This window comes from Porphyromonas sp. COT-108 OH1349 (assembly GCF_000768755.1).
Lineage (GTDB): Bacteria > Bacteroidota > Bacteroidia > Bacteroidales > Porphyromonadaceae > Porphyromonas_A > Porphyromonas_A canoris.
On record NZ_JRAH01000034.1, the window covers coordinates 346,029 to 403,699 of the forward strand.

47 protein-coding genes and 2 pseudogenes (1 of these 49 only partly in view) are annotated in these 57,671 nt (G+C 42.5%); 20 read left to right on the forward strand and 29 right to left on the reverse strand.

Going from position 1 to position 57,671, the window contains the following annotated elements:
* Together JT26_RS09240 and menA are read left to right on the forward strand one after the other, a co-directional pair.
* A protein-coding gene (locus JT26_RS09240) for an aspartate kinase (RefSeq protein WP_036849045.1) crosses the window boundary here: on the forward strand, nucleotides 1-464 show its final stretch. The gene continues 871 nt to the left of window position 1, outside the view; only the last 464 of its 1,335 coding nucleotides appear in the window; its start codon lies beyond the left edge, outside the window; the stop codon is at nucleotides 462-464.
* Nucleotides 457-1,332 carry a 1,4-dihydroxy-2-naphthoate octaprenyltransferase gene (gene menA / locus JT26_RS09245; protein WP_036849047.1) on the forward strand — a complete coding sequence of 292 codons (876 nt, stop codon included), beginning with the start codon at nucleotides 457-459 and terminating at the stop codon, nucleotides 1,330-1,332. Before JT26_RS09240 ends, menA begins: the two co-directional genes overlap by 8 nt.
* 14 nt (nucleotides 1,333-1,346) lie before the next feature.
* Here menA and mnmA read toward each other — a convergent pair whose 3' ends face one another.
* The 6 genes from mnmA to ychF all read right to left on the reverse strand — a co-directional run bounded on the left by mnmA (nucleotide 1,347) and on the right by ychF (nucleotide 7,563).
* The gene (gene mnmA, locus JT26_RS09250; RefSeq protein ID WP_036849049.1) at nucleotides 1,347-2,444 is read right to left on the reverse strand and encodes a tRNA 2-thiouridine(34) synthase MnmA; all 1,098 of its coding nucleotides are present in this window, start codon (nucleotides 2,442-2,444) and stop codon (nucleotides 1,347-1,349) included.
* 6 nt (nucleotides 2,445-2,450) lie between these two features.
* Entirely contained in the window at nucleotides 2,451-4,502 is a 2,052-nt protein-coding gene (metG, locus tag JT26_RS09255) for a methionine--tRNA ligase (RefSeq protein ID WP_036849051.1), read from the reverse strand.
* A 39-nt stretch (nucleotides 4,503-4,541) separates the two neighbouring features.
* A complete protein-coding gene (gene smpB / locus JT26_RS09260; protein WP_036849053.1) occupies nucleotides 4,542-5,012 on the reverse strand; it encodes an SsrA-binding protein in 471 nt (156 codons plus the stop codon).
* Between the two features lie 9 nt (nucleotides 5,013-5,021).
* Nucleotides 5,022-5,681, reverse strand: a complete 660-nt coding sequence (locus JT26_RS09265) for a hypothetical protein (RefSeq protein ID WP_036849054.1) — start codon at nucleotides 5,679-5,681, stop codon at nucleotides 5,022-5,024.
* Nucleotides 5,665-6,393, reverse strand: a complete 729-nt coding sequence (locus JT26_RS09270; RefSeq protein WP_052079317.1) for a Bax inhibitor-1/YccA family protein — start codon at nucleotides 6,391-6,393, stop codon at nucleotides 5,665-5,667. Before JT26_RS09270 ends, JT26_RS09265 begins: the two co-directional genes overlap by 17 nt.
* A 66-nt stretch (nucleotides 6,394-6,459) precedes the next feature.
* Nucleotides 6,460-7,563, reverse strand: a complete 1,104-nt coding sequence (ychF, locus tag JT26_RS09275; protein WP_036849057.1) for a redox-regulated ATPase YchF — start codon at nucleotides 7,561-7,563, stop codon at nucleotides 6,460-6,462.
* Nucleotides 7,564-8,134: 571 nt separating this feature from the next.
* On the opposite strand from ychF, the gene JT26_RS09280 reads away from it, so the two are divergent.
* From JT26_RS09280 to obgE, 3 genes are all read left to right on the forward strand, one after another.
* Nucleotides 8,135-8,677: a phosphoribosyltransferase gene (locus tag JT26_RS09280; protein ID WP_036792472.1), complete on the forward strand. Its 543-nt coding sequence runs from the start codon at nucleotides 8,135-8,137 to the stop codon at nucleotides 8,675-8,677.
* A 70-nt stretch (nucleotides 8,678-8,747) separates the two neighbouring features.
* On the forward strand, nucleotides 8,748-9,323 hold the full coding sequence (locus JT26_RS09285; protein ID WP_036849059.1) for an adenylate kinase: 576 nt from the start codon (nucleotides 8,748-8,750) through the stop codon (nucleotides 9,321-9,323).
* A gap of 21 nt (nucleotides 9,324-9,344) precedes the next feature.
* Nucleotides 9,345-10,499, forward strand: coding sequence for a GTPase ObgE (gene obgE / locus JT26_RS09290; protein ID WP_036849060.1), 1,155 nt, complete (start codon nucleotides 9,345-9,347; stop codon nucleotides 10,497-10,499).
* 216 nt (nucleotides 10,500-10,715) lie between these two features.
* Here the strand turns inward: obgE and JT26_RS09295 are convergent, their stop codons facing one another.
* From JT26_RS09295 to JT26_RS09310, 4 genes are all read right to left on the reverse strand, one after another.
* Nucleotides 10,716-11,999: a 3-deoxy-D-manno-octulosonic acid transferase gene (locus JT26_RS09295; protein ID WP_036849061.1), complete on the reverse strand. Its 1,284-nt coding sequence runs from the start codon at nucleotides 11,997-11,999 to the stop codon at nucleotides 10,716-10,718.
* Complete coding sequence (gene gltX / locus JT26_RS09300; RefSeq protein ID WP_036849062.1) at nucleotides 11,999-13,546, reverse strand: glutamate--tRNA ligase; 1,548 nt, start codon at nucleotides 13,544-13,546, stop codon at nucleotides 11,999-12,001. The genes JT26_RS09295 and gltX overlap by 1 nt, the downstream gene beginning before the upstream one ends.
* A gap of 76 nt (nucleotides 13,547-13,622) precedes the next feature.
* Entirely contained in the window at nucleotides 13,623-14,912 is a 1,290-nt protein-coding gene (locus JT26_RS09305; RefSeq protein WP_036849064.1) for a YgcG family protein, read from the reverse strand.
* Nucleotides 14,913-15,022: 110 nt separating this feature from the next.
* Nucleotides 15,023-15,610 (reverse strand): LemA family protein, encoded by a 588-nt coding sequence (locus JT26_RS09310; protein ID WP_036849066.1) that lies wholly within the window; start codon nucleotides 15,608-15,610, stop codon nucleotides 15,023-15,025.
* A 323-nt stretch (nucleotides 15,611-15,933) separates the two neighbouring features.
* Here JT26_RS09310 and dnaA point away from each other — a divergent pair, with 323 nt between their 5' ends.
* The 6 genes from dnaA (at nucleotide 15,934) to JT26_RS09340 (ending at nucleotide 20,805) form a co-directional block, all read left to right on the forward strand.
* The gene (gene dnaA / locus JT26_RS09315) at nucleotides 15,934-17,307 is read left to right on the forward strand and encodes a chromosomal replication initiator protein DnaA (protein ID WP_036849068.1); all 1,374 of its coding nucleotides are present in this window, start codon (nucleotides 15,934-15,936) and stop codon (nucleotides 17,305-17,307) included.
* A gap of 232 nt (nucleotides 17,308-17,539) precedes the next feature.
* A complete protein-coding gene (locus JT26_RS09320; RefSeq protein ID WP_152567021.1) occupies nucleotides 17,540-18,391 on the forward strand; it encodes a hypothetical protein in 852 nt (283 codons plus the stop codon).
* Between the two features lie 91 nt (nucleotides 18,392-18,482).
* Nucleotides 18,483-18,929, forward strand: a complete 447-nt coding sequence (locus JT26_RS09325; RefSeq protein ID WP_036849075.1) for a PepSY-like domain-containing protein — start codon at nucleotides 18,483-18,485, stop codon at nucleotides 18,927-18,929.
* 466 nt (nucleotides 18,930-19,395) lie between these two features.
* Nucleotides 19,396-20,019: a hypothetical protein gene (locus JT26_RS09330; protein WP_152565474.1), complete on the forward strand. Its 624-nt coding sequence runs from the start codon at nucleotides 19,396-19,398 to the stop codon at nucleotides 20,017-20,019.
* On the forward strand, nucleotides 20,013-20,300 hold the full coding sequence (locus JT26_RS09335; protein WP_152567022.1) for a transcriptional regulator: 288 nt from the start codon (nucleotides 20,013-20,015) through the stop codon (nucleotides 20,298-20,300). Before JT26_RS09330 ends, JT26_RS09335 begins: the two co-directional genes overlap by 7 nt.
* 28 nt (nucleotides 20,301-20,328) lie before the next feature.
* A complete protein-coding gene (locus JT26_RS09340; RefSeq protein ID WP_052110500.1) occupies nucleotides 20,329-20,805 on the forward strand; it encodes a DUF2141 domain-containing protein in 477 nt (158 codons plus the stop codon).
* 73 nt (nucleotides 20,806-20,878) lie between these two features.
* Here the strand turns inward: JT26_RS09340 and JT26_RS10290 are convergent, their stop codons facing one another.
* The 5 genes from JT26_RS10290 to clpB form a co-directional block, all read right to left on the reverse strand.
* Nucleotides 20,879-21,298 carry a hypothetical protein gene (locus JT26_RS10290; protein WP_052110501.1) on the reverse strand — a complete coding sequence of 140 codons (420 nt, stop codon included), beginning with the start codon at nucleotides 21,296-21,298 and terminating at the stop codon, nucleotides 20,879-20,881.
* Between the two features lie 40 nt (nucleotides 21,299-21,338).
* On the reverse strand, nucleotides 21,339-23,984 hold the full coding sequence (locus JT26_RS09350) for a valine--tRNA ligase (RefSeq protein ID WP_036849083.1): 2,646 nt from the start codon (nucleotides 23,982-23,984) through the stop codon (nucleotides 21,339-21,341).
* A 74-nt stretch (nucleotides 23,985-24,058) separates the two neighbouring features.
* Nucleotides 24,059-25,297 carry a Cof-type HAD-IIB family hydrolase gene (locus JT26_RS09355; RefSeq protein ID WP_036849085.1) on the reverse strand — a complete coding sequence of 413 codons (1,239 nt, stop codon included), beginning with the start codon at nucleotides 25,295-25,297 and terminating at the stop codon, nucleotides 24,059-24,061.
* Between the two features lie 22 nt (nucleotides 25,298-25,319).
* A complete protein-coding gene (prmA, locus tag JT26_RS09360) occupies nucleotides 25,320-26,195 on the reverse strand; it encodes a 50S ribosomal protein L11 methyltransferase (RefSeq protein WP_052110502.1) in 876 nt (291 codons plus the stop codon).
* A gap of 459 nt (nucleotides 26,196-26,654) precedes the next feature.
* Nucleotides 26,655-29,252 (reverse strand): ATP-dependent chaperone ClpB, encoded by a 2,598-nt coding sequence (gene clpB / locus JT26_RS09365; RefSeq protein WP_036849086.1) that lies wholly within the window; start codon nucleotides 29,250-29,252, stop codon nucleotides 26,655-26,657.
* A 256-nt stretch (nucleotides 29,253-29,508) separates the two neighbouring features.
* Here clpB and panC point away from each other — a divergent pair, with 256 nt between their 5' ends.
* The 3 genes from panC to JT26_RS09380 are packed head-to-tail and all read left to right on the forward strand — an operon-like array spanning nucleotide 29,509 to nucleotide 33,635.
* Nucleotides 29,509-30,366 (forward strand): pantoate--beta-alanine ligase, encoded by an 858-nt coding sequence (gene panC / locus JT26_RS09370; protein ID WP_036849090.1) that lies wholly within the window; start codon nucleotides 29,509-29,511, stop codon nucleotides 30,364-30,366.
* A 13-nt stretch (nucleotides 30,367-30,379) separates the two neighbouring features.
* The gene (locus tag JT26_RS09375) at nucleotides 30,380-31,900 is read left to right on the forward strand and encodes a glycoside hydrolase family 10 protein (protein WP_052110503.1); all 1,521 of its coding nucleotides are present in this window, start codon (nucleotides 30,380-30,382) and stop codon (nucleotides 31,898-31,900) included.
* 34 nt (nucleotides 31,901-31,934) lie between these two features.
* On the forward strand, nucleotides 31,935-33,635 hold the full coding sequence (locus JT26_RS09380) for a putative transporter (protein WP_036849091.1): 1,701 nt from the start codon (nucleotides 31,935-31,937) through the stop codon (nucleotides 33,633-33,635).
* Between the two features lie 410 nt (nucleotides 33,636-34,045).
* Here JT26_RS09380 and JT26_RS09385 read toward each other — a convergent pair whose 3' ends face one another.
* From JT26_RS09385 to JT26_RS09415, 7 genes are all read right to left on the reverse strand, one after another.
* Nucleotides 34,046-34,342 carry a hypothetical protein gene (locus JT26_RS09385; RefSeq protein WP_036849092.1) on the reverse strand — a complete coding sequence of 99 codons (297 nt, stop codon included), beginning with the start codon at nucleotides 34,340-34,342 and terminating at the stop codon, nucleotides 34,046-34,048.
* A 295-nt stretch (nucleotides 34,343-34,637) separates the two neighbouring features.
* A complete protein-coding gene (gltA, locus tag JT26_RS09390; protein ID WP_036849093.1) occupies nucleotides 34,638-36,131 on the reverse strand; it encodes an NADPH-dependent glutamate synthase in 1,494 nt (497 codons plus the stop codon).
* A 5-nt stretch (nucleotides 36,132-36,136) separates the two neighbouring features.
* Nucleotides 36,137-36,952, reverse strand: a complete 816-nt coding sequence (locus tag JT26_RS09395; protein WP_036849094.1) for a sulfide/dihydroorotate dehydrogenase-like FAD/NAD-binding protein — start codon at nucleotides 36,950-36,952, stop codon at nucleotides 36,137-36,139.
* Nucleotides 36,953-36,994: 42 nt separating this feature from the next.
* Nucleotides 36,995-38,482 carry a lytic transglycosylase domain-containing protein gene (locus JT26_RS09400; protein WP_081964600.1) on the reverse strand — a complete coding sequence of 496 codons (1,488 nt, stop codon included), beginning with the start codon at nucleotides 38,480-38,482 and terminating at the stop codon, nucleotides 36,995-36,997.
* Nucleotides 38,483-38,509: 27 nt separating this feature from the next.
* A complete protein-coding gene (locus JT26_RS09405) occupies nucleotides 38,510-39,187 on the reverse strand; it encodes a DUF5683 domain-containing protein (RefSeq protein ID WP_036792928.1) in 678 nt (225 codons plus the stop codon).
* 28 nt (nucleotides 39,188-39,215) lie between these two features.
* On the reverse strand, nucleotides 39,216-40,136 hold the full coding sequence (locus tag JT26_RS09410) for a ParB/RepB/Spo0J family partition protein (protein ID WP_036792532.1): 921 nt from the start codon (nucleotides 40,134-40,136) through the stop codon (nucleotides 39,216-39,218).
* Between the two features lie 22 nt (nucleotides 40,137-40,158).
* Nucleotides 40,159-40,950, reverse strand: coding sequence for a ParA family protein (locus tag JT26_RS09415; protein WP_036849213.1), 792 nt, complete (start codon nucleotides 40,948-40,950; stop codon nucleotides 40,159-40,161).
* Nucleotides 40,951-41,257: 307 nt separating this feature from the next.
* On the opposite strand from JT26_RS09415, the gene JT26_RS09420 reads away from it, so the two are divergent.
* The 4 genes from JT26_RS09420 to JT26_RS09445 all read left to right on the forward strand — a co-directional run bounded on the left by JT26_RS09420 (nucleotide 41,258) and on the right by JT26_RS09445 (nucleotide 47,164).
* Nucleotides 41,258-41,701: a hypothetical protein gene (locus tag JT26_RS09420; RefSeq protein ID WP_036792930.1), complete on the forward strand. Its 444-nt coding sequence runs from the start codon at nucleotides 41,258-41,260 to the stop codon at nucleotides 41,699-41,701.
* A gap of 47 nt (nucleotides 41,702-41,748) precedes the next feature.
* Entirely contained in the window at nucleotides 41,749-43,206 is a 1,458-nt protein-coding gene (locus tag JT26_RS09425; protein WP_036792537.1) for a catalase, read from the forward strand.
* A 1,395-nt stretch (nucleotides 43,207-44,601) separates the two neighbouring features.
* A complete protein-coding gene (locus tag JT26_RS09440) occupies nucleotides 44,602-45,831 on the forward strand; it encodes a site-specific integrase (protein ID WP_036849101.1) in 1,230 nt (409 codons plus the stop codon).
* Nucleotides 45,832-45,955: 124 nt separating this feature from the next.
* A complete protein-coding gene (locus JT26_RS09445) occupies nucleotides 45,956-47,164 on the forward strand; it encodes a site-specific integrase (RefSeq protein ID WP_036849103.1) in 1,209 nt (402 codons plus the stop codon).
* 244 nt (nucleotides 47,165-47,408) lie between these two features.
* Here the strand turns inward: JT26_RS09445 and JT26_RS10505 are convergent.
* Nucleotides 47,409-48,681: pseudogene (locus JT26_RS10505) on the reverse strand (IS3 family transposase).
* Nucleotides 48,682-48,877: 196 nt separating this feature from the next.
* Between JT26_RS10505 and JT26_RS11150 the strand changes: the two are divergent.
* Entirely contained in the window at nucleotides 48,878-49,054 is a 177-nt protein-coding gene (locus JT26_RS11150; RefSeq protein ID WP_081966440.1) for a helix-turn-helix domain-containing protein, read from the forward strand.
* Between the two features lie 1,406 nt (nucleotides 49,055-50,460).
* Here JT26_RS11150 and JT26_RS11155 read toward each other — a convergent pair.
* From JT26_RS11155 to JT26_RS11165, 3 genes are read right to left on the reverse strand one after another with little or no spacing between them, the layout of a single operon-like run.
* Nucleotides 50,461-50,862 (reverse strand): transposase, encoded by a 402-nt coding sequence (locus JT26_RS11155; protein ID WP_369794017.1) that lies wholly within the window; start codon nucleotides 50,860-50,862, stop codon nucleotides 50,461-50,463.
* Entirely contained in the window at nucleotides 50,844-51,446 is a 603-nt protein-coding gene (locus tag JT26_RS11160) for a transposase (protein ID WP_369794014.1), read from the reverse strand. The genes JT26_RS11155 and JT26_RS11160 overlap by 19 nt, the downstream gene beginning before the upstream one ends.
* Nucleotides 51,447-51,450: 4 nt before the next feature.
* Nucleotides 51,451-51,624 carry a DUF4372 domain-containing protein gene (locus tag JT26_RS11165; protein WP_369794015.1) on the reverse strand — a complete coding sequence of 58 codons (174 nt, stop codon included), beginning with the start codon at nucleotides 51,622-51,624 and terminating at the stop codon, nucleotides 51,451-51,453.
* 332 nt (nucleotides 51,625-51,956) lie between these two features.
* On the opposite strand from JT26_RS11165, the pseudogene JT26_RS09470 reads away from it, so the two are divergent.
* A pseudogene (locus JT26_RS09470) lies at nucleotides 51,957-52,861 on the forward strand (IS982 family transposase).
* A 99-nt stretch (nucleotides 52,862-52,960) separates the two neighbouring features.
* Here the strand turns inward: JT26_RS09470 and JT26_RS09475 are convergent.
* From JT26_RS09475 to JT26_RS09485, 3 genes are all read right to left on the reverse strand, one after another.
* Nucleotides 52,961-55,819: a DUF4062 domain-containing protein gene (locus JT26_RS09475; RefSeq protein ID WP_036849107.1), complete on the reverse strand. Its 2,859-nt coding sequence runs from the start codon at nucleotides 55,817-55,819 to the stop codon at nucleotides 52,961-52,963.
* A 288-nt stretch (nucleotides 55,820-56,107) separates the two neighbouring features.
* A complete protein-coding gene (locus JT26_RS09480; RefSeq protein ID WP_036849109.1) occupies nucleotides 56,108-57,061 on the reverse strand; it encodes a macro domain-containing protein in 954 nt (317 codons plus the stop codon).
* Nucleotides 57,058-57,570 carry a TIR domain-containing protein gene (locus tag JT26_RS09485; protein WP_036849215.1) on the reverse strand — a complete coding sequence of 171 codons (513 nt, stop codon included), beginning with the start codon at nucleotides 57,568-57,570 and terminating at the stop codon, nucleotides 57,058-57,060. The genes JT26_RS09480 and JT26_RS09485 overlap by 4 nt, the downstream gene beginning before the upstream one ends.
* Nucleotides 57,571-57,671 lie beyond the last annotated feature (101 nt).

The window sequence follows — 57,671 nt, forward strand, 5'->3', positions numbered from 1 at the left end:
TATCCAATTCCATCGAAGAGGGAAAGATTAAAGCCATAGCCGCAAAGGATAATATTACGGTAGTAAAGATTAACAGCAGTAGAATGCTCTTGGCTCACGGATTTATGAGAAGGGTATTTGAAACATTTGAAAGGCATCAGACGGCTGTGGATATGGTAACAACGTCTGAGGTTTCAGTATCTGTAACCATAGACAATGCGAGTCATTTACAAGATATTATTTCGGAATTAAAGCAGTTTGCATCTGTTTCCATAGACTCGGATATGGTTAGCATCTGCATTGTTGGAGACCTCAATTGGAAGAACATCGGTTTTGAATCCGCTATTATAAGGGCATTGGACGAAATACCGGTAAGAATGATCTCCTATGGTGGCAGCAACTACAACGTAATGGTACTTATACAAAAAGAGCATAAAGCAAGAGCATTGGAAGCATTAAGTACTCATCTCTTTTATCATGAGTAAGCTAGGAATTTGGTTTCAAACTATACGTCCGAAGACATTGCCGGCGTCTCTTGCCCCGATTGTCGTGGTTGCAGGAGCTCTGATTCACGACGGATTGTTTCAGTTGAGACCTTTTTTGCTTGTGCTTGGGGTGGCTCTCACAGCTCAGATTGCCAGCAATGTTACAAATGATTACTTTGACTATCTCAGTGGCGCGGATAGAAGAAGAAAACTTGGTCCGAAGAGACTTATTACTACGGGAGATATTACGCCCGGCTGGATGCTGTTGGCGTCAATCTTCTGGGTATTATTATGTGCTATATTAGGGATATGGCTCTTATCAATAACCTCTTGGTGGTTACTTTTAGTGGGGATACTTGTCATTATAGGCATTGTTGCTTATTCCGCAGGTCCCTATCCCCTATCCTATAAAGGTTTTGGAGATATTGCCGTTATATTATTCTATGGTATAATTCCGGTATTAGGAGGATATTACGCCATAGCACAAATACTTCCCACTTACCTTATTTGGGCTGCGTTTTCAATTGGTTTTGCAAATACAAATATCCTTGTAATCAATAATTATAGAGATTATCCCGAAGACAACGCAAGCGGTAAACGCACTCTGGTTGTCAGGATGGGAGAGGCTTCCGGTCCCTATCTATATTTGTTTAATGCTGTATTGGCATTTCTCTGTTATGCTATTTCGGGGATCATGTCAGGAAGTTATATTATCACAATTATTGGTCTGCTTCCGATTGCTCTCTTCTTTTACACCGGAACTGTAGCAACCTTTACAAGAAAAGGGAAAGGGCTTAATCCCTTATTGGGATTCTCTGCAAAAATCACAGCCCTTATTAGTATATTTCTCTTGATTGCCTTTATTTGAGTGTTAGAGATGTGTTATTCTCTCATCGTTCCTCCTATAATCATTCCGGATCCATAGCAAAGTTTGGCATCCTGACTATATAGTGTACAATACTGTCCCGGTGCTATTCCTTGTATTCGTTCACGGCTATAGACACGATAAAACCCATCTTCCTTAATAAGTGTACCGGATGTGAATTCCGGTGTATGCCGTACCTTAAATGTAATGGGTATAGAGTCTGATTCTTCCGGGAAAGGACTAATGGATATAAAATTAACCTCATTCATATCCACTATATTACCATATTGAAGATCCGGATCGTATCCACGACTTACGAAGATAGTATTTTCCTCTACCTCCTTTCTCACTACAAACCACGGACCACCACTCAAGCCCAATCCTTTCCTCTGCCCTATCGTATGAAACCAATACCCTTTGTGTTCCCCTAAGACGGCACCGGTATCTATATCTACAATCTTTCCCGGTTTTTCTCCAAGGTATTGACGTAGAAAATCATTGTAGTTGATCTTTCCCAAAAAGCAGATCCCCTGACTATCTTTACGATGTGCCGTGACAAGACCTTCCTTTTCAGCGATCTGTCTGACTTCTTTCTTTGGCAATCTTCCTAATGGAAAATACGCCTTGCAGAGCTGTTCATACGAAATTTGAGCAAGGAAATCGGTTTGATCTTTTACCGGATCGACAGCCGTAGCAAGATGATGTATTCCATCAATGATAACTTTATCTGCGTAATGTCCGGTAGCTATTGCATCAAAGTTTTTACCCCAATACGTATTGAAGAATCCAAACTTAATGAGTTTGTTACACATCATGTCCGGATGCGGAGTAAGTCCTGCCTTTACGGTTTCAAGAGTGTAAGAAACGACATAATCCCAATACTCTTTATGTAGAGAAACTTTCTCAAGAGGAAGATTATAGTGGCGGCTAAGCCAGTTAGCCATTTCGATATCCTCTTCAGAGGGACAGTCCAAAAAGCCACTCTCTTTCATCCCAATCTGGATATAGAAAAGATGGGGACGAAAACCTGCTTCACACAGCAGGTGAAGTGCTACGGAACTATCCACACCACCCGATATGAGAGCAGCAACAGAGCTATTAGGAGAAAGTATCATATAGGATTAAGAAATTTTGGAGCCGGGAGCTATTTCCTCTTTTGGAGAGATTAAAATCAGTTTTTTATCAGGAGAAACTGCAGATAAAATCATTCCCGAACTTTCTACTCCTCTAAGCTTACGGGGAGGAAGATTGGCTATAAAACAAACTTGTTGTCCTATGAGAGTTTCCGGGGCGTAGTATTCTGCGATTCCTGAAACGATTGTACGAGGAGAACCGGAGCCGTCATCAAGGAGAAAACGAAGCAGTTTGTCACTCTTTGGTATACGTTCGCACTCCAACACGGTACCGACACGAAGATCCATTTTCATAAACGAATCAAAGTCTGTATCGGGTAAAAATGGTTCAGGCTTAGCCTCCATTTTTGCATTGTCTGCTTTTGTTTGCTCCAGTTTCTTGAGTTGAACTTCTATGGTGTCATCTTCTATTTTTTCAAAAAGCAGATTTGCTTCTCCTATTTGATGTCCTCCCGGTACAAGGTCTGTAGCTCCAAGCATATCCCAATCAAGAGAAGCAAGATCTATACGAAGCATTCGAGAAAGTTTCTCTGCCGAGTGAGGGAGAAATGGTTCAAAAGCAATAACCAAGTTAGCCGTGATCTGAAGGGCAACGTGCATAATCTCTTTGACACGATCCGGGTCTGTGCGAATCACTTTCCAAGGCTCTGCATCTGCAAGATATTTGTTACCCAACCGTGCTATATTCATTGCTTCACGTTGAGCATCTCTGATATGGAATGTCTCTAACAGCTGTTCTATCTTTTCCTTATACTTAGAAATCTCAGAAAGTATCTCTTTATCCGCCTCCGGCAATGACTCTATTGTGGGAGCTATGCCATCGTAATACTTATGAGTTAGCACAAGTGTTCGATTAACAAAGTTCCCAAGTACAGCAACCAGCTCGTTATTATTTCGATTTTGGAAGTCTTTCCATGTGAAATCATTATCCTTTGTCTCCGGAGCATTGGCGGTAAGCACATATCTCAGTACATCTTGTTTACCGGGGAAGTCTCTAAGATATTCATGCAACCATACTGCCCAGTTTCTCGATGTAGAGATCTTATCTCCTTCAAGGTTCAAAAACTCATTTGACGGCACATTATCCGGAAGGATGTATGAGCCTTCTGCCTTCAACATCGTAGGGAACACAATGCAGTGGAATACAATGTTATCTTTCCCGATAAAGTGAATCATTCTGGTCGATTCGTCTTTCCACCACTTTTCCCACGTATCCGGTAACAGCTCCTTAGTATTTGAAATATAACCGATAGGAGCATCAAACCAGACATATAGTACTTTCCCTTCAGCGCCTTCTATAGGAACAGGAATACCCCAATCGAGGTCTCTGCTCACGGCACGAGGCTGTAGCCCCATATCCAACCAGCTCTTACACTGGCCATAGACATTACTGCGCCACTCCTTGTGCCCTTCAAGAATCCATTCTTTAAGGAAAGGTTCATACTTATCCAAAGGAAGATACCAATGCTTTGTCGACTTTAGAACGGGTTTTGCCCCGGATATTGCAGACTGTGGAGATATCAAGTCTGTCGGGTTAAGGGATGTTCCACACGCTTCACATTGGTCTCCGTACGCTTTACCATTATGGCAGTGAGGACACTCTCCTACAATATATCTGTCTGCAAGAAACTGTCCCGCTTCAGGGTCAAAGAACTGTTCACTCTCTATTTCCAAAAATTCTCCCTTATCATAGAGTGTTCGGAAAAACTCCGAAGCCAGTTCTCTGTGAGTTTTAGACGTCGTACGAGAGTAAATGTCGAAGCTTATACCAAACTCCTCGAAAGAGTCTTTTATAAGAGAGTGGTATCTGTCTACAACATCTTGTGGCGTAATACCTTCTTTCTTAGCTCTTATTGTAATAGGGACTCCATGCTCATCGGAACCTCCGATGAACAAGACCTCTCTACCTTTTGATCTAAGATAGCGCACATAAATATCCGCAGGAACGTAAACACCTGCCAAGTGTCCTATATGTACAGGTCCGTTGGCATAAGGCAGTGCAGATGTTACCAATGTTCTTTTAAACTCCTTACCACTCATAAAGTCTATATTTATTTTTGTTGTTATCTGTCTAAACTATTACCAAGATTTCTTCTTGACCATATCCATCTCCTTGCGAAGATCTTTCTCTTTAAGAGAAGCTCTCTTATCGTACTGCTTTTTACCTTTGGCTATTGCAATGACCAGCTTCGCAAGTCCTCTCTCATTTATGAAAAGTCTAGTAGGAATAACGGTGGTACCGTTGTTCTTGATAGCTTCTTGTATGCTTTTAATCTCTTTTTTTGAGAGCAAAAGTTTTCTTTCTCTTCGCTCAGTATGGTTGTTGTATGAGCCGTAGAAGTATTCGGCTATGTACATATTCTTCACCCATACCTCTCCCCTTTCCACTATACAATATGTATCTACCAGAGACGCTTTAGATAGGCGTATACTCTTGATTTCGGTACCGGTCAAGACTATACCGCAGACAAAAGTCTCTAATATCTCGTAGTCAAAGGTTGCCCTTTTATTCTTTATGTTTACTGTTTTCTGTGTATTCTTTTTTGACATAACGAGGGTCTAAAGCAGGAAGGTAGAAAAAATTTCGCTTGCGACACCGATTAACATCGTATTCACCACAGCGAAAAAGAGAGATATTTTCCGGCTTATCGGAGGTGTTATCTGCAAACCATAAACCAAAGTATTGTATGCTCCCCAAAGCCCTGCAACAAACACAAAAGGTAAAAACCACAATATTTGAAGATGCGGTTGCCCAAAGAGTGCAAACAATAGTAGTACCAACCAAGTCGAAGTCAAGGCTGCCATTATGGGCAAATCCCAGCCACCGGACTGCTCTCTATCTTTAATGAACTTTTTTCCATGAATAGAGCCTACCGCTTTCCAGTAAAAGAAGGAAGCAAGCATAAGCACAATATAGTATGCTACTCTGAAAAAAGCATAGATAAGAATCTCTTTTGAGAATCCGCTTTCCGCCATTGCTTCTACCACTTCCCTACCCAAAGCCACAAGAGCAATAAGGGTCAAAAACGGGAAGAAGTAGCGAATCATGAAAAACTCTCTACTTTCGGAAGAGGTATTATTGGAGAGACCTCTGCTCTCCAATCCCAGCAGATCTTCCCATATCTTCTTTGGACGAACATGGGAAGATATGAGTAGAATAAAGATAGATAGAAAGTTTTCTCGCTTCAAAGCTATATCCTGCTTAGTCTCTTCTTGCACCTATAATGCGAAGAAGATAGATAAAGAGATTGATAAAGTCCAGATACAAGCTCAACGCAGCCATAAGAGCCACTTTGTTTGCAGATTCCGTATCTGGGATGGAGCCTTCTTCAAACAGTTTTTTGAACTTATTGATATCGTAAGCAGTAAGCCCACAGAAGATGATAACTCCTGCAACACTTACAATCCAGTACATCAAAGGGCTTCCCAAGAAGATATTAACCACAGAAGCCAATATCAGTCCGACAAGAGCCATCATAAAGATGGAACCAAACTTGCTCAAATCCTTCTTGGTGAAGAAGCCTATGAAAGCCATTGTGGCAAACATACCACTCGTAATCAGGAAGGTAGAGAGTACGCTGGTTGCAGTGTACATATAGAGTATGGCAGAGAGGGTTACACCGTTAAGGAGGGCATAAACCATGAAGAGGGCAAATGATATCATGGAGTTGAGTTTGCCTATACTTCTTGCAAGGATAAAGACCAAAACGAGTTCGGCAATGATGAGTCCGAAAAACAGACCTTTGCTGGTCATTATGGCATCAAATATACTTGTGCTAAGAGAGATATAAGAAGCAAAAGCAGATACCACAAGAGCCAGAGCCATCCAGCCATAAGTCTTGCTCCACATAGAGCGCATTGTTACCGTATCCAGGATACGCGTTTGCCCATAAGGGGCAGATACATTGTAGCTATCGTTATTGTTGTACATGTTCTATTCTGTTTTTCGTTGGTAAATAATATTTCCGGTTTATGATTATTACTTTCTCGAATCACTCTATACGTTGAAGCGGAAGTGCATGATATCGCCATCCTGCACCACATATTCCTTGCCTTCGACACTCATTTTGCCGGCTTCTTTCACGGCAGACTCCGATCCGAACTTGATATAGTCGTCATACTTGATCACCTCCGCCCGGATAAATCCCTTCTCGAAGTCCGTATGTATCACACCTGCACACTGAGGAGCTTTCCACCCTTTAACGTAGGGCCATGCTCTCACCTCCTGTACACCTGCGGTGAAGTAGGTTTCCAGATTGAGAAGAGCGTATGCCGCCCTTATCAAGCGAGAAACACCGGACTCTTCCAACCCGATTTCGTTCAAAAACATTTGACGCTCTTCGTAGGTCTCAAGCTCGGCAATCTCGCTCTCTATCTTTGCCGCAACAACCAGTATATGTGCATTTTCGGCAGCGACAGCCTCTTTAACCTGCTCTACATAGCCGTTTCCCGTAACGGCAGAACCTTCGTCCACATTGCAAACATAGAGAACAGGTTTCGCAGTGAGCAGATAAAGCTCGGATGCTGCCTTCTCTTCATCTTTGCTGTCGAACGTTACGGCACGAGCATTCTCTCCTTTGAGAAGAGCGGCTTGGATGCGTTCATACACCGAACATTGCAGTGCGGCAAGCTTATCCCCTCCTGTTTGGGCTTGTTTTTTAACCTTTAAGATGCGGCTCTCTACCGTTTCCAAATCTTTCAGCTGAAGCTCTGTGTCAATGATCTCTTTATCTCTAATGGGATCCACTGAGCCGTCTACGTGAGTTATGTTATCATCGTCAAAGCAGCGCAATACATGTAGAATCGCATCCGTCTCTCTAATGTTTGCAAGAAATTTATTCCCCAAACCTTCTCCCTTGCTGGCACCTTTGACAAGCCCGGCAATATCGACTATCTCAACCGTATTGGGAACTATTCGTTGCGGATTGACCAATCTTGCCAATTCGTTAAGTCTTGGATCCGGAACGGTTATAACTCCCACATTGGGTTCTATGGTACAGAATGGAAAGTTTGCACTCTGTGCTTTTGCATTGGAAAGACAATTAAAAAGGGTAGATTTCCCCACGTTGGGAAGACCTACGATACCGCATTGTAGAGCCATATCTTTGTATTGAGTTCTATATTTATCTGTGTATAATCTTTTGAGTTTACAAAGATAGTGATTTTGTGCCCAATACAAGTAAGGTGCATTGTGACGGATAAGTGGTTTCCGAAATCCTTTCCGATATTTTCTCTTGTCTGTTTCGCTACTACAATCTCCCTCTTCCCTACTATTTTTTAATAGCTTCCCAAAAGTGTTTTAAGCTTAACAATAGTTTGGTTATTTATATTCAGACTTTGGTTTCAAGGCTTGATTAGTGCACATCAAATCTTGAAAGCCTCTACTCAAGGCTTGATTTCCACAATTAAGGGCTTGATTTATAAATCTCTAAATGTTTAGAAACACTTCTTTTAACGTTCAAATCATCTTTCAAATAGGATAAAACAGATTTGTTTTTTGGATTACCCGAAAAGGGCTAACGCTTTACCATACTCCGGATTCAAACTCTTTTACAAAGCTCTCCACTACCCTGTTTTTCAAAAAAGAGACTCGCTAATCCTCTCTATATGTCTCACCTATGTTATTTTTCCCTAACTTTGTTCTTCCTTTTAATTATAATGGACTAAGAATTATGCCAGCACAAATAACACTTAACGATAAGAGTTTTTCGATCTATATTCATGACTCTGAAATCCAGCCACAGATAAAGCGAATGGCAAAAGAGATTGTTGCCGATATGGGAGATAAGAATCCTCTTTTTATCTGCATTCTCAACGGCTCCTTTATGTTTACATCCGAGCTGATGAGAGAGATAGATGGAGACTATCAACTCTGCTTCGCACAATATGCTTCTTATAGCGGGACACGCTCGACAGGTGCTATTCAGGAGATTATGAAGCCTCAAATTTCGGTGGAAGGTCGTCATGTCATTATATTGGAAGACCTGATCGACTCCGGTCTCACGCTGGATCATATACGTGCTCTCTATACATCGAGAGGAGCAAAAGAGGTAAAGCTGGCTGTGCTTCTGCATAAACCGGATGCTCCGAAGGTAGTGGATGTCAAACCGGACTATCTTGGTTTGGAAATCCCACCCGATTTTATCGTAGGTCATGGCTTGGATTATGACGGAAGAGGACGTCTCTATAAAGACATATACAAACTCATAGAATAAAACTAACAGGCTCTTTAAGAGCAAACAACACTAAAACTAACCGTATCAAACACAAGAATAACGTATTGTTATGATAAATGTTTTAATATTTGGTGCGCCCGGTTCGGGAAAAGGGACCCAAAGTGCGAGAATAGCCCAAACTTTCGGGCTGGAACATATCTCTACCGGAGATATCTTGAGAAAAGAGATTGCAGACCAAACACCCCTTGGGATATTGGCGCAAGACTATATAAAGGAGGGACGCCTTGTGCCTGATGAAGATGTGGTAGCTATGTTGGAACACCACTTGGAAGGGAAGTTGGGCAAGGTCAAAGGTTTTATTTTCGATGGTTTCCCTCGTACCATTCCTCAGGCCGATGCGTTGAAACGTATGCTGGCAAGGCACGACTGTGAGGTTTCCATCGTATTGGATCTTAACGTACCTGAGGATGAGCTAATCAGACGATTGCTCGAACGCGGAAAGATAAGCGGTAGAAGCGATGACAACCTTGAGGCCATAAAGTCTCGTCTTGTCGTATATAACAATCAGACTTTTCCACTGAAAGAGTATTTCAGAAAGGAAGGTACTCTTACTCCCATAAATGGTTTGGGAGAGATGGATGACATCTTTGCATCCATATCCGAAGCAATAGACAGTGTATTATAAAGAGCAAAAGAAGTTTTTCCTATGGCAGAATCCAATTTTATAGATTACGTAAAGATCTATTGCAAATCCGGAAAGGGAGGGCGTGGTTCTGCCCATTTCAGGAGAGAAAAATATATCCCTAAGGGAGGTCCGGACGGAGGAGACGGCGGTAGAGGCGGTAGCATCTTTCTGAGAGGTAACCGTAACTTTTGGACGCTTCTCCACTTGAAGTACGACAGGCATAAGGTTGCCGAAAGCGGAGAACCGGGATCAAGCAAAAACTCCACCGGGAAAGCCGGAGCAGACATATATATAGATGTGCCGTGCGGAACGGTGGCGTATGATGCCGAAACGGGCGACTACATCTGCGAAGTGAACGATCATGATGAAGTGATTTTGCTTCTGCAAGGAGGTCGGGGCGGACTTGGGAATACTCATTTCAAGACTCCTACCAACCAGGCACCACGTTACGCTCAACCCGGAGAACCGGCTCAGGAGAGAATGGTTATCCTACAACTCAAACTGCTTGCAGATGTAGGCTTGGTGGGACTCCCAAATGCGGGGAAAAGCACACTCCTCTCTTCTGTCTCCGCGGCAAGACCCAAGATTGCCAACTATCCTTTTACCACACTGGAGCCAAGCCTGGGGATTGTTTCGTACAGAGATCACAAATCTTTCGTGATGGCAGACATTCCGGGCATCATAGAGGGTGCGGCGGAAGGTCGAGGGCTTGGACTACGTTTTTTGAGGCACATCGAGAGAAATTCGGTTCTGCTTTTCCTTGTCCCTGCCGATGCGGATGATATAGCCAAGGAGTATGAGATCCTGCTGTCCGAACTTGAAAAGTATAACCCCGAACTGCTTGAGAAAAATCGTGTCTTGGGAATTTCCAAGTGCGATCTTATAGATGATGAGCTGAAAGAGATGCTCTCCGAACATCTTCCGGAAGGAGTAAAGACCGTCTTTTTCTCCTCCGTTTCCGGGCAGGGATTGCAGCTTTTGAAAGATACGATCTGGCAAGCCATTGTGTCGGACAACAGACACGATGTCTCTAACATTGTAAGAAAGAATATGAGAGAAGGGTTGTCGGCATCATTCCTTGAGGATGACTTCGACATGGACTCTATCTACTTTGAAGAGGAAGAAGATGAGGAGTATTACGATCCCGATGAGACCGATGTAGAAGTGGATTGGTAACTTTTATGGATCCTTTCCCAAAAGATTTTTATCTACAACGCTCGATAAAAATATTTGAGGAGACTTGTTGCTTTGACAAGTCTCCTCAAATATTTTTTGACGTTTCGGATCTCTATGGGATAGTCCCTTTGAACCACTTATCCGAAGCTGTCCGATAATCTCTCTTTGGAAATTCTCATGGACTTTCTTTTTACCTCTATATGGCTTTCTTCGTATTTATCGGCTGTTAAGCCGATTTTCCAATGCATCGGAGATCTTTGCGAAAATAGCATCTGTGGCTCCCTTGTTTGCGGATAAATATCTTTCTGCCTTCTCCCCTGCTGTTTGGCGATAGTCCTTATCGGAAATGAGTTTTGCCATAAGCCGGTCTGCCTCCTCCTTGGATGCGATGGAGAAACCACCTCCCTCTTTTAAGAGAGAGACAGCCTCCCTAAACTTATGATATTTAGGGCCAAACACAACGGGCGCGCCAAATGCTATTGCTTCGAGCGTATTGTGTATACCTTTTCCAAAACCGCCTCCCACGTAAGTGATGTCCGCATATCTGTACAGCGAAGAAAGAAGTCCATAGCCATCTATAATAAGGGCTTTGGCATTGGCTATCTCTGCTTCGGATGGCTTTTGGGAGAGATAGACTAGATTGGACTTCCCGATAAGTTCTTCCAAATGGGACAAATGCTTTTCATGAACTTCATGTGGGGCGATAATAGGCCTTACATTATCATGTGTGAGAAGATAGGGCAGGATGATCTTTTCGTCCTCTTCCCAACTGCTTCCGATGGCTAAAACAAGTTGCCCTTTCCGCATCGCATCTTCCCTGAGATACTCGGCTTCTTTTATCTCTTTCGGTTGAACTGCTATCTGACACACTCTGTCTGCTCTCGTATCTCCGGCTATGGTGATTTTATCGTTGCTTAGACCGATGCTTTTGAGCAGTTGCAAGGAGTTCTCATCCTGCACAAAAAGATGATCATACTGCCTTAGAGCCTCCTTGAACTCTCTTCCCCAAGATTTGAAAAAGACCTGGTTGGGGCGGAAAATGGCAGAAACCAAGAATACGGGAACTTTTTTTTGATGCAATATAGAGATGGTATTGAGCCAAAACTCATACTTCACAAAGAGTGCTACTGTTGGATTCAGAGTCTCTATAAAGGTCTTCAGCTCCGGTGATGTGTCTGCCGGAAGATAGGTTACAATATCGGCTAATGGCGTGTTACAGCGCACATCATATCCCGAAGGAGAGAAGAACGTCAGCACAACCTCTGCTTCCGGAAGATCTTTCCTAATCCGCTCCAAAAGAGGATGCCCTTGCTCGTACTCTCCCAAAGAGGAGACATGCATCCATATCGTTGGCACTCCTTTTTTTCTCTTCTGTTCAAGATCGGAAAGAGCATGCCGCCTGCCTTGTATCATCTTTTTTGCTTTCGGATGCCAAGGAGAGATCAGCCGAAGAAGAGAGAAGTAAGCCTTTACTCCGGTGTTGTAGAAGACACTACTCATTACTGCTTGAGAGATCCTATTGTATCTATCGCTTTTTCTATTCTTGCCAATGTCTCGTTTTTCCCTATGAACTCAAGAATATCGAATAGATGAGGTCCTTGAAGAGCTCCTACAAGGCTAAGACGAAGAGGATTCATGATGCCTCCGAGATTGAATCCTTTTTCGGCGATGAACGACTTGAGTGTATCTTCCAAATGAGCCGACTTCCAATCCGTTATTGAAGCAAGAAAAGAGCGCACTTCTTGTAGCTGAGCAGGTGTGTCTTCCTTCCACCTTTTTTTGATAGCACTTTCGTCATAAGAGGTTGGTGCGACAAAGAAGAAAGAGATAAGAGCCGGGAGATCCGAAAGCAACGTTATACGATCTTTTATGATCTCGGTGGCTGCAGCCAGTCTATCTTCATCATAAGGAAGATTGGCTCTTTCTATGTGAGCCTTTGCAAGCAATACAATATCTCTTCCGGAGAGTTCTTGGATATATTTATGATTGAACCATTTTCCTTTTTCGTAGTCGAACTTAGCGCCACTCTTGGAACATTTTTTCAGATCGAACGAGTCGATCAACTCTTTCATTGAGAATATCTCCTGATCTGTTCCCGAATTCCAACCCAGCAGAGCAAGGAAGTTTACAACAGCATTAGGGAGATACCCGCTTTCTCTATAGCCTGAACTTATGGCTTGAGTAACCGGATCCGTCCAAAGCAAAGGGAATACGGGGAATCCGAGTCTGTCTCCATCTCTTTTGCTTAGCTTGCCATTGCCTTCAGGTTTAAGCAGTAGAGGCAGGTGGGCAAACTGAGGCATGGTATCTTCCCATCCGAATGCACGATATAATAATACGTGCAAAGGTGAGGATGGCAACCACTCTTCACCGCGAATGACATGACTTATCTCCATGAGATGATCATCTACGACATTTGCCAAGTGGTAGGTCGGAAGATCATCTGCACTTTTATATAACACTTTGTCATCAAGAACAGAAGAGTTGATGACTACCTCTCCTCTGATGATGTCATTGACTGTTATATCAACATCCGGCTCTATCTTCAAACGCACGACATACTGAGTACCATCTGCTATCAACTTCTTTACCTCTTCTTCTGTAAGAGATAGAGAGTTTCTTAAAGAGAGACGATTTTGGGCGTCATACTGGAAGTTCGGAATTTCGGCTCTGTATTTCTCCAACTCTTCAGGGGTATCGAAAGCATAATAAGCCTTTCCCTCTGAAAGAAGTTGTCCTACATAGTTCCTGTATATATCGCGACGCTCACTTTGACGATAAGGAGCATGAGGACCTTCGGGCGTAGTCCCGATACCTTCATCTATCTCTATACCCAACCAGTGAAGTGCTTCTATGATATAATCTTCTGCTCCGGGAACAAACCTATGGCTGTCTGTATCTTCTATCCGAATAATCATATCTCCCCCGTTTTGACGAGCAAAGAGATAGTTATACAAAGCTGTTCTGGCACCACCTATGTGCAGAGGGCCTGTCGGACTTGGAGCAAAACGTACTCGAACTCTTCTATCTATGTTGTTATTTTTCATAAACGAACTGTTTTATATGTATAATCACGGATCACAAAGGTAGTTATTACTGACGATATGAGTGTTATGGGGGCTACTAAAAACGGGTAGTTGCTCCACCTCCTCCGGATCGTCCTCCTCCGAAGCCACCTCCAAAAGAACCACCACCTCCTCTAAATCCGCCAACAGCCCCAATTGCAGCCCCGAGCGCCGCAGAAGATGTAGAGGATAATCGAGGTGTCTTATCCTCTTTGGTGTATTTGCAGTATAAGCAGAAGTATGTTGTATATATGTAGTTTGGGGTAATAGAGGTATTTTCTTTTCTCATTGTTATACCTTTACAATTGGGACATTGTATGTATGGTGAGTATTTAAGAGTCCCATATACCTCTTTATTATTACAAAATCGGCATGTTGCCGCTATATATGATACGGATCCGATATTCTGTTCGATACTCTCCTTTGTCGTAAGATACGGAAGCACTTCATTGGGAGTACGATGAAGTGTAATACTATTATCCGTGTGGCATGCAACGCATTTCTGCATCTGAGAAGATAGCTTCTTTTTATAGACGAAAATCCAAAGTAACTTATAATAAAGAACTACGGGAAGGAAAAGTATAGCAAACAGACTTAGAAATAATCTTTTCGCCGTCAACTCAGCCTTCAGATAACGTTCCACAGGAGTTCTTCCATTTCCACCCTTGATATTGGCACCGGTTATCAGAAACATTAAAAGAAATCCCGAAATGTATGAAATAAGAAAACCATACTTTATGATAGTCCAGTACAGTTGTAGCTCTTTATCATCCCAAACACTCGGAGTCCTAACAGTAAAAGATTTTGTGGTGGAGTCATACTCCTCTCTCAGTTTTTTTTCTATAGATTTTATTCCCTCTATTATCGCCTTATCAGGATTTCCTGCCTTCAGATAAGGTATCATATCTTCTTTCTGTATCATATAACAGAGAGCATCAGGCAGTACATGCTCCAACCCATAACCTACTTCAAATGATATTCCTCTCTCTTCCGGCTTGTAAACATAGAGTATCACCAGCCCGTTATCATCATTTTTAGAGCCGACTCCCCATGTATTTAAGATTTTGTGTGCAAAGCTTTGCAGATCCTGCCCATCAATGCTTTCCAATATCACTATTGCTATCTCGACGCCCATCTCTTCTCGGATATTACCTATCAGTTGATTGGCTTCATTATAAGCAGAAGGGCTCAAAAGTTTCGATTCATCTGTTATATACAGAGAGGCATTCACTTTCTGAACATTCTTAACATCATCAACACTCCTTACCACTTGGGCATTCAAAAAGGATACATTCAGAATAAGAAGTAGAAAAAAGAGAGATTTAAGTTTGGAATGAAAACAACTCATTGGTCAGATTGAGGTTTATATGATAAAAACAGGCACGTTTAATATCTAAAAATGCTAAGCAAGAAGGTTTAGATCTTCATGCTTAGCATTTCCTTAAGAGGATAGCCCTATTAAAACTGCACTTCCGGAGCAACATCCGCTCCTTCTTTAGCTTCAAAAAGAGGCTTTACTCCAAATCCGAATATACTTGCAACCAAGTTTTTCGGGAACTTTCGGATGTATTGATTATAATCCTTTACAACATCATTAAATCGAGATCTCTCCACAGTAATGCGGTTTTCTGTCCCTTCCAACTGCACTTGAAGCATTTTGAAGTTCTCGTTAGCCTTTAGATCCGGATATGCTTCTACAGAAACAAGAAGCCTGCTCAATGCACTGGAAAGTTCACTTTGTTTTGCCATGAACTCTTCCATATCCTTAGCCGTTAAGTTATCAGGATCAACTTTAACCTGAGTAGCACTGGCTCTTGCTTGGATCACACTTTCCAGAGTGCTTTTTTCGTGATTGGCATATCCCTTTACAGTATTGACCAGATTTGGTATAAGATCGGCTCTTCTCTGGTAAACATTTTCCACCTGCCCCCAAGATGCCTTGACCTCTTCATCCAATACAACCATTCTGTTATACTGGCTTCCCAAATAAAATGCAAGAATGCCCAATACTACTATTACTGCAATTAACGTCTTAGATTTTCTCATACTTATTTCGTAGTTTGTTAAACGATTTATGTAACAAAGATAGCCCTTATTTTTCAATTATTTGACTATCAAACAGGAAGGCTCGTATTAAAAAAAAATAACATTATTTACATTTGAAAGGAACCTATCTGTTGCCCAATGATTTAACATTTAGATGGTAAAATAGAGTACTACAAAGCAACCACTTATCCCTAATTTCTTGTCAGTAAGGGGCATCAAAAAAAGCAACAAAAGGGTCATTTTTTTTTCTTCTTTATTTTCCCAAACTTTGCATTGGTTGAAAGCCAAAAGTCTTGGCTCTAATAATAAACTATATAGAAAGAATGAACCATATTCTCCAACAAGTTTGGCAGCAATGTCTAAGCTACATCAGTGAAGAGATCAGCTCTCCTTCGGATTATACCCGATGGTTTGCGCCGATCGTTCCTGTTAGTTTGGAGGGTAAAAAGCTCACTTTAAGATTACCTTCGGAGCTTCATTTTGACCATATAGAAAAGCAGTATAAGGATCCGTTCAAGAGATCTCTCGAAAAGTATATTGGGGAAAATTTTGAGCTTGAATACGAAATATTTGAAGGCGTTGCCGTACCCAAATATTCTTCCGAAAAGGTAGATGTACAAGCCATAAGCACACCTGTTAAAAACTCTGACAATTCTCAAAAATCTTCCTTTAGAACGAATCTTGAGCCTCAACTCACTTTTGACTCCTATGTTTATGGTGATTCAAATTTGATGGTATATAATGCCGCTCAAGCTATTATAGCCAATCCGGGAAGTTCTTTATTCAATCCATTGTTCATTTATGGAGCTTCAGGCGTTGGGAAAACGCATATCTTGCACGCGATAGGAAATGCTATCTTGAACTCTTATCCCGAAAAACGCGTTGTTTATGTATCGGCACAGATGTTCAAAATGCAGTATGTAGAAGCTTCTTACAGGAGAAAACGTCCGGAAGACTTCATTCAATTCTATCAGAATATGGATATTCTGCTCTTGGATGATGTCCAAGAGTTGAGAGATGCAGTAAGTACACAGAGTGCTTTTTTCCAGATTTTCAATAATCTTAGAGCTTTAGGACGCCATATTATAATGACATCCGACCGCCCGGCCGTAGATCTTGACGGACTTGAAGAGCGTCTTTATACAAGAATGAAATGGGGGCTGACGGCTGAAATAGAGCGTCCGGATACCGAACTTAGAAAAAAGATTCTGACTCGCATGATGGGTCAGTATAACATTTCACTCCCTCAAGAGGTCTTCGATATTATTATTGCCTCAACCTCCCAAAATGTTCGAGAGTTGGAAGGAGTTGCCAAAACACTCTTCGCTCACCATACTATGAGTCATAAGCCCATATCTATGGATCTTACGACAAAGATATTGAAGCAGTATGTGAAGTATGAGAAAAAGGTTATCACAATCCAAGATATTGTCGAAGCTGTCTGCTCTCACTTCGATATAGAGCCTCGCTTGTTGCAGCAGAAATGCCGGAAACGTCAGATCGTTTTATCCAGACAGATTGCAATGTATCTCTGCAAAGAGCTTACAGATAGCTCTTTCTCTGTTATCGGAGCAGAAGTCGGAGGGCAGGATCACTCTACTGTCATCTATGCCTGCAAGAGTATAGAAAATCTTTTGAGCACAAATGCTCCCAATATCGCAGAGGATATTGCGGAGATCAAATCTCTTTTGGTATAGGAAGGCATTCTTGCTTTCGCACGATACACTCAGGTTTTTCGGTAATAAGATTCACACTCATCGGGAATAAATTATTAAATCTTTCGATGCAGCTGCTCTATTCTTTTATAGAAAAGTCATAAAAGTATCAAGAGTTGCACCTGTCTGTTAAATCTTATTTATCTCTTCCCCGTCTTTACTTTTTATGACTACATTTGCACCCATTCCTCAAATGTATTTAGATAATAACAGAATGATTATGATCAGAAAGATGGCAACATTGGTTGCACTTACCCTTATTTTGACCTCCTGCAACGGAGACGGAAAAGAAATAAAAAGACCGGAAATAAAACAGAAAACATATAAGAATCTTGTCTCCAAGGTAGAAAGGTTTTTGGGAGAAGAATCCATCGGAGAAAACCTCTATAAGTATGATGAAAATAACCGAGTAATAGAAATCACCAATATTCAACGGCTGAACGGAGAAAAGGTGCTAAAATCTGCTATCAGCTATTCAAAGGACAAAATTCTCATCGAAGAAGATGTCCTTCCTGAGGCTGAAAGCAACCTTTCGGCACCAACAAAACACGAGATTGTGCTTGATGCTTCCGGAAAGGCCACTATGCAAATAACAACACTATGTTTTCCCGGAGGAAAGGAGGAACGACGAGTGGCAGATAAATTTCAATACAATAAAACAGGAAAACAAATAAGTCAAAAGACTCCTACATTCAGAGCCATAGAACGTACTTGGGCGAATGATAACTGCATTCAGAAAGATCAGATCTATTATCCAAGTAACTCTTCCGGAGAGAATTCTTCCGTATTTTTCTTTTACACGGATAAAGAGAATAATGATACCTATCCGGATCTCAATCAGATTTGGTCTCCGGCTCCCTCTATCGAAGCTCTTTTTGCAGACGAACTCGGCTTAAGATCTTTCAAGTTGCTAAAAGACATTGAGTACACCGATACTCATACTCCTGCAAAAAGTATCTCATACGAATTCGACTCGATGGGAAGAGTCGTTCTCATAACGGTTGTGAGAAAAAGTAAAACAGGTAAATACCCCAGATCCATCTATAAAATCTCCTACAAGGGATAGAGGAAAAGCTTGAATAATTCAAATTCTTTTCAGATTTGAGTCCTACATTTGTGGTCATATAATTCGTAATTCATAAAAACAGACTACAAACATGAGAAAAATTATTACCCTTTTGGCAATCATCATAGCTGCTGCAACATTTCAGATCAAGGCAGATAACGAGAGACCTATACCTTTTGAAAATCTGCCCAAGCAAGCTAAGGAGTTCATAACAAAGTATTATAGCTCCAAAGAGGTGCTACAAGCCTATGTGGACAAAGACATCCTGACCACTACTTATGACGTTATTTTGGAAAATGGTTGCAAGATAGAGTTCAAGAAAAACGGTGAATGGAAAGAGATTACAAGCAAAAGAGTACCCATCCCGTTCTCTATCGCTCCTCGTCCTATTCAAGACTATGTGAAGACAAACTACCCGAACAGTGATCTCACGAACATAGAGAAAAAGTCGAGAGGCCGTTATCAGATAGACCTTTCAAACGGATTGGAGATAGAATTCGACTCCAAATTCAGAGCAAGAGTGGTGGATGTAGACTGATCCTACTCCCCCATTAAAACCGGGATTATAGACCCGATAAGAAGAAAAAGTCTTCTTATCGGGTCTGTTATTTTTCGCAAGAGAAGATGTTTAACCCTTTTAGAAGTTTCGTTTAACAGATTCAAAACCTTTACCGAACCCTTAAACATCTGCAAAACAAAGCATGAGTTCTACCCTTCAAGGCTTGATGAGTAAAAATCAAGACAAGATTTCTACAGATTAAGCCTTGATTTATAGTTCTTATCCGCTTAACAATAAGAATTGAATATATTAAAGCGACCTTTTTAATATGTTCCCAATAAGATTTCAGCTCAAAATATTTCATACGTAAATTGGTTTATAAAATAAACTTACTTATATTTGCAGTGTGAAAGAAGTTTGTCGATCGTTTATGACAGGCAACTTCATTCTCGGAGACAGGTATTTTTTCTTAGTGTATTACCCTGATAGATCGCTTTTTTTAGTTATGAATGATGTTAAGTTGAATGAGAAAGAGAGCTTGGCTCTTATCTCTCAAATGATTTTAGAAACCAAGCAAAACCTCGGATTGGGACAGTGGAATAAGTTTTTATTCTACGGATACGCATCTGCGATCATAGGCGTTGGAGTCTATTTCTGTTTCAAATTCACGTCAAGTCCCATGTCGTATCTTTTGTGGTTTATCCTACTGCCACTTTCACTCTTTGCAGCACTGTTTTCAAAGAAGCATCCGCCCAAGGTCGTTTCTTATTTGGAAAAAAGCATCAAGTCCGTCTGGATTGTCATCAACACACTATTCTTTCTCTCTTTGCTTATCATCTGTTTGATTTATGCCCTATCTCTCGTAGAGGTAATACACTTTGGACTTATGGCTCCTTTGAGTTTAATGTATGTCGCCATTGGTTGTGCCATTACGGGAGTGCTTCTTAAAGAGAAAGTTGTGGTTTGGACATCGGGATTTTCTTTTCTCTTGGGCGTTTATATCCTTGTAATGCTCCACTCTACCCATTTGTTTCAGAACTACTTCAATCTTCTTTTGGCTCTCTCGTTTGTCATCATGTTGATACTGCCCGGCCATCTTCTCAATGCCAAAGCCAAGCGTGAATTATGATAGAATTAGATCCTCTACTGCATTCCCAACTTCGTCTTGCCATCATCTCCATTTTGATGGGTATAGATGAGGCAGACTTTGTTTTTCTTAAAGAGAAGACCGAAGCAACCTCCGGGAATCTGAGCATTCAGCTGGACAAGCTTTCACAAGCCGGATATATAGAGATCCGAAAAGAGTTTATAGGTAAAAGACCTAGGACATCTTGCCGGATTACTTCCACAGGCAGGAATGCGTTTGAAGCCTACGTGGAAGCTCTAAAACAATATATAGAAATCAAGTAGTATTATTCCCTCTTAATTTTACAGTGTCATGAAAACAAAAGTGATTTTGCTTGCGTTTGCTCTATTTGCAAGTTTTGGCATTGCCGTCCACGCTCAACACAAACTTTCTATCCAGGTAAAAGGGATAGAGACACAGAGTGGCAACATTATGGTTGCTCTTTACAACAATTCGGAAACATTTCTGATAGAGCCATTTAAGACAACAGCCGTTCCCGCTACCGGCACTTCTCAACTCATTGAGCTAAATGATTTACCCAGTGGAAGCTATGCAATGGCTATTTTCCATGATGAAAACGGAAATGGAGATCTGGATAGAGGTGAGTATGGTATCCCTCTCGAAAAGTTTGGTTTTAGTAATAATGTAATGCCTAAAATGGGTCCTCCCTCTTTTGAGGAGTGTAAAATAGATGTGGTATCCGATACTCAGACTGAAATTCGACTTATCTCTGCCTATTCTGCATTCAAAAAGATTTCTTTTATACCTATTGTAAATCATCTCTTCTAAAGGATGTTTGCAATGGTCAATAGTGTATGTAAAAAGCCCTCTGACTGAAAGCGATATGTGCCGAAGCTAAATGCTAACAGTCCAACTCCAAAGAGCGTAAAAACTCATTCAACTCTTTATTCAGGTTGGGCATGAGCGGCTTACTCAGATTTATAACCTCACTATCCCATTGCAGAAACGTGTTTTCCACTTCATTCTCCTCCCCTATCATGGATACGGAAAATGGAATTTTGAAACAGTCTTGATAGAAGAACCCCTTATCCCGAAGCCTTTTTACCGCCTCTTTTATGACCTTATTCATGGCATTGAATTGCCGGCTTTCGTATGGGATTTTAGCCAAGCACTCATGTTCGTCGTTCAATAGGAGCAACTCATTTTCCGGAAGAACGTGCTTGAGAAAAAATGCGTGAGTTGAAGCTTCCGGAGTTTGCGATAATACCTTTCGTCCTTCCTTGAATAGCTCTTCTACTGCCTGGGATAGTTTCTGAAACATGTGTAGATAAAATGGATTTGGAAATATTGATTCTCTCTGTTTACTTGCCTAACATCGCAATACGTTCGCGCAATGTCTCCAATTTTTCAGTGGCATCGGACTGTTTTTTTCGCTCAAGAGCCACCACTTGTTCCGGTGCATTGGCAACAAACTTTTCGTTCTCCAGCTTTTTATTCACCGATAGCAAAAATTTCTCGTAGTATGCCACCTCCTCATGAAGCTTCTTTAGCTCCTCTTCGGTATCTATAAACCCTCCCATCGGAATGGCAAATGTCGCTGTGCCTATCATGATTGAAGCATCATTGGGATCGGCTTCTCTATCTCCGACTTCATACTTTTCGATATTTGCCAAACGGCAAACAACAGATACGGCTTCCGTGCTTAGAACGGCTTGTGTCGCGTAAAGAGATAAAGCCTCTTTAGGAGAAATGTTGTTTTTTACCCTTAGATTTCGGATCTGACTGATAAGTTCACGAGCCATCTCGACCTCTTTGAGGAAAGTAGCATCAAAGGTAGAATCTATCTTCAAAGGATGCTTCATGATGCTGTCTCCCTCTTTTCTTTCTTCCACGAGTTGCCATAACTCCTCTGTGATAAATGGCATAAAAGGATGGAGTAACTGCATCAAAATGGAGAAAAAGTCCAAGGTGGCTTGTTTGGTTTCAGCATCTATGGGAGAGCCGTAAGCAGGCTTTACCAGTTCGAGATAACAAGCAGAGAAGTCATCCCAAAAGAGTTTATACAGAAGCAACATAGCATCGCTCAGCCTGTATTTATCAAAATAATCTGCCAGCTCTACGGATACTTCCGAAAGGCGATTACGGAACCAGTTTACGGCTGCAATACTTGCATCTGTCGGCTTTTGTACAACCGCTACATCCCATCCGCAAACAAGACGGAAGGCATTCCATATCTTATTGTTGAAGTTACGCCCTTGCTCGCAAAGCGACTCGTCAAAAAGAATATCATTACCAGCAGAAGCGGCAGTCATGAGACCCATACGCACTCCGTCTGCACCATACTTTGCAATAAGATCCAACGGATCAGGAGAGTTGCCTAAAGACTTTGACATCTTTCGTCCTTGAGCATCGCGCACAATGCCGGTAAGGTAAACATGACCAAACGGACGCTTTCCGGTGTATTCATAACCCGCCATAATCATACGTGCGACCCAGAAAAACAGGATGTCCGGACCGGTAACCAGGTCGGAGGTTGGATAGTAATACTCCAACTCTTTTCTCTCTTTTTCCGTCGGGTTAATAACGCTTCCAAAAACCGATATAGGCCATAACCACGAAGAGAACCAAGTGTCCAAACAATCTTCTTCTTGTCTTAGATCTTCAAGGGTAAGCGTATTGTCCTGACTCTTTTCACGTGCTAAGACTAAAGCCTCTTCCTTAGATGATGCAACAACGAAACCGCCTTGAGGCAAGAAGTAAGCAGGGATACGATGCCCCCACCAAAGCTGACGAGAGATACACCAATCCTTTATGTTCTCCATCCAATGGAAGTATGTGTTCTTGAATTTGGCAGGTACAAGAAGAACATCATCCTGTTTGACTGCCTCGATAGCCGGTTGAGCCAATCGCTTCATATCAAGGAACCACTGCATTGAAAGTTTTGGCTCGATAGGTACTTGTGTTCGCTCCGAACATCCGACCTTATTAACGTATGCCTCTTCTTTCTCCATCAATCCGGCCATGGCAAGATCTTTTGCAATCTGCTTCCTTACATCGAACCTGTCCATGCCCTTGTACTGAAGACCATGCTCGTTCAAAGTGCCGTTGTCATTGAATATATCTATGGAGGGAAGAGCATATTTCTCTCCCAGCATATAGTCATTCACATCATGCGCAGGCGTTACTTTCAAACATCCGGTACCAAATTCCCGCTCGACATATTCGTCCATGATTATCGGTATCTCCCGATTTACAAGAGGAATACGTACATGTTTATCTTTCAGATAGCTGTATCTTTCATCTTCCGGATGTACACAAACAGCAGTATCTCCAAGTATAGTTTCCGGACGAGTGGTGGCAACAATGATGTATTTCCCCGGCTCTTCTACCACTTCATACTTCAAGTAGTAAAGTTTGCTCTGCTCTTCTTTGTAGATTACTTCCTCATCGGACAGTGCAGTAAGGGCTTTGGGATCCCAGTTGACCATTCTCACTCCACGATAGATATAGCCTTTGTTGTACAGATCGACAAAGACATCTATCACACTTTGAGAGCGATTTTCATCCATTGTAAAGGCTGTTCTGTCCCAATCACAAGAAGCACCCAACTTCTTGAGCTGCTCCATGATGATGCCTCCATGCTTATGTGTCCACTCCCAAGCATGATCAAGGAATTGTTCTCTTGTAAGTTCGCTCTTTTTGATACCCTCTTCTGCCAGTTTATTTACCACTTTTGCTTCGGTGGCGATAGAGGCATGGTCTGTTCCGGGAACCCATAGAGCGTTCTTTCCCATCATTCTTGCACGTCGAATAAGAATATCCTGAATGGAGTTGTTCAACATGTGTCCCATGTGCAATACACCTGTTACATTGGGAGGAGGCATCACTATCGTGTATGGTTCACGAGCGTCCGGTTTGGAGGAAAATATCTTATTTTCCATCCAGTATTTATACCACTTATCCTCCACCAATGAGGGATCATATTTACTTGCAATATCCTTATTCATCGTCTTTATGTTACTTTTTTCTTTGTTTTAAGAGGTACAAAAATAGCAATTATTCTCTGCACATCTACACTTTACTATCTACGCTTTATGATGCTATTGACTACTCGGATGGAAGAGATAATCTTATCCGTTCCGGTCAGAACATCCACATTCCAGACGTGAGAGCTTCTCCCCTTGTGTACTATGGTAGCTACACCTCTTACCACATCCCCTTCGTGAGCGGACGATATATGGTTGCCGCTTACCTGCATACCAACCTGTATTTCGTTTTCATCACAGAGAAAAACAGACCCGTATCCTGCAAGTGTTTCCGCAAAAGCAAGCGTTGCACCCCCATGAAGGATTCCCATCGGCTGACGGGTACGAATATCCACCGGCATGGTCGCTTCCACTCTTCCTTCCGACAGGTGGGTACACTTGATGCCGAGCGTACTCATCAGAGTGTTTTGCATGAGTGAGTTGAAGTACTCAAGGTCTATGGTTTTCTTGTCTTCCGCATGAAAGAATACCTTTTGAATAAGATGCGCAACGCCGTCTTCATTATTACTTTTCGTAATATAGTGCGCACACTGCTTGACTGCTTCCGTTGCATTGCCCATGGCAACACCAAGACCGGCAAGCTGGATCATGGAAAGATCGTTGTAGCTATCCCCTACCGCGATGAGCTGTTTAGGTGTCATGTTGAGTTCGCTCAAAAGAAAAGAGAGGGCTTTACCTTTATCTATTTGAGCCGGAACTATTTCGAGATAGGTCTCTGCCGACCTGTATATATTGATTCGTTGCCCTAAAATCTGAACAAGCTCTGCAAATATCTTATCCAATGGTTCCTTCTCTCCGATTATGGCAACCTTGTGAGGTGGTTTTACCACTGCTTCCACAAAATCCGTTACCTTTCGGATAGGCATATTGCCATTAAGGAAAGATTCATGCTTTACCAGCTCATGATCCGCATCTTCAGTTATGACAGCATCAAATGTATAAGTTAAAATCGACTGCCCCGCATCCTTTGCGTATTGGTACAATACAGGGATCAGATCCAGATCCAAACAGTGGTTAGCCAAGATTTTACCATCGGAACATCTGATGATCTTTCCGCCATTATACGAAAGCATATAACCTCCAAACTCATCCAGCTTCAACTGTCTTGCGATGTGAGAAACACCATGTGTCGGACGTCCCGAAGCAAGAGCTATTTTGAGCCCTGCCTGTTGTATGCCTATGATATACTTTAGTGTGTCTTTGGAGATCTCTTTTTGGTCATTGGTAAGAGTACCATCCAAATCCAGGGCTATCAGCTTATACTTATCATCCATATCTGTTGTATCTTTTGCGTCATTAGTTATTTCGTGCAGCCATGAGTGCGCACCATTCATTGTTTACAATCTGCTTTCTTATCCCAAATCCATGTTCGGAAAGCGCTTTTTCTATCATGGGCACATCCTGTTTATAGAATCCACTTAGGAAGATTGCTCCACCCGGTTTTATGGTAGAGATATAAAGGGAAAGATCTTCCATGATAATATTTCTGTTGATATTGGCAATGAAAATATCTACCGGGGCGGACTCTTTCAATAGTTGCGCATCGCCATGCAGTACAATGATTTTATCAACATTGTTGAGGAGGGCATTATCCAAAGTGTTCCGATAGCACCACTCATCTATGTCTATTGCAGTAATGTTTTCGGCTCCTTTGAGGGCGGTATAGATAGCCAATATCCCGGTACCACACCCCATATCCAGGACACTTTTGCCATGTAACTCCTCTTCACTCAGTAGAGAGATCATTCCGGATGTCGTGCTGTGATGTCCCGTTCCGAAAGCCATCTGAGGTTGTATGAGTAGCTCTGTACAAGGAGCCGTTCCGCCATGTGGGGCATGAAATGGAGCACGGATGTAGCAGTCTGCCACGGTAATGGGAGAGAAAAAGTTCTTTTCCCACTCCTCATTCCAGTTTTTATCCTCCATCTCTTCCGATGAATAAGATATTTCGAATCCATCTATCGGCAAAACTCTGAGGGCTTCCTCCACCGCTTCCGTCAGAGAAGAAGATTTTGGAGCATACGCTAACAACGAGCCTTCGTCCGTCTGTTCAAAACTTTCAAAACCGCCATCGGCAAGAAATTGGGAGAGAAGATCGAATATCAGAGACCGCTCTATATCTTTAGCTTCACTTGAAAAGGATATTTCAAACCTGTACTGAATATACTTCATTTTCTTATCAATATATCTCTACAAAGATAGCTATTCAATATCGTTTCAACAATCTGTACAGAGAGGTAAAGGTAATGCCCGGCAGCCGAGACCTGTTCTCAATGATGAATTTTCGAGTTTGAATCTTATTATGAACCTGTTAAAGAAAAGAGTTGACCATGTTCAAATCTTCTGCTAAACAGGATAAAAACTATAAATCAAGGCATGACTCGTGAAAATCACACCTTGATTTATGGAAACCAAACCTTAAAACGCACAAATCATACCTTGACTTAAAGATGTTTAAGCTTTTAGTGAAACTCTTTAATCTGTTCATGAAGATTTGCGAACAGGTTCAGCGTATTTTATTTCAAAAGACAAGCATCTTGCCAAACAACTTATTGATACCGGATGTGGACTGTTGTAATGAGTTTTCTTTTTATTCCCCTATCAGGTAAGGCAACAGCTCATCTGTTATGATCATGATTGAAGAAAAACATAGTCTCCCTCCCTATAATCCACAAGAATGGTTTTGTCTGTGCTTAAACTGTTGCTCAACAATGCTTTGGAAAGCTCGTTCAGAACTCTTCTCTTGATCACTCTCTTCACGGGTCTTGCTCCAAACTGCGGATCATATCCCTCCAAAGCAAGTTCTTTCACGGCTTCTTCAGAGAAGTCTATCTTTATCATATTTTCTTCGAGCATCTTCCGTATTCCTTCAAGTTGCAGTCTGACGATCTTAAATATCTCTTCCTGCGATAGAGGAGCAAACACTATTGTTTCATCTATACGGTTTAGAAGCTCCGGTCGTATCGTTCTCTTCAAAAGCGCCAACACTTTCTCTTTGCTCTCTTTCAAGACTCTGTCCGATCCGGTACGTTCATACTCTTCCATGCTTTCTCGGATAATATCGGATCCGAGATTAGAAGTCATGATGATAATAGTATTCTTGAAGTTCACGGTACGTCCTTTGTTGTCTGTCAGTCGTCCGTCATCCAAGACTTGAAGCAGGATATTGAACACTTCCGGATGTGCTTTCTCTATCTCATCGAAGAGTATCACGGAGTAAGGCTTTCTTCTTATGGACTCTGTGAGCTGTCCTCCTTCATCGTATCCGACATATCCCGGAGGTGCACCAATAAGACGAGTTGCAGAAAACTTTTCTTGATATTCACTCATATCTATGCGTGTCATCATGTTTTCGTCATCAAACAGCAGTTCTGCCAAAGCTTTTGCCACTTCTGTCTTACCCACACCAGTCGTTCCCAAGAAGATGAAAGAGCCGATAGGTCGCTTAGGATCTTGAAGCCCTGCTCTCGAACGTCTCACGGCATTAGCGATGGCAGAGATAGCTTCTTCTTGTCCCACCACTCTTTTGTGCAGCTCCTCTTCCAAGTGCAGCAGCTTCTCTTTCTCCGATGACATCATCTTGCTTACAGGAATATTGGTCCATTTGGAGACAACATCGGCTATATCGTCCTGATCCACCACTTCTTTGACCATTGCGTTATCTCCTTGTATTTTGATCAGTTCCTGTTCTGCCTCCGCTATCTGCTTCTTCTTGGTCTCTATTTTCCCATATCTTATTTCGGCGACTTTACCATAATCGCCCTCGCGTTCTGCTTTATCCGCAAGGTAGTTAAGCTCTTCGATCTCCGTCTTGTTGGCTTGGATGATTCCGATCTGCTCTTTCTCTTTCTGCCAACGTGCTCTCAACTGCATCTCGTCCTCCTTCAAAGATGCAATTTCTGCAAGTATGGCTTTCATCTTGAGCTCATCGTTGTCGAGCTTTATGGCTTCACGCTCTATCTCCAGTTGCTTTATCTTTCTAGAGATTTCATCCAACTCTTCCGGCAAAGAGTCTATCTGCATTCTCAATCGGGCAGATGCTTCATCCATCAAATCTATTGCCTTGTCCGGTAAAAATCTGTCTGTTATATAACGAGAAGATAGTTTTACGGCAGCTATGATGGCATCATCTTTTATTCTGATCTTATGATGATTTTCGTACTTCTCCTTTATTCCTCGCAGGATAGAGATAGTACTCAACTCATCAGGTTCTTCTACCATTACGATTTGGAAGCGTCTTTCGAGAGCTTTGTCTTTCTCAAAATATTTTTGATACTCGTTGAGCGTCGTTGCTCCTATCGCATGCAGTTCGCCACGAGCAAGAGCAGGCTTCAGAATATTAGCGGCATCCATCGCCCCTTCACTCTTTCCGGCTCCCACAAGAGTGTGAATCTCGTCTATGAAAAGAATGATATTCCCTTCCGATTTAGAGACTTCATTCACCACTCCTTTGAGACGCTCTTCAAACTCTCCCTTGTATTTTGCTCCGGCTATCAAAGCACCCATGTCGAGAGAATATACCTCTTTGGTTTTTAGATTCTCCGGGACATCTCCTCTAACGATACGGTGAGCAAGCCCTTCGGCTACGGCAGTCTTCCCTACCCCCGGTTCTCCTATCAGGATAGGGTTATTTTTCGTTCTTCTTGAAAGGATCTGCAACACTCTTCGTATCTCTTCATCCCGACCGATAACCGGATCCAGCTTACCGCTTCGAGCTTTCTCTGTGAGATTTTGAGCATACTTGCCGAGTGCATCGTAGTTGTCATCCGAAGATTGAGATGTGATATTGCTCCCCTTTCTTAGCTCCATAATCGCTGTATTGAGAGATTTTTCCGTAGCTCCCATATCCTTTAACAGATGTTCCGCATCCGCTCCTTTCTGAAGGATGGCGAGTAGCAGATGCTCTACCGCAACGTATTGGTCTTTGAAATCCGTTGCAAGTTGAGAGGCATGAGAAAGCACTGCATTTGAGGCGGAAGAGAGATACGGCTCCGAAGCTCCCCCTGTTACACGAGGAAGAGAAGCTATCTTATCCTTAATTCGTTTCTTGAGAGTCTCCGGATCTATTCCGATCTTTGGAAATATGTATCCGGAGAGATGCCCGGCTTCCTCCATTATAGCAAGAAGGATATGCAGGGGATCAATGGATTGTTGATGCTCTTGTTGCGCAAGCATTATCGCTTTTTGGATAATCTCTTGCGACTTGATAGTCATATTATTCCAGTTCATGATATATGTTTTTTAGGTTTTGTACTATTTGCTATTGTGAACGATAAAGTACAATCAAAAGCATAACCCAAGTGTCCTGACTGCAGAAAACGGCAGATATACTAAGCCAAAAGTAACATATAACATCTTAAAATGTCATATATCATCCGCTAAAACGTCATTCTTATATGACAAATGACAGAGTTTAAGTAATAAAATCCTATTTATTTGGGTAACTTTGCGGACATAATAAAAACATAATCAGAACAAACACCGAATGGTAACAATAGACAATATAAAGCTTCTAAAAGAGAAACTTTCAGAAGAGAGAAAACAGACGAAAAAGATAGGATTTGTTCCTACAATGGGTGCTCTTCATGACGGACACATCAGTTTGGTCAAACGCTCCATCAGCGAAAATGATATTACGGTAGTAAGTGTCTTCCTGAACCCCACGCAGTTTAACAACGCAAGAGATTTTGAGACCTATCCGAGAGATCTTGACAGAGATCTAAGACTACTTTCCGAAGCAGGAGCAGACTATGTTTTTGCTCCGACAGTGGAAGAGATATATCCTAAAGATGAACCTCGCCAATCTCCTTTCGATCTTGGACGAGTGGCAGAGGTTATGGAAGGTAAGCATCGTCCCGGACACTTTGCCGGAGTTGCGGAGGTGGTTTCCAAACTTTTCAGAATAGTCGAGCCGGATAAAGCATACTTTGGAGAAAAAGATTTTCAACAGATTGCCGTTATTCGCCGAATGCTCTCTCTCATGCCGGATGTATCTATTGAGATCATCCCTTGTGAAATAGTAAGAGAAAAGGATGGACTTGCAATGAGTTCTCGCAATACCCGGCTCAATGAAGACGAACGCCGATCTGCGCCATTCATCTACAAAGCTCTTAGACATGGTGTAGAGCTGTTTCGCAAAGGGGCTTCTGTGGAAGAGGTGTATAAAGCCGTGATTGAGCAAATAGACCAAACTCCTCACTTAAAGGTGGAATACTTCTCTATCGTGGATGGAGAGAGTCTCGAAGATATCAAATGCTGGGAAGAGAGTCGGGTACCGGTAGGATGTATTACAGTCTATTGCGGTGAGGTGCGGCTTATAGACCACATCCATTTTACAAGCTAATATCAGACAACCCATGAATAGCACCACTTTTATAAGAATGGCAATAAGGACCGGAAGACCTCTACTCCTTATTGCTATCCTTGTTTTAAGCACAATGCTTCCATCTTTTGCGGAACAACCTCCAAGTCTGTACCCAAAAAGAGAGATGCGCGCAGTCTGGCTGACAACACTTTACGGTCTGGATTGGCCCAAGGCTCGTACAGCTGCATTGCAACGACAAGAGATAGACAGAATGCTCGACAGCCTCCGGTCTGCACATTTCAACACCGTATTTATACAGGTAAGAGGGCGGGGAGATGTCATTTACAAGAGTAAGTTTGAGCCGGTCATGCTGCCTTTCAGGGCTGCAATGTCGCAAGATAAAAGCTATGATCCTCTTGCTTATGTCATACAGGGGTGTCATGATAGAGGAATGGAATGCCATGCCTGGATGGTTACCCTTAAAATGGCAAATGTCTCCGAATTCAGACACGCACCGAAAGACTCCTACATAAAAAGGTACAGGGCTCACACCATTCGCCACAACGGAGAGATCTATATGGATCCGGCCTCGGAACATGCTCGAAGATTTCTTGCAGATCTGGCAGAAGAGCTTGCTTCCAACTACGATATAGATGGTATCCACCTGGACTATATCAGGTATCCCGAAAGAGCTGAGAAGCTGAATGACCAACGTTCCTACAAAAGATCCAAAAGCAATCTTTCCCACTCTGCATGGCGAGAGGAGAATATTCATAGAACAGTCTCCATGATATACGACAGAGTGAAAAGCGTAAAGCCGCACATTCAAGTCAGTGCATCACCTATCGGGAAGTATAGCAATGGTGTGAAGAACAACGGATATGTATGGACGGCAAAGGAGTCTGTCCATCAAGATCCCGTGGCATGGAAGCGTTCGGGGAAGATAGACTTTGTAGTCCCGATGATGTATTTTAAGGGAGAAGACTTCTTCTATCACCTCAAGAAGTGGAACAGAGAGATGGATGGGAAGATGGTAGCCGGGCTTGCCTCATACAAGATGCTCAAAAGTCAGGGCGGATGGGACTACACAGATCTCAAACAACAGATTGACAGCTGCCGAGCCGAGTCCGGAGTGGGAGGAATCTGTTTCTTCAGAGCCGAGCAGCTTTTTGACAATAAGTATGGTCTTTGGAACTATCTGCGCCAAGAAGCATTCACTCGCCCGGCTCTTCTTCCGCTCAGATCATCCAATCCGGCAGCACCGGAGGCTGTTCCGGAGATTACGGACTTCTCTCTTCACGGAGATACACTGGTGGCAGAGTGGAGCTATGCAGGGAAAGACTCTCCCACATTCAACATCTATATCTCCATGGATGGGAATGATGTCCGGACGGAAACCGCCGAATACCTTTCGCGTATCGGGATAAAAGAAAAAAAGCTTACCATTCCTCTTGGCAACATACCGGAGGATACGCTTATACAGATCACCGTAACGGCATATACCACAGAGTATGCCGAGAGTGCGCCGGCGCACTCTGCCGTCTATTATCACAGACCCAAAGAGCAACAATAAAGATCTTACAGACAAGTTGTAGTATATATATAATATGTGGACAGACGAAATCATATCTTTTCTGACCGAACCTTCTATCCTACAGGCAGTAGTAGCCTTATTCCTTGTCAGCGGCATAGGGATGTATTTAGGGAAGTTCAGCTTCAAGGGGGTGTCTTTAGGGCTTTCGATGGTATTCTTCATCGGTATCATCTGCTCGCACTTCGGGCTGAGAGTGGACTCTGAAATCCTTGCCTTTACCATCAACGTCGGGCTTATCCTTTATGTCTATACGCTGGGGCTTCAGGTCGGTCCGGCCTTCATCGAGTCTCTGAAGAAGAGAGGGATCGTGCTCAATCTCTGGGCTACAGCCATCATTGTTCTGAGTATTGTGGTGATAGTGGTTCTTTATCTTATCTCCAACCAATCTCTCCCTCATCTGATGGGAGTATTGAGTGGAGCCGTAACCAACATGCCGGTCTTGGGGGCATCTCAGGAAGCCGTCAGCGGAGTATTGGTACATCAGGGAGCATCTCAGGAAGTGCTCTCGAAGACGCTTGCCGAGATGGCTATGGCTACTGCGATAGCTTATCCTTTCGGGGTGATCGGCGTTTTTATCGTCATAGCCATTCTCAAGACGCAGGTGCCTCGTTCCGGAGCATCGGCAGAAGAAGACGACACCGTCAAGACAATCACCAAAGAGTACCTCATAACCAACAGCGCCGTTGCGGGCAAAACCATCAGGGAGCTCATGACGCTCAACACCGTACCCATGCTGGTCTCGCGGATCTGGAGGGAGGGACGGTTTATGATGCCCAAGTCGGACACGGAGCTGCAGCCGGGCGATCACGTCCTTGTCGTGAGCGAAGAGGAACACCATCCCAAGATACTGCTTCTTTTGGGTGAAGAGGCAAAAGGAGTCCGGCCCGGAGAAGAAGTGATAGACTGGGAAGCCGCCAACGAATCGCTCGCATCTCGCAGAATCATCATAACCAGACAGGAGATCAACGGCGTACGTCTGGCATCCTTAGACCTCAGAAGCAGGATGAACATCAACGTAACCTCCGTCATCCGCGCAGGCATCACGCTGCTCCCCTCTCCGTCTCTCCGCCTGCAGATGGGCGACAGGCTCTCCGTCGTGGGCAAAGAGAGCGACCTCAAGGAGCTTTCCCGGATGATGGGCAACGAGCTGAAAGAGCTGGACACACCCTACCTTGTAACCCTTTTTATAGGGATGCTGCTGGGGTGCGTGCTGGGTGCCATCCCCATTGTGATACCGGGTATCTCCACGCCGATCAAGATGGGAATCGCCGGAGGTCCGCTCATTGCCGGTATTCTGATGAGTGCCTACGGAGTAAGGCTCCACCTGAACACCTACATCACCTCCAGCGCCAATCTGATGATACGCACCTTCGGCATCGTGCTTTTCATGGCTGCGCTCGGGCTCAGTTCGGGAGAAGGGTTCTTCGCGACCCTTTCGCAAGGTCCCGGACTGATATGGATGGCTCTCGGCACTGCCGTCACCGTCCTGCCTCCCCTCATCATCGGCTACATCTGCATGAAGTGGTTCAAGCTCTCCTTCAGCCACACGGCAGGAGTTGTATGCGGCAGCATGGCCAATCCCATAGCTCTCGACTACGCCTCCTCTCTCGTAAAAGGCGACACCATTGCGGTGTCTTACGTCACGGTTTACCCCCTCACGATGTTCGCCAGAGTGATTGCCGCGCAGCTCACCGTGGGGATCATCATGGGATGACGGCGGGACGAACAGCCCGTCTGCCATCACTTCTCCCCCACGGCTCCGCATCGTTTGCCGCAAATCAATAGGGGACAGACAGATAAACAAGTAAAAGCAACGTCGGTACGATACGTATCGGCGTTGCTTTCGTTACGGGTGCAAGCTCCCGAAACAGGCGGCAAACGCCCGGAGAGTTGAGAGCTTTTCTCCGGATTGTTACCGCCCGGCCTCTTCCCCCCTGCACTCTCATGAAGAAAAGAGTACGAACAAAAAGGGTCCGACAAAGCGTTCCGGGCATTGAAAATCGGGGCAGAAAACAGCGAAAAAAAACCGAAAAACAGAGGCTTTTTCTCCCGTTTTGAGGCCGACTTTCGGCTCGACTATTTCAACCTTAATCGTAAAAATGTAATCTCCTGTTTAACAGCAAATTATATTCCTTGAGGATTTGGCAAAAATTTCTTGGCCAAGAAAATTTTTTTTCTTGGCCACAAAAATTTTTTTTCTTGGCCACAAAAATATTTTTTCTTGGCCACACAATTTTTTTTCCTTGCCCAAGCCGTTTTTTTTACGTGCTCAAGCAGATTTTTTTTCGTGCGCACGTAAATTTTTTTTCGTGCGCACATAAATTTTTTTTCATGCGCACAGAAATTTTTTTTCATGCGCACATAAATTTTTTTTCGTGCGCACGTAAATTTTTTTTCATGCGCACGTAAATTTTTTTTCATGCGCACAGAAATTTTTTTTCATGCGCACAGAAATTTTTTTTCATGCGCACAGAAATTTTTTTTCATGCGCACGTAAATTTTTTTTCATGCGCACGTAAATTTTTTTTCATGCGCACATAAATTTTTTTTCGTGCGCACGTAAATTTTTTTTCGTGCGCACAGAATTTTTTTTCCTTGCGGAAGAAGATGTTGGGTATTCCCTTTTCAGGGACGGAATCGGAGGGAGAGGGTAAAAAAGAAGTCCCACACTCTTCGGGAGAGTATGGGACTTCGAGAATCGGTATTTCGGGTCTCGTCAATGCGCCATGTAGGTTCGGGTCAGATAGTCGTGCATGCCTTTGGCTGCGTTTCTGCCGTCTCCCATGGCAAGGATCACGGTGGCTCCTCCACGCACGATGTCTCCGCCGGCAAAGATGTCGGGGATGTCGGCTTGGTTGTTTTCGCTCACGACGATGGTGCCGTGTCGGGTGATGGTGAGCCCCTGTATGCTCTTAGGGATGAGCGGATTGGGAGAGACACCCACGCTGACGATGGCTTCGTCCACGTCTATTTCGACCACGTCGCCCTCGATAGGCACGGGGGATCTGCGCCCGGATGCGTCCGGCTCGCCAAGCTCCATCCTCTGGAGCAGGATGGAGGTGAGGCGTCCTTTTTCGTCCCCTTTGTAGGCGATGGGGTTGTGAAGGGTGAGAAATTCGACTCCCTCTTCCTGTGCGTGGTGCACTTCTTCGAGACGGGCAGGCATTTCGTCCAGACCTCTCCGGTAGATGATCATGGCTCGCTTGGCTCCCAGACGGAGAGCCGTGCGGACGGAGTCCATGGCGGTGTTGCCCCCTCCGATGACAGCAACGCTGAGCCCTCTCGATACGGGGGTTTCGCTCGTTCGGGAGAAAGCTCCCATGAGATTGACGCGGGTGAGGTATTCGTTGCTGGACATGACGCCCACGAGGTTCTCTCCGGGAATGCCCATGAAGCGCGGAAGTCCTGCCCCGCTGCCGATGAACAATCCCTTGAAGCCCTCCCGGTGAAGATCTTCGTAGGAGAGCGTCTTGCCCACGATGCAGTTGGTCTCAAACTTTACTCCCAGCTCGCGGAGCTTGCGGATCTCAAACTCCACGATGTCGTTGGGCAGGCGAAACTCCGGGATGCCGTACTTCAACACCCCCCCGATCTCGTGCAGCGCCTCGAAGACCGTGACGTCGTAGCCGTACTTTGCCATGTCGCCGGCAAACGAAAGCCCTGCCGGTCCGCTGCCCACAACCGCAACCTTGATGCCGTTGCCCTTCGGAAGGGGGGCTTTTTCGGCAGGCCGGCGGAGCGTATGCTCGCGCTCGAAGTCTGCCGCATAACGTTCCAGGTAGCCTATCGCCACAGGCTCTTTCTTGAGCTTGAGGGTGTAGAAGCATTGAGACTCGCACTGCTTCTCCTGCGGACAGACACGTCCGCAAACGCCGGGGAGAGCCGTGGTCTCTCGCAGGACGCGAGCCGCTTCGAGCACTTCCCCACGCTCGATGTTTTTGATGAAGGTCGGGATATGGATCCTCACGGGACAGCCGTTCATGCAGGTGGGATCCACACAGTCGAGACAGCGCACCGACTCCTGCCCTGCTTGCTCGTGAGAGAGCCCGAGATTGACCTCTTCGTTGTTCTTGTTCCGGATGTCGGGATCCAACGCGGGCATCACGACACGAGGGGTTGCGATACGGTCTTTCGCCTTGACGCTCTTGCGCAACAGCTCTCTCCACTCTTCTGCCCGACGTTCTGCTATTTGCTCTTTTTCGGTTGGCATAGGGCTTAATCTTCTCTGCGGTTCAACTCCTGTTCATACTCCCTGTAAGCTCCCTGACGAAGCAACATCTCATCGAAGTCTACCTGGTGAGCATCAAACTCCGGCCCGTCCACGCATACAAAGCGTGTCTTTCCGCCCACGGTTACTCTGCAAGCTCCGCACATCCCCGTGCCGTCTACCATGATGGTGTTGAGCGATGCCATGGTGGGGACGTTGTACTTCTTGGTCAGAAGCGATACGAACTTCATCATGATGGCAGGCCCGATCGTTACGCAAAAGTCTACCTTCTCTCTCAGAATCACCTGCTCGACGCCCTCGGTTACAAGCCCTTTCTGTCCGTACGAGCCGTCGTCCGTCATGATGATCACTTCGTCCGAGTGCCGGCGCATGAGCTCTTCCATGATGATAAGCTCCTTGGAACGGGCAGCCAGCACGACGATGACCCTGTTCCCGGCTTCGTGCATCGCCTGAACAATGGGGAACAGCGGAGCAACGCCCACTCCCCCTCCGGCACAAACAACGGTGCCAAACTTTTCTATGTGAGTGGCTTGCCCCAAAGGCCCGACCAGGTCTTGGATATAGTCGCCCTCCGACAACTCGCACAGCTTCTTCGAGCTGCGACCTACATTCTGTACCACAAGTGTGATGGTTCCTGCCTCCGGATCTGCTCCGGCAATGGTCAAAGGTATTCTTTCTCCCTTTTCTCCGACACGAAGAATCACAAAGTGCCCGGCTTTGCGCGATCTCGCAATCCGGGGCGCTTCCACTTCAAATCGGACGACACGGGGAGAGAGAAACTCTTTTTTCAGAATTTTGTTCATACAATAATCGTTCTAAAAACAGTAGTTGCTCCTTCTTTATTCTTAAGGAATGATTAGTTTCTGACCTATTTTGATGTTGTTACTCCTGAGTCCGTTGGCTCGCTTGAGAGATGTTACGGTTACTCCCTTGTATTTAGCGGCTATCCCTCCGAGAGTATCTCCTTTCTTTACTGTATAATATCGCTTTGCCGATCCCGTTGTTACACGCGAACGCTGTTTTTTGTTTTTCTGTGGCTCTGTGGTGTCTATGCCGGCTACGGTGATGTTTGAGGCATCTGTGTCTTTAGGCAGTCTTATAAGCAGCTTTGTTCCGACCCGCAGAGAAGAGATGCCGGCATTCCACTCTTTGATCTCGCTTACCGTTACTTCGTACTTTCGGGAGATAGAAGCAAATGTCTCCCTCTTCCTTACGGTGTGGTAAATCTCCTTATATTCGACCTCTTTTACTTCCTCGCCCTTACCTGCAAAAGGAGCCAGGGCATTCAATGAGTCCCTTTTGAAAGAGAAGGTCAAAGCCGCCTGAGTAGGGAGAGTGAGCACCTGCGTAGTATAAGTACCGGGAACAATGTTGTGCTTGTACTTGGGATTGAGAGATTTGATAACGTCCACAGGCTCGCCGGAAAGGAGGCTGATCTCTTCGAAGGTCCTTTTCGTTCGGATATGTATAGTGTCCGTAGCCAATACCACATCCATCGTTTGAGGTTCTATACCGTGAGACTTGTAATACTCCATCGTATAGTAAGCGGCTATGAACAGGGGGACGTAAGCACGAGTTTCTCTGGGTAAATACGGAAAGATGTCCCAAAATTTTCTCTTTCCTCCGGCTCTTCGTATCGCTTTATTCACATTGCCGGGACCGCAATTGTACGAAGCGATAACAACCAGCCAGTCTTGGTAGATCTCGTACATATCCTTGAAATAACGAGCGGCAGCTTCTGTGGCAAGACGAGGATCCCTGCGCTCATCTATGAGACTGTTGATGTCAAGACCATAAACCTTTCCGGTATTCAGCATAAACTGCCACAAACCTGTTGCGCCCATCCTTGACACGACAAACGGATTAAGGTTGCTCTCTACAATAGCAAGATACTTCAACTCATGGGGCAGGTTGTGCTTGTCGAAGACTTCCTCTATCATGGGGAAATATAACCCGGTCTTTGGCAACATGGTGGAAACTAAAGCCCTTCTTCTATTGACATATAGCTCTATACACTCCCGGACAACGCTATTATAGCTCAATGGTATTCTGCTTGGCAGGGCTGCCAATCGGTTTATGTAAACAGAGTCTGCGAGATAAGAAGGATAGACCTGATTTTTTGATGCGGTATTAGGCTTACCAATTTTATAATAATCGGTATATCTCTGAGAGATCAGACTATCTACTTTTTCATCTAAATTCTCCGGTAATAATCCAAGATCTGCCTCCACCGTAACAATCTCAAGAGAGTCCAACGAACTCTCTATTGCCTTGGAAGAGAGATACGAAAAGAAAAATAAGCTGATAAAAAGTAAATATCTTGGTCTAATCATTGAAACAAGATTTAGGATTGGAGAAAACTAAAAACTAAATGCCAAGCCAACGCCAAGAGACTGCTGCGGCAAAAAAGCATGTCTTTGAACGGTCGGCTGGACAGACATTGAAATGTCCGGACTAATATCAAATGTGAACAACTCGGCATCTACATAAGCATCGACCATAACCAAAGCATAGACTGCAGCAGCAACAATAATACTCAAGTCCCTATTACGGCGAAAAAAGTCTCGCCCTCGTTTTAAGTTGTTCTCCAAAGAGGTTTTGAGAGAAGGATTCGTTATGTATGTTTCGGGATCTTGTCCAAAAGGAACAAAGTCTTTCCAAGTGGAATGCTCCATCGGATTAGGACTTCTAAACTCTGAATATGCAGTAGCATAGTCTGTTAAGTTGGCATGATTCCATGATATTGCATAATAGCAAGCCGTATATGCTGTGGCTATTATGGGAAGTTTCCAGTACTGTCTGTTGTAAAGCTGCCCGGCTCCGGGTATAATAGACCAAAGGAGAGCTGTTGTAGAATTGGGAATAAAAGGCTTTTTAATTTTAGGAGACTTAGCAGGGTTTGTCGTAGTTTCTGCCACGGAGATATTTGTTTCTGTTATCTCTAAGCTATCAATCAGAACTTTTTCTGCTGAAAATCCATTCAATGCAAAAATAATACTGACGATAAAAGCTCCTATAAACAATCTTATAAACCTCATAGAATCCATGGTAAATAGACTTAAGTCTTTATTTATTGGGAAGTGAGTCCAAAAGATGAAGGATTTCTTCCAACTGCTCTTCTGAAGTAAAAGGAATAGTAATCTTGCCTTTCCCCTGTTTGCTCAGACTAAAGTTTACATTTGTCTTGAATATAGCAGAGAATCTCTGAGCCAAAAGATCCAGTTCTACAGCTTTTTCAGCAGTTTTCTTGGGAGTAGCCGCTTCAGCAGTACCATTATCCAATCGCTTCTCATCATCTTTATATCGCTTGACAATAGCCTCTACTTGACGTACAGAAAGATGGTCTATCAAAATCTGACGATATAATTCTATCTGTAAAGCAGAATCTTCCAATGGAAGCAGTGCTCTGGCATGCCCCATATCTATTACTCTATCTTTAAGTCCCATCTGAACTTCTGACGGAAGCTTCAGTAGGCGAAGATAGTTTGCTATTGTAGCTCTGTTTTTTCCAACTCTCGAACTTAATTCCTCTTGAGTCAGTTGATACTCCTCTATCAATCTCTTAAAAGCAAGAGAAACCTCTATCGGATTGAGATCTTCTCTCTGAATATTTTCGATGAGCGCCATCTCCATTACCTGCTCGTCTTCTGCTGTACGAACATAGGCTGGAATGGTGGTCAAACCGGCTATAAGAGACGCCTTGTATCGGCGTTCTCCTGATATTATTTTGTAACGCTTGCCTTCTTCTCCTTTATTGACAAATACAGTGATCGGCTGAATAATACCAACTGACTTAATAGAGTTAGCCAACTCAGATAAGGCATTCTCATCAAAAAAAGAACGTGGTTGCTCTTTATTTGGCTCTATCTCTTCAAGAAGTATTTCAGATATAGAAGATGCTCCTGATGGTTGAATATCAGGCATAATATCATCTCCCAGTAGGGATCCTAATCCTCTTCCAAGCGATCTATTTCTTTTTTTACTCATTAAAATCTCACTATATTTTCGTTTAGGATGCAAAAACAGCAGACTTCCGTGAGTCCTCTTTTGCTAAAATCTCACGCGCCAACTGCATGTAGTTTTGAGCTCCACGGCTATCTACGTCATAATATAATATCGGTTTCCCATGACTAGATGCCTCACTCAAACGAGTATTTCTATGTATAACAGTAGAGAATACCATCCCTTTGCATCTGGCCTTAAGATCCTCATAAATATCATTCGAGTGACGAGTACGAGCATCATACATCGTTACCAAAAAGCCCTCAATCTCTAAAGAAGGATTACGAGTTTGCTTTATAGTCTTAAACGTAGATAATAACTTGACCAGACCCTCCAATGCAAAATACTCCGCTTGTACCGGCACCAAAAGTGTGTCTGCAGCTATAAGAGCTCCCACAGTTATAAGTCCTAATGAGGGAGAACAGTCTATAAGAATATAGTCGTATTCCCCACGCACTTCATTAACAAGGCATCGTAGAACAAACTCTCTCTCTTTTCGTTTTAGCAATTCAACTTCAGCTCCAACGAGATCGGAACTAGAAGGTAAGACATCCAGATGCTCAATGGAAGTAGGAACAATACACTCTTTGGCTGACAAACCATCCATAAGAGAGTCATAAATATCTGCCTCCAATGTATCAAGGAGTATTCCCAATCCGGAAGATGCATTAGCTTGTGGATCGGCATCTACAACCAAAACTCTCTTTTCTAAAACAGCTAAAGATGCCGCAAGATTTATAGTTGTGGTGGTCTTACCAACTCCCCCCTTTTGGTTTGCTATAGCTATTACCTTCGCCATACGTATTGATTCTTTTTCACTTGGCAAAGCTACATTATTTTTGGGTCTCTTCCAATATTGTTTCTTCTTGCAAAGTTGTTCTTGAACACTGAACAAACAGAAAAAATCTTGAACAAAAGATCTTTGAATGAAATTAAGAAAACAATACTGCACTATTACCATGAATTGTGCTGTCATAAATATTCTGCAACTAAACAAGACAGTAGAAAACTATTATAGACAAAATCTATATGATCCAATAATGACTCAATTGTTTTTGAGAATATCTCTAAATATCTTTGTCTCAGTAGAAATTCATAAAAATAATATGAAAGCAACTATATTATATCAAAGCAAAAAAGGGAAAACAGCTGCATGGGCGAGAGAGATGGCAATGTATCTGTGGAGTAAAGGTGTAGATGTAAATTTTGGAGCTCTTTCCGACTTTAAGTTTGAGCAAATCAAAGATTCAGATTTATTGATGCTGGGGAGTTGGACATGTGGATGGTTTGTTGTCAATCAGCATCCCAGTAAGATCTGGATAGAAGGCGCTAAAAAACTTCCTAACCAGCTACCTGAAAACCTTGTCTTGTTTGCAACATACAAGATTCACACGGGATCCATTTTCAACAGAATGAAAAGGCATCTCTGCTTATCCAACGTAATTTATACCGATGTAATGAAATCCAAAACCGGAGTTCTCTCCGAACGAGACAGACAAAAATTAGACGCTTACGTGAATAGAATAAAAACCGTACAGAGTAAAAATTAAAAGCGTCTGAATAAATACTTCATCATAAATTTAACACTTTAGAAAAAATGGAAAAGAACAAACTCACAACAGCAGCAGGAGCTCCGGTAGCAGACAATCAAAATGTTGCTACTGCAGGCAAACGTGGTCCTATGCTCTTGCAAGACATTTGGTTTTTGGAAAAACTTGCCCACTTTGACAGAGAGGTGATTCCTGAGCGTCGCATGCATGCTAAAGGATCCGGAGCATTCGGAACATTTACCGTAACTCATGACATCACAAAATACACCAAAGCGGCAATCTTTTCCGAAATCGGAAAGCAAACCGATCTTTTTGTCCGCTTCTCTACAGTAGCAGGAGAGCGAGGTGCCGCAGATGCGGAACGAGACATTCGTGGTTTTGCCATCAAATTCTACACAGAAGAGGGTAATTGGGACCTTGTCGGAAACAATACTCCTGTATTCTTTTTAAGAGATCCTCTCAAATTCCCGGATCTCAACCATGCCGTAAAACGAGACCCGCGCACCAACATGAGAAGCGCTCAAAACAATTGGGACTTTTGGACCCTTTTGCCCGAGGCACTTCATCAGGTAACCATAACAATGAGCGACAGAGGCATACCTGCAAGCTATCGTCATATGCACGGTTATGGAAGCCATACCTTCTCATTCATAAATGCGCAAGGAGTAAGGCACTGGGTAAAGTTTCATCTCCATACACAGCAAGGAATAAAAAACCTTACTGATGCGGAAGCAGAAGCTCTCATCGGAAAAGACCGCGAGAGTCATCAAAAAGATCTCTATGAAAGTATAGAACGAGGCGAATATCCTCGTTGGACACTCAAAATACAGATCATGACAGAAGAACAGGCAAAAACGCTTCCTTACAATCCTTTTGACCTCACAAAGGTTTGGTCCCAAAAGACATTCCCCCTCATTGAAGTCGGATTTTTGGAGCTGAATCGAAATCCTGAAAACTACTTTGCAGATGTCGAACAAGCCGCTTTCAATCCCGCAAACGTAGTACCCGGCATCAGCTTCTCCCCCGACAGGATGCTGCAAGGACGCCTGTTTTCATACGGAGACACTCAACGTTACAGACTTGGAGTAAACCATCACCAGATACCCGTCAATAGAAGCCGTTGTCCTTTCCTCAACATGTATCACAGAGACGGTGCCATGAGAGTAGACGGCAACTATGGTTCACGTATCGGCTACGAGCCCAACGGATACGGTCACTGGCAAGATCAAAATGAATACAAAGAACCTCCATTGGAGCTCGACGGAGCCGCATATCAATGGGATTTCAGAGAAGACGACTCCGATTACTACTCCCAGACAAGAGACCTATTCCACATCATGTCTCCGGATCAACAGCAAGTACTTTTTGAAAACACTGCCCGATCCATGGGAGACATACCCACAGAGATCAAGCTACGCCACATAACAAACTGTTACAAGGCAGATCCCGCTTACGGCAAAGGTGTCGCGAAAGCACTTGGAATAGCAATCTCCGATATCTTCTAAAGAAGACAACCGGCACCACAACACCCTGTTAAAACAACGGAAGCTAAGCATCTCGGCATCAAGCCGGGCAATGCTTAGCTTCTTTTTCTGAAAAATCCGAGCAAATCCCTCCCACACCCCCCTGCCACTTCACCTCCCACAAAAACTTTTCAAAAGCACAATCAAAAGACAGACTCCCACATCAAAAAACTCACCTCCCACTTTTCATCACTCAGTTATCGCACCGGAAAACAAAACAACAATGCCTGAAAGCAAGCATTTTTTCCCGACTCCCCCCACCACCCCACCTTACCAAAACAAAATCTCATTCGCACAAAAATCTCCTCCTTTCCGCACAAAAATCTCCTCCCATTCGCACAAAAATCTCCTCCCTTTCGCACAAAAATCTTCTCCTTTCCGCACAAAAATCTCCTCCCTTTCGCACAAAAATCTCCTCCTCTTCGTACGAAAATCTCCTCCCATTCGCACGAAAATATATTTTTGTGCGCAGACAAAAATATGTCCGCAAGCATAAANTTCGCACAAAAATCTCCTCCTCTTCGTACGAAAATCTCCTCCCATTCGCACGAAAATATATTTTTGTGCGCAGACAAAAATATGTCCGCAAGCATAAAAAATACTTCCCATTCGTATAAAAATATATTTTACTGGCTATGAAAATATATTTTTATGCCCGGATCGCCACAACTCTTATGCTAAAGAAAATACTTTTTCTGCGCACGCAGATATTTTTTCGTCCGCATGAAAATNGGATCGCCACAACTCTTATGCTAAAGAAAATACTTTTTCTGCGCACGCAGATATTTTTTCGTCCGCATGAAAATTTTTTTCTATGCCCACGAAAATTTTTTTTCTTGGCCACAAAAATTTTTTTTCTTGGCCACGCAAATTTATTTTCTTGGCCACAAAAATTTATTTTCTTGGCCACGGAAATATTTTTTCTTACCTACGGAAATTTATTTTCTTACCTACGGAAATATTTTTTTGTGCGCACGTAATTTTTTTTTCGTGCGCACGTAATTTTTTTTTCGTGCGCACATAAATTTTTTTTCGTGCGCACGTAAATTTTTTTTCGTGCGCACAACTATTCGAGAAAAGGGCATTGGGAGGAAGATGGAGGGTAAGTGGATGAGAGTGAGAGGGATTTGCTGTATTTTTCTATGTTTTACACAGAGGAATAAAATGCAGAAGATGTGGATTTATGCAGAAGTTCCGTTACCAAATCATTAGTCGATTTGTTGATTGGTAACGGTGAGGCAAAAGGAGGTAACCGAAGAGGGGTTCGTCGGTTATGCACTTTTTCTCTTCTGCGGTGCTGATGCTCTATGACACAATGTTTTGCGTAACAAAGAACGCTTCGGTAACGGGTAACTTTGCCCATAAAAACAGAAGCGTATGCAAACAGAAAAATTCAAGGTGTTGCTCTACCTGAAAAGGAGCGGATTGGACAAGTCGGGGCAAGCTCCGATAATGGGACGTATAACCTACGGAAGAACCATGGCGCAGTTCAGTTGTAAACTGTCGTGTAACCCCGATTTGTGGAATGCTCGAGAGAGCAGACTGAACGGTAAGAGTCGCGAGGCAGTGGTTACGAATGGCAAGTTGGAAGAATTGCTTCTTTCGGTGCAATCGGCTTATCGGAGACTTTGCGAAAGAGGAGCGATATTTACGGCAGCAGATATCAAGGAGCAGGTTCAGGGAAGTATGCAAAGCCAGACGACTTTCCTGGAGTGTTACGACCTGATGTTGGAAGAGTTGAAAATGCGTGTCGGAATTGACCTGAAACCCGCATCTATGAGAATTTATCATTTGGCTCGTCAGTACTTTGTAGAGTTCATTCACAGACAATTCAGAACAAACGATATGACATTCAGCCAAATCACGGAAGATTTTCTTTTTCTCTTCGAGCAGTATATCAAAGGAGAATCAAGTCTCTCACAAAGCTATTTTCACATCCTCTCCGTCTGTTTGAAGAAGGCTTGCCGTTTGGCATATAGCAAAGGATTTTCTGACAGACCCCTTTTTGAGAACAGCAGGGTGGAACAAGGGAACAAGAAGCTGCCTCGCGCATTGGATAAAGTCTCGTTGGAGAAGTTGCAAAGTTTGACTTTTGAAGCGTACGAAATCGAGCTGGAAGTGGCGCGCGATCTCTTTCTCTTCTCTTGTTTCACGGGCGTTGCCTATTGCGATATGGTTGCCCTTGATCGGGAGCACCTCTTTACGGATGGAGAGGGGGAATTGTGGCTGAAGTTCCGCAGACAAAAGACCGACACGCTTTGTCGTGTGAAGCTTCTGCCCGAAGCGGTGCGTCTGATGGAGCGTTATCGGTCGGATGAACGAATTACACTCTTTGCTCCCGTTGCCTATCCCTCTTATCTCTCCCGACTCAAAGCCCTACAACTTCGGGCAGGTATCTCGATTCCCCTTTCGGCACACATGGCAAGGCATACTTTTGCCACGCTCATAACATTGGAGCGGGGTGTTCCCATCGAGACCGTGAGCCGAATGTTGGGGCATAGCAATCTCCAAACGACCGAAAGATACGCTCGCGTCACTCCGAAAAAGCTCTTCGATGAGTTCGATCGATTTCTCTCTTTCACCGAAGATTTGCAACTCTCTTTGTAACGCTTCAAGAAGATGCCCTCAAAAGCTCCTAAGGAATCAAGTAAAAGCTTAGGTGCTTTTCATATAAAGCTCAGGAGTTTTTAGGGCAGAGTAAGTAACTATTCACACAGCAGGCTAAAAACCTATGCGAAGTACATTCAAAATCCTATTCTACATCAATAAGAACAAAACCAAAGCGGACGGCAAAACGGCAATCCTTTGTCGCATCACCATCGACGGAACAAACGTGGTGATGAGCACGGGCGAAAGTGTTGCTCCCCACGAGTGGAACCTAAAACGAGGAGAAACAACCGATAAGAAAACGAATCAACGCTTGCAAGCCTTTCGGGAAGAAATCGAACAAGGGTACAACAACTTGCTCTATCGGTATGGGGCGGTGAGTGCGGAACTGGTGAAAAACTACTTGCAAGGCATCGAGAGAAATCCAACGACACTGCTTGCCCTCAGTGCAAAAGAACTCAAAGCCCAACGAGAAAGCAAGAGTGAGGGAACGTATGGCAGCAATCGAAGTTCAAGTAAACAACTCAATACCTTTGTGCAAAGTCGAGGCGAAGAGGATATACCTCTTGCAGTGATTACGATTGGATTCTTCGATGATTATCGTTTTTATCTGAAAAAAGAAAGATATGCGCCTGCAACGATAAACAAGCATCTGTGCTGGTTGAGCCGATTGATGTATCGAGCCGTCAGTCAAGGGACAATCCGTTTCAATCCGTTTAAGGGTGTGAAGTACGAAACAGTGGAGCGCAAGCCTCGTTTCCTCTCCAAAGGCGATGTGGCAAAACTGTTGGCATTCCCATTGCAGGATGAAGGGGCAGAACTAAGCCGAAGAATATTTCTTTTTTCTGTCTTTACGGGTTTGGCGTTTGCCGACTTGCAAAGCCTGCGAGTTTCGCAAATCAAAACGAACAGCGAGGGGAAGCGATATATCCGTAAGGCAAGACAGAAAACAGAAGTGGAAAGCCTGATACCCCTGCATCCGATAGCGGAACAGATTCTTGAGCTCTATATAAAGGAGAAGAGTAAAGACGATTATGAGGGTAATTGTAAGGCTCTTCCCGACACGAAGATTTTTCCCAATACAATAAGCAAAGGCAAACTACTTACCCATATCAAAACCGTAGGCTTGGCATGTGGTATTCGTACTCCACTGACCTTCCATATGGCGCGCCACAGCTTTGGCACGCTGACCTTGGAAGCAGGCATCCCGATGGAAAGCATCGCCAAGATGATGGGACACACCTCCATCTCCAGCACACAAATCTACGCTCAAATCACTGACCAAAAGATAGCAAAAGATATGAACCGATTAATGGAACAAAAAAGTATATAGACTCCGAGCTATATCGGTGTCTAATAAAAGCTCTTTCGAAAAAACACCTTACAAGTTTAGAATTTTAAAAGTTTATTTTTTCTTTTCTTCCTCATAAAGCAGGCTCTGCTTCTCAATTTTATCGGCAGGCTCTTTAAGGATGACGTGTACTGAAAAAAGTTGACCGTAGGCGGGATAGTTCTACAATTGGTTTACTGGTTCTTTTTATAATTCTACTTTAGGTTGACTCTCCTTCCCTTTAGATCTAATTTCGGTTGATACGAGCAAAGTTAGCTCTTTGTCTGATATTCATCCTTCGATATAGCTCAGGGCAATCTCTGGCCAATGTTCGGTTCTTGCCAGTAACGGATTTTCCGACTCTGGTGCAATGATTTGCATAGGCGTCTTCGTCCCTAGAGCTTGATGTGGACGCGCCTCATTGTACATGCGTACGGCTCGTTCTACAGAAAGAAGAGCTTGATCAAAAGATTGCTTCGAAGATGAGATACTCCATGAGTTATTGAGCGTATTGTTCATCCGCTCGGCTAATGCATTATGCAGAGGATCCCCCGTCTGAGTCATACTGATGCGCCAGCCTCGCTCATGTAACAGATCGGTATAGCTTCTGCTAGCATACTGAATACCTCGGTCGCTATGATGAATCATATTGCTGGTATCAATTTGATGCTAGTCATAGAAATCAAGGGCTTGACGTAGAGCATTCAAGCAACCTTCAACTTCTAGGGTTGGATGTAAGCAATACCCTACGATACAGCGACTATAAGTCAATAGGGAGAGATAGGCAAATCCATCTTGGTAAGCCACGTAGGTGATATCTGCCACTATGAGTTCCCTTGGCCTTTGAGGCACAAGCTTAGGCTCTGTATTGAGCAGGTCTTCATACTTGCAGAGCCTATGCTGGGAGTTAGTTGCCCGAGGACGCACAGAGCGTTTGCGCAGCATCATACCTTGGTGTCTGAGTAGGGCGCAAAAGCGATCGCGCCCAAGCGTAAACTTGGGACCAAAGTATTGCTGACAAAGCACCATGAGCTCTCGGAAACCAGCTCTGGGAAGGTGTTCTGCTTGTTTTAAGTGCCAACAATATTGGATGATACTGCTGCACAGAACATCCTCCTCCTTTCTAGCTAAATCGTTGAGATGACGTTTATAAAAGGCCTGACGGCTTGGGAGTTTTTTCGTATCTGAATGCCGTAGGTTTCTTCTGCCAACTCAACAAATAGCTTGTAGGCTTGATGCCCTAATTCTTCTCGCTTGAGACGACTCTTGAGGACACGATTCTCTTGACGTAGCTGCTCTAACTCTTCTCTTTCGTTGAGTTTCAGCTCACTCTGGGATGATTCGGATGCTTTCATTGGACCTGGATGCACTTTATTTTCGAGTCCAAATTTACGAAGCCATTGAGGAATGAGGCCACGACTAATGCCATATTTCCTCCCAATGGCTCCTTGGCTATCTCCACCCGAGAGGTAATCCTCAAGGATGGCAAGGCGCTCAAAATTGCTTAAATGTTTGCCCATACATGGATACTTCTTGTGTATCCCGCCCACTGTCAACTTTTTTCAGTACACGTCAGGACACATAAGTCAAATTGAAGACTGCCATCATTAATTTTCCTTGTATACAAATTCTCCGAGGATTCAAAAATTTCAATGCAAAATCTGGTATTGTATTTTCCAGTAGTAAGTGCAACGCCAATAGAAAGAATACAAGCATTTGAGCCGAGAGCAAAGGTACATAATAGATCGGCTACTACAACAAAAGAAATCTTATTCTTTCATTGCTCAAACCATTGGTGTGTCAACCAGCACCGTCTCCCGAGAAGTCAAACGCAACAAAACGGCAAGAGGGAAATACTCCTGCCATGTAGCACATATATGCTACAGTGTGTAAGGAGTGGCGTTGCTATCCGAAGAAATTCACAGATAAAATGTAAGAGCAAGTCGTCCAGATTTTGGGAGAAAAATAGTGGTCCCTGAGCAAATAGCAGGGCGTTTTCGGCTCAAGGGAGTCCCCATCGTAGGGAAAACCACCCTATATATTCTTCTCTACGAGGATAAGGCCCTAGGAAGAGACCTTTACCAACTAACAAGGCATCACTTGAAGAATCGACGAGAAAGCCTTGCTAAACCGCTCAACCCCCAATGGGAATAGTGTAAGGGAATTGATCAAAGCCCCGAATGTGTAAATCAAAAAATGCGTTTTGGAAATTTCGAAATGGGTCTAATCATTGGAGCTAAGTAACAAGAGGATATCTTAACCCTTATCAACAGAAAGACAGATTGTGCCATCATCGAGCCATCGCCCAAAGAGAAGAATGCCAAGGAGTTAACCAGAGCAGTCAATCAAAAACTAAAGTATTTCAAGAGAATGGGATTGCTACATTCCATCACAACGGACAATGGTACTGAGTTTATGGCTTTTTCTTCCATCGAAAGAGTCCCCAAAATTTCCGTTTTCTCTGCCAAACTTATCGTTCAACCGATAAACCATAAATAGAATATCTAAACAAACTCATAAGACAATATATACTGAAAGGGGCCTCTTTCTCCGAAATTTCGAAACTACAAATCAAAACAATACAGAGCCTGTTAAACAACAGACAAACGTTCAATCCCCTATAGAAGCACTTGATATATATGTAACAGCGTTGCACTTGAGACTAGAATCTTCAGTAGCTTTTTGAGGTAGTCTATTGTTGGTATCCGATAAAAGTTTTTCGAGGCTTATCAATTTCATCTCATCGATTGTTATTCTAAGGAACAAGCAACTATTCGTTTTTCTATGGGAATTTCTCCCTTCCATCGACCTATATTGGCTCTTTATTTAATCGGACAGCCGGATAGCCAAACTCTTCGGAGTGCTTTCTCAGGGTCATTCTTATACTCTTGCAACCACAAGGGGTAAGAATATGAACGAAAAAGTTCTTTTTAATGAGTTTTGAGAAGCTTTTTATCGGACAGCTGACTCTGTGAAAGAAAAAGGGGAGCTTACTGAAAAAAAAGACTCCAAAGAAGCCGATTTACGGGCTTAACTGCACCTTTTTATATTTTTTAAAAGTTTTATCGGGAGCAATAATTTATGATAAATGAAAGGTCATCAGGAATCATGCCAGTCATTGATACAAATAAAGATAGAAATTATTGCTGTCCTATAAAGTTTTCAAGACAGAAAAATAGGGCATTCAATCCTAGTGAATAGGTTGCATTCCGTCTGATTTCGTTTTAGTAAGCCCCCCAACCAAAAAGATTTGGTTCTGGCGGGGCTTCTTTGGGCTCAAATATCGCCTCCCAATCGCTCTAAGGATGTTCAAACAAGCTATAAAAGTCCACATAATACATCAGCACAATACGCACTAAGGTTGCCAGCTCCGAAAAGCTCCACGAGCTCTTGAGTTGACACTTCATGACCATCAAAAGCAGGTTGGCAATGAGTGTGACCCAAATCTGAATTTGGATGGCGTTAGCGCTCTCCCCACAGAAATACTTCAACGGAAAATTCTGCTTGATTTGCTTGAAAAGGAGTTCAAAAGCCCAACGTTTGCGGTAAATCTGAATGATGTCTTGTGGATCTAGATCGAAGTCGTTAGTGAGGAGACTAATCGGCTTTTTCTTGTTCTCATCTGGATAGGTAACAATCCTTGCTAGATGCTCAATCAGCTCTCCTGCTTTGACCTTTTTAGTCAGTACAACGTCTTGTATACGTACTGCATCAGCCCTTCTGGCGTTTGAATCATCTCATCTTTAAGGATTTCATAATTAAGTCCGGCCTTCATCTTAGTAACATAGGTAATCCCTCGCTGAGTCATTTGCTCAAACTTGGCATAGTCGATGTAAGCACGATCCATCGCAATGATTGCCCCTTGAGCTAGGGTGCAGGGGCACAGTATAAAGGATTCGTGAGTAGCTGCCGAAGTGAAGCGGATATCAGAAGGGACACTCTCGTTGGCATGAATCACCGTATGTACCTTTATTTCACCTTTCCTCTTGCCTCTTTTGGGGTTATGACCAACACCCTTGAATATGAGATTGGAGAAAAGCGTGATCGTTGTAGAATCGATAATCTGCAATCGTTTCATCCACTGTGGCTCTTTAGGCGTCCCTCGGCTGTCCGACGAAAGCAGAGACTTGTAACGGACATACAAATCACGATAGATATCGGGAAATATGGTTTGAGAACGTCTCTTATTGGCGTCTAAAAGGGTGCTACGAGCCGAAATGTTACAGATGCCTAGAAGACTGAGTTTTCGTGCATCTGCCTGCAGAGAGGCTGTAATTTCTCTCAAGGAGTCAAAGCGATGGATAACAGCAGAGCATCACGACTAAGTGTGTCCACGCGTCCAAGCTTTTAACGTAGCGTTCTCCCGAATGTTTGCGACTATGTTGAAGTACGGCGGACTTATTCAGGAGTGAGAGTACTTGGCAGTAGAGTGGCTGTCCGAGAAAATGAGGACCCTTATTCATCGTCACAATGTTTTGGTTTTGCGACGACAAGGTAACGAAATTAGGGCTGATTTTATTTCACGAAGCCAGCCCTTTATTTAGTCAAACAACAAAACGTTTACCGGACAGCAATAGATAGAAATCCTCAAGTGGCCTATCCATGTACTGGCTATTTAAAACTTACAGAAGTATTAATCCAACGTCAGTTCGACGTAAGAAAACGATGAATGAAACTATCTCACCAACTTTATTAAGTGCCTAATATAGTTGTAGTTATAATTGAAAAAGTGGCGAATTGTTTGTATATTAGTATCTGAAAACCAAGGTGATACACACAAATAAAACGCCACTTTATGAAGACAAATATAGTTGATATTTTTTGTATGGTAGATGACTTCTCAAAGCTTTTTGACCAAACAATCAAGGAAAAGAGTATAGAAAAGGATGGTAAAAAGCGTAGAAACAGGAAGTCTAGGATGTCTGACGGTGAGGTAATGACCATCCTTATACTCTTTCATCTCTCAAGGTACAGAGATCTCAAGGCTTTTTATCTACAATATATCACCCACTCGTGTCGATCCGAATTTCCTCATCTTGTCTCCTACAATCGATTTGTCGAATTGCAAAGTAAAGTGGGATACAAGCTCATCGCATTCCTGAATATGTGCTGTTTAGGCGAATGTACAGGTATCTCTTTTATAGACTCGCCCCCGCGCTGAGAGCCTGTCATGTCAAACGAGCTCAAGGACATAAGACAATGAAAGGATTGGCTCGAAAAGGGAAGTGTACCATGGGCTGGTTTTATGGCTTTAAGTTACACATTGTCATCAACGACAAAGGAGAAATCATCAAATATCAGATCACTCCGGGCAATTGTGATGACAGAGAGCCCCTTAAGGACTCGTCTTTCACCAAGAAGCTTTTCGGCAAACTCATCGGAGATAGAGGGTACATTTCCCAAAGTCTTTTTGATCAACTCTTTGTCGATGATATTCATATGATCACAAGAATCAAAAAGAACATGAAGAACTCTCTTATGCATCTTTACGACAAAGTGTTACTAAGGAAAAGAGCTCTCATAGAGACCGTCAATGATATGCTCAAAAACGTCTGTCAGATAGAGCATACCAGACATCGTAGTGTTAACAATTTTCTTGCCAACCTTATCTCAGGACTCATTGCCTACAATCTCCTCCCTAAAAAGCCTGAACTGAATATTGAAATCGTTAGAAAACCCCAACTTCCTACTTGCGCTTAAATCGAACTGGCGTTAATCCACAATCTATTCCATAAACCTGTAGTCATTTTTTGTGGAAAATTAGATTAACCAAATAGATTGTATGAATCCGCTTTTACTTTAATCCATGTCAGGTAGTTTTATATGATTGACTTCTAACTGTAAGTACAGTAATAGTTTCAGAACTTTAAAGTATAGTTGATTTCTAATAAAATTATTTGTCAATATCATATAGGCCTTCTTGAATTCCTCTAATGCCCCTATCAGAATTGGGTTATTGTCAAGCAATATAAGTCCTTTAATGTAGTGAGCACGAGCAAGATGAACATTACCCTCATTCATGATAGTATTGTAGATATCTATAGCATTTGATATAAAAATGAATGCATCTTCATGTTGCTCCATCTCGAAATAGAGTAAAGCTATATTTTCAAGAATCACTGCGGTGCTTAGACTTGTGCGACCATATAACATTATACTCATCGAATATGCCCTTTCAAAGGCATCTATTGCACAAGTATAATTCTCGTCAATTATAAAGAGGCGAGCTATACTAAGAAGACACTTTGTAAAAGTATGAATTCCTTCATCGTTGTTTTTTACAAGAATGTCAATCTTGTTGTTTTTGGTAAGGATACTAATCGCTGAAATAGTATCAGTAAAAGCAGATTTCATCTCGTCTATTTGTGAAAACGCTTCCCCTCTTAGCTTATATGACTCTGCCAGAGAGACGACATCTCCTCTATTTTCGTATTCTTTTATGATGAAATTTAGGATTTCAATAGCAGATTCATAATCCTCTTTCAATATAAGTGCCTCGGCCTTTGTCTTTAATAACTCAAGGCCCCGAGTATGGCTTGCACCATTAAGTGTTTCATATGAAGAAAAAGCGTGTTCGACAAGATGTAATGCAACCTCACCATTACACATATAGTCAATACAGAAACGTGCAACTTCATGTTGAAGGTTTATTTCATCTTCCAAATCCTTCGTGATATTCTTGACAGTTTCATCAGATGTGAGATAATTTCCATACTTGTATAAGTAACATTCATCAGGTTTTTTCATGATTGCCATATCCCAATATCTTGATAATAATAACCCCGCATTATGCATACTTCGAAAAAGGGATGTGTCGTACATTGTTTTTACAAGAGATCCTATATCTCCAGCATAAGAGGCATGAGAAAGTCTGGCTATGTAATAACGGAGAGTTCCATCATCTTTATCAAAGAAACTGGCACCACGTTTAAAAATATCAATAGCTATGTCCCCATATCTTTCAATGGCAGCGTTCTTTAGGTCTTGATTGTTTAAAAAAAGGAACCCATTTTTCTGATATAGGAATGCTTCAAAGAAAGATTTGAATAAACCCCATTTCAGAGGAGTTGTGTTGACCAAATTGACAATCTCACTTTCTTTTATACCTTCACTTATGAATGAGAGGGTAGAAATAATCTCCTTTACAGGTAATTCTGGGTATTGTGCCTCATATAAATTTAATAATTCATTATAAAATCTGTTTATTTCACTCCTTTCTTTCCCATATTTTATTTTGTCATACACATCTTCTAATATTAATTCTTCCAAGTCATCCATAGAGTATCCGACCCTATTCCTTTCTTTTCTCTTATACACAGGATGTGTGTGTGAAAAACAGCAGATCAAACTTTTTATAGTGTCGAAATCTCCGAATGAGACAAGGATATCTAAAAGAATACGAAGATGTAAAGTCCCCCCCACAAATGTTTGAGAAATGTAACCTATAGTATCCTCATCAAGACTTTTATTATATTTTCCCAAGTATTGTCTAATAAATTTTTCTTTTTGTTTCCAGTCCATTTTTTTTACAATAACTATAGGACTTTTATTGTATCGTGCCAGTAAATAGTTTCTATCTCCCTCATAGGCCGAGAAAAGAATTTTTATTTTTTCGGACAATACTGGCAACAATTGATCTATTATAATATGGGCATTGGATAAACCATCAAGTGCCAAAATAAGATGTTTGTCTCTACGGATGCTATTCCATATAGTCTCTAAAAGTTCAGATAAAGAATCTTTTGGCAGTTTATCATCAAACTCTATTCCATATATTTCAGCTACCTTCCTACATAGATATTTCAGGATTTCTGATGCGCAAATATTACTTCTATTATTGATGAAATAATATACAACATCATAGTCCCTTTGATTTTCTATCCAGTTAGCTATCAAGGAACTTTTGCCCATGCCGATATCTCCAGTAACAACCACAAACTGACTCTTTTTAAACCCATTATCAATTCGTTTAAAATACTTTGAGGAAGGTATATAATTATTAGTATAACTCTTAAGGATATATTTCTGATTGATATCTTCTAATTGATAATCATCGAGCTTGACATCAGGAAATAGCTTGTCAAGAGATTTGCTTACAGCGATTTCAATTTGTTCTGAAAAACTTTCCAATGTTGAATAATTATAAACCTCGCAATTCCCACAATCTTTTTCTTTAAGTATTTTTTTGCGTAACATCTGTACAGACTGTTCTGAACTCTGTGTTTTTTCTTTAATAAAGAAGAAAGCATTACCTTGCTTTCCACAATTAATTATGCCGTATCGCATCTCTATCTCGGTTAAGCTCATTCCAGAATTGATAAAGTCCATACATTGATGGTTAAGGACGGAACTTTGATCGAGAGTTTTGCTAGATGGACACCATCCATAACGGTTTCCGAGAATGCCGATAAAACATTGAGCTTTTTCGATTTCCTGTAAACAGACATCAACAATCTTTACTTCGTTTTTTTCTATTAATTCATCACCTGTGAGAATTCCCCAACGAAAATCTATTGGTATTAGGGTAACTCCTCTTAACTTTGCGTTCTGAATTAGTACAGGAAAGACCTTTGTCATTAACATTTTACGTTCATCCTTCATGTCTTCAAAAGTAGATGAAATGAAGACTCGGAGTTCACGAGTTGCTAATTTACTCATATGGCATAAACTTTTTTGTTGAGTTACGTAAGCTTAGAATAAGAAAAGTTTTGTAGAAATTAGCAGTCATAGGGTCACTTTACATCCCTAATCTAAAAAATAAATTGCAAAAAAACACCCATATGAGAGCATCGCGAAGATGATAGTTCCCTCTCCAGTACGCAAATCTACACCCAAATCACAGGCCAAAAGATTGCAAGGGGCGAGAAGGGATTGATGTAACAAAGGAGTATGTAAATAATGTACATCTATAATAAACACTGAAAATTTACTTAACATAAATCTGTATTATTCTCCGATTGCTTGTCCTTTTCCCTTTTTATGAGCGCTTTCTCTTGAAAAATTTAATGTTTGGTATTTAGTAAATTCTTTAATCGATTCGAGGTCTATATTTGTCTCAGAAACATCTCTGTAGTAAATCACAATTGTCAAGCTTTTGCAAAATTTTGAATTCCTTGTTGCCGCTAAAAACGAAAGTAAAATCTCTTTAAACAAATCCTCTCTGGAAGAGTCGATTCGACAAAAACCTGAACCAAGAATTGGCATTGCAATATCTGATAATTCTCCTTTTGTTTGGATGTAATCCCATAACAACGGTAAGGTTTTTTGAAATTCAGCTATATTCGATTGACAAACTCCATGTTCATTCAATTTTGCAAGGGCAAACAAATATGACCAAAATGTTGTTTTGTTGTTTTTTTTTATTGGGAGTTTAGCGACGGTCCCCAAAGGATATTGTTTGTCTTTACCAAAATATGGCGGATTTTCATCTGTATATTTGGTCTCTCGCAGGTTATTGACAATGTCTGCGTCAAGATGGGCATGTGAAGTGAAATATTTCTTTGTAAACTGCCCTTGTACACTATTTTCGGAAATTAATTTATCAGATATCTCTGTGATAAAATGAACGTTTGTAGGAATAACTATATCCTTATTGTTCATTGCTAATAGGTCTCCAATGACAATGTTAACATGCACATCTTTATCTCTGATGAAATATTTAAACTTGAGTCGAGGTCTTCTTTTAATTAATGTGATTAAAATACTTACACCGAATAACCACCATCCCTTGCCCTTTATAAATTCTTCAATGCTAGGAGAGAAGAAGCTTAATGGCTCTATGATAAGCCAAAAAAAACCTATCCACTTACAGACGCTGAAGACAAAATCCCAAGATATAACGCGCAACTCATACAAGGTTAAGTACTTTCTTGTGAAAACAAAATGTTTAAACATTATCATAAGCCTATGCTTTTATAAACCTCATCAGTGTAATAGAAAGGTCCTTTTTTTCCTTCCTGTTTTATCTTTTGAAGTTGGGTTTCCCATTTTTTCAGTGCATACTCTATAATTTTTTGATTAAAACTTATGTGTATAGCGGTTTCATCTTTAAGTAAATAGGGGCATCTGTCAATATCAAACTGTCTTTTGCCATTGAGATTTATTACTATGATTGGTATTTTTTTTTCTATTGCTTGCTCAATTTCCCATCTCACAAATCTGTACAAAAACTTTGTGGATTCGCCAACAAGCAAAATAAAAAGTTTTGTATTATCGAGCCTTTCAGAAAGTTGCCTTTTTATAGATTGTTCTTTAGATGAATCTCTTGCGAAATTTATATCGTGTGCATCATAGAAGTTGAACTCGGAGAAAAAGTCTTTTGAGTTATATTTCCAAGCTTTCATCAACCAATAGTAACGAATATCTTTGTCTCCATCAAATGCAATGTATGTTTTGTTCTTGTATGCCATTTGTTTTGTACGTTTGTTGTTTTGAGTGTTTTCTTTGTAACTCAAATCTTGCGTTCCATAAGAACGAGTCACAATGAACCACTCTCCATAATTCAATGATG

Coding starts and splice junctions, on each gene's coding strand:
- JT26_RS09485 (WP_036849215.1), bottom strand. CDS start 57,570: ATGGCATACAAGAACAAAACATACATTGCATTTGATGGAGACAAAGAT.
- JT26_RS09325 (WP_036849075.1), top strand. CDS start 18,483: ATGAGAAAAATTATTACCCTTTTGGCAATCATCATAGCTGCTGCAACA.
- gltA (WP_036849093.1), bottom strand. CDS start 36,131: ATGCCAACCGAAAAAGAGCAAATAGCAGAACGTCGGGCAGAAGAGTGG.
- JT26_RS09280 (WP_036792472.1), top strand. CDS start 8,135: ATGCCAGCACAAATAACACTTAACGATAAGAGTTTTTCGATCTATATT.
- JT26_RS09330 (WP_152565474.1), top strand. CDS start 19,396: ATGAATGATGTTAAGTTGAATGAGAAAGAGAGCTTGGCTCTTATCTCT.
- JT26_RS09380 (WP_036849091.1), top strand. CDS start 31,935: ATGTGGACAGACGAAATCATATCTTTTCTGACCGAACCTTCTATCCTA.
- menA (WP_036849047.1), top strand. CDS start 457: ATGAGTAAGCTAGGAATTTGGTTTCAAACTATACGTCCGAAGACATTG.
- JT26_RS09440 (WP_036849101.1), top strand. CDS start 44,602: ATGCAAACAGAAAAATTCAAGGTGTTGCTCTACCTGAAAAGGAGCGGA.
- JT26_RS09310 (WP_036849066.1), bottom strand. CDS start 15,610: ATGAGAAAATCTAAGACGTTAATTGCAGTAATAGTAGTATTGGGCATT.
- mnmA (WP_036849049.1), bottom strand. CDS start 2,444: ATGATACTTTCTCCTAATAGCTCTGTTGCTGCTCTCATATCGGGTGGT.
- JT26_RS09445 (WP_036849103.1), top strand. CDS start 45,956: ATGCGAAGTACATTCAAAATCCTATTCTACATCAATAAGAACAAAACC.
- JT26_RS09270 (WP_052079317.1), bottom strand. CDS start 6,393: ATGTACAACAATAACGATAGCTACAATGTATCTGCCCCTTATGGGCAA.
- JT26_RS09350 (WP_036849083.1), bottom strand. CDS start 23,984: ATGAATAAGGATATTGCAAGTAAATATGATCCCTCATTGGTGGAGGAT.
- JT26_RS09475 (WP_036849107.1), bottom strand. CDS start 55,819: ATGAGTAAATTAGCAACTCGTGAACTCCGAGTCTTCATTTCATCTACT.
- metG (WP_036849051.1), bottom strand. CDS start 4,502: ATGAGTGGTAAGGAGTTTAAAAGAACATTGGTAACATCTGCACTGCCT.
- JT26_RS09410 (WP_036792532.1), bottom strand. CDS start 40,136: ATGAGTAAAAAAAGAAATAGATCGCTTGGAAGAGGATTAGGATCCCTA.
- JT26_RS09320 (WP_152567021.1), top strand. CDS start 17,540: ATGATTATGATCAGAAAGATGGCAACATTGGTTGCACTTACCCTTATT.
- ychF (WP_036849057.1), bottom strand. CDS start 7,563: ATGGCTCTACAATGCGGTATCGTAGGTCTTCCCAACGTGGGGAAATCT.
- JT26_RS11165 (WP_369794015.1), bottom strand. CDS start 51,624: ATGAATAAGGGTCCTCATTTTCTCGGACAGCCACTCTACTGCCAAGTA.
- prmA (WP_052110502.1), bottom strand. CDS start 26,195: ATGAAGTATATTCAGTACAGGTTTGAAATATCCTTTTCAAGTGAAGCT.
- JT26_RS09480 (WP_036849109.1), bottom strand. CDS start 57,061: ATGATAATGTTTAAACATTTTGTTTTCACAAGAAAGTACTTAACCTTG.
- JT26_RS09385 (WP_036849092.1), bottom strand. CDS start 34,342: ATGAAAAAAAATTTACGTGCGCATGAAAAAAAATTTACGTGCGCACGA.
- JT26_RS10290 (WP_052110501.1), bottom strand. CDS start 21,298: ATGTTTCAGAAACTATCCCAGGCAGTAGAAGAGCTATTCAAGGAAGGA.
- JT26_RS09415 (WP_036849213.1), bottom strand. CDS start 40,950: ATGGCGAAGGTAATAGCTATAGCAAACCAAAAGGGGGGAGTTGGTAAG.
- JT26_RS09425 (WP_036792537.1), top strand. CDS start 41,749: ATGGAAAAGAACAAACTCACAACAGCAGCAGGAGCTCCGGTAGCAGAC.
- JT26_RS09375 (WP_052110503.1), top strand. CDS start 30,380: ATGAATAGCACCACTTTTATAAGAATGGCAATAAGGACCGGAAGACCT.
- JT26_RS09405 (WP_036792928.1), bottom strand. CDS start 39,187: ATGAGGTTTATAAGATTGTTTATAGGAGCTTTTATCGTCAGTATTATT.
- JT26_RS09305 (WP_036849064.1), bottom strand. CDS start 14,912: ATGAGTTGTTTTCATTCCAAACTTAAATCTCTCTTTTTTCTACTTCTT.
- JT26_RS09285 (WP_036849059.1), top strand. CDS start 8,748: ATGATAAATGTTTTAATATTTGGTGCGCCCGGTTCGGGAAAAGGGACC.
- clpB (WP_036849086.1), bottom strand. CDS start 29,252: ATGAACTGGAATAATATGACTATCAAGTCGCAAGAGATTATCCAAAAA.
- gltX (WP_036849062.1), bottom strand. CDS start 13,546: ATGAAAAATAACAACATAGATAGAAGAGTTCGAGTACGTTTTGCTCCA.
- dnaA (WP_036849068.1), top strand. CDS start 15,934: ATGAACCATATTCTCCAACAAGTTTGGCAGCAATGTCTAAGCTACATC.
- JT26_RS09295 (WP_036849061.1), bottom strand. CDS start 11,999: ATGAGTAGTGTCTTCTACAACACCGGAGTAAAGGCTTACTTCTCTCTT.
- JT26_RS09400 (WP_081964600.1), bottom strand. CDS start 38,482: ATGATTAGACCAAGATATTTACTTTTTATCAGCTTATTTTTCTTTTCG.
- JT26_RS09420 (WP_036792930.1), top strand. CDS start 41,258: ATGAAAGCAACTATATTATATCAAAGCAAAAAAGGGAAAACAGCTGCA.
- smpB (WP_036849053.1), bottom strand. CDS start 5,012: ATGTCAAAAAAGAATACACAGAAAACAGTAAACATAAAGAATAAAAGG.
- JT26_RS09340 (WP_052110500.1), top strand. CDS start 20,329: ATGAAAACAAAAGTGATTTTGCTTGCGTTTGCTCTATTTGCAAGTTTT.
- JT26_RS09395 (WP_036849094.1), bottom strand. CDS start 36,952: ATGAACAAAATTCTGAAAAAAGAGTTTCTCTCTCCCCGTGTCGTCCGA.
- obgE (WP_036849060.1), top strand. CDS start 9,345: ATGGCAGAATCCAATTTTATAGATTACGTAAAGATCTATTGCAAATCC.
- JT26_RS09355 (WP_036849085.1), bottom strand. CDS start 25,297: ATGGATGATAAGTATAAGCTGATAGCCCTGGATTTGGATGGTACTCTT.
- panC (WP_036849090.1), top strand. CDS start 29,509: ATGGTAACAATAGACAATATAAAGCTTCTAAAAGAGAAACTTTCAGAA.